This window comes from Mucilaginibacter sp. P5_A4 (assembly GCF_056400605.1).
On sequence record NZ_JBFUKX010000054.1, the window covers coordinates 1 to 43,294 of the forward strand.

At 41.9% G+C, this 43,294-nt stretch carries 40 protein-coding genes; 23 read left to right on the forward strand and 17 right to left on the reverse strand.

Translation table 11 applies throughout. The features are described 5' to 3' along the window. Window positions 1-459: 459 nt before the first annotated feature. Window positions 460-1,005: a YciE/YciF ferroxidase family protein gene (locus AC1DQW_RS23625; RefSeq protein ID WP_477401155.1), complete on the forward strand. Its 546-nt coding sequence runs from the start codon at window positions 460-462 to the stop codon at window positions 1,003-1,005. A gap of 127 nt (window positions 1,006-1,132) precedes the next feature. Here the strand turns inward: AC1DQW_RS23625 and AC1DQW_RS23630 are convergent, their stop codons facing one another. Beyond that, a complete protein-coding gene (locus AC1DQW_RS23630; protein WP_477415494.1) occupies window positions 1,133-1,573 on the reverse strand; it encodes an Hsp20/alpha crystallin family protein in 441 nt (146 codons plus the stop codon). Window positions 1,574-2,015: 442 nt separating this feature from the next. On the opposite strand from AC1DQW_RS23630, the gene AC1DQW_RS23635 reads away from it, so the two are divergent. Both AC1DQW_RS23635 and AC1DQW_RS23640 read left to right on the forward strand, forming a co-directional pair. Beyond that, entirely contained in the window at window positions 2,016-2,906 is an 891-nt protein-coding gene (locus AC1DQW_RS23635) for a patatin-like phospholipase family protein (RefSeq protein ID WP_477456306.1), read from the forward strand. Window positions 2,907-3,331: 425 nt separating this feature from the next. Next, window positions 3,332-3,565, forward strand: a complete 234-nt coding sequence (locus AC1DQW_RS23640) for a DUF4287 domain-containing protein (RefSeq protein ID WP_477456307.1) — start codon at window positions 3,332-3,334, stop codon at window positions 3,563-3,565. 87 nt (window positions 3,566-3,652) lie between these two features. Here the strand turns inward: AC1DQW_RS23640 and AC1DQW_RS23645 are convergent, their stop codons facing one another. Further along, window positions 3,653-4,645 carry a hypothetical protein gene (locus tag AC1DQW_RS23645; RefSeq protein WP_477456308.1) on the reverse strand — a complete coding sequence of 331 codons (993 nt, stop codon included), beginning with the start codon at window positions 4,643-4,645 and terminating at the stop codon, window positions 3,653-3,655. A gap of 115 nt (window positions 4,646-4,760) precedes the next feature. Between AC1DQW_RS23645 and AC1DQW_RS23650 the strand changes: the two genes are divergently transcribed. Further along, a complete protein-coding gene (locus AC1DQW_RS23650; protein ID WP_477456309.1) occupies window positions 4,761-5,162 on the forward strand; it encodes a hypothetical protein in 402 nt (133 codons plus the stop codon). 27 nt (window positions 5,163-5,189) lie between these two features. Here AC1DQW_RS23650 and AC1DQW_RS23655 read toward each other — a convergent pair whose 3' ends face one another. Continuing rightward, window positions 5,190-6,074 (reverse strand): PhzF family phenazine biosynthesis protein, encoded by an 885-nt coding sequence (locus AC1DQW_RS23655; protein WP_477456310.1) that lies wholly within the window; start codon window positions 6,072-6,074, stop codon window positions 5,190-5,192. Window positions 6,075-6,180: 106 nt separating this feature from the next. On the opposite strand from AC1DQW_RS23655, the gene AC1DQW_RS23660 reads away from it, so the two are divergent. Next, window positions 6,181-6,549, forward strand: coding sequence for a winged helix-turn-helix transcriptional regulator (locus tag AC1DQW_RS23660; RefSeq protein WP_477456311.1), 369 nt, complete (start codon window positions 6,181-6,183; stop codon window positions 6,547-6,549). Window positions 6,550-6,594: 45 nt separating this feature from the next. Further along, on the forward strand, window positions 6,595-7,062 hold the full coding sequence (locus tag AC1DQW_RS23665) for a hypothetical protein (protein ID WP_477456312.1): 468 nt from the start codon (window positions 6,595-6,597) through the stop codon (window positions 7,060-7,062). Between the two features lie 11 nt (window positions 7,063-7,073). Here AC1DQW_RS23665 and AC1DQW_RS23670 read toward each other — a convergent pair whose 3' ends face one another. Further along, a complete protein-coding gene (locus tag AC1DQW_RS23670) occupies window positions 7,074-7,484 on the reverse strand; it encodes a DUF1801 domain-containing protein (protein WP_477456313.1) in 411 nt (136 codons plus the stop codon). A 298-nt stretch (window positions 7,485-7,782) separates the two neighbouring features. Here AC1DQW_RS23670 and AC1DQW_RS23675 point away from each other — a divergent pair, with 298 nt between their 5' ends. The 10 genes from AC1DQW_RS23675 (at window position 7,783) to AC1DQW_RS23720 (ending at window position 15,773) form a co-directional block, all read left to right on the forward strand. Next, window positions 7,783-8,358 (forward strand): TerD family protein, encoded by a 576-nt coding sequence (locus tag AC1DQW_RS23675; protein WP_477401106.1) that lies wholly within the window; start codon window positions 7,783-7,785, stop codon window positions 8,356-8,358. Between the two features lie 8 nt (window positions 8,359-8,366). Next, window positions 8,367-9,041: a TerD family protein gene (locus AC1DQW_RS23680; protein ID WP_477456314.1), complete on the forward strand. Its 675-nt coding sequence runs from the start codon at window positions 8,367-8,369 to the stop codon at window positions 9,039-9,041. 76 nt (window positions 9,042-9,117) lie between these two features. Beyond that, the gene (locus tag AC1DQW_RS23685; protein WP_477456315.1) at window positions 9,118-9,807 is read left to right on the forward strand and encodes an HAD family hydrolase; all 690 of its coding nucleotides are present in this window, start codon (window positions 9,118-9,120) and stop codon (window positions 9,805-9,807) included. Next, a complete protein-coding gene (locus AC1DQW_RS23690) occupies window positions 9,807-10,652 on the forward strand; it encodes a phosphoribosyltransferase family protein (protein WP_477456316.1) in 846 nt (281 codons plus the stop codon). Before AC1DQW_RS23685 ends, AC1DQW_RS23690 begins: the two co-directional genes overlap by 1 nt. After that, window positions 10,642-11,196 (forward strand): TerD family protein, encoded by a 555-nt coding sequence (locus AC1DQW_RS23695; protein ID WP_477401100.1) that lies wholly within the window; start codon window positions 10,642-10,644, stop codon window positions 11,194-11,196. The genes AC1DQW_RS23690 and AC1DQW_RS23695 overlap by 11 nt, the downstream gene beginning before the upstream one ends. A 4-nt stretch (window positions 11,197-11,200) precedes the next feature. Next, a complete protein-coding gene (locus AC1DQW_RS23700) occupies window positions 11,201-11,815 on the forward strand; it encodes a TerD family protein (RefSeq protein ID WP_477401099.1) in 615 nt (204 codons plus the stop codon). Between the two features lie 102 nt (window positions 11,816-11,917). Then, complete coding sequence (locus AC1DQW_RS23705; RefSeq protein WP_477456317.1) at window positions 11,918-13,060, forward strand: toxic anion resistance protein; 1,143 nt, start codon at window positions 11,918-11,920, stop codon at window positions 13,058-13,060. A 216-nt stretch (window positions 13,061-13,276) separates the two neighbouring features. After that, a complete protein-coding gene (locus AC1DQW_RS23710) occupies window positions 13,277-14,197 on the forward strand; it encodes a hypothetical protein (RefSeq protein ID WP_477456318.1) in 921 nt (306 codons plus the stop codon). A gap of 39 nt (window positions 14,198-14,236) precedes the next feature. Further along, on the forward strand, window positions 14,237-15,058 hold the full coding sequence (locus AC1DQW_RS23715; protein WP_477456319.1) for a TerC family protein: 822 nt from the start codon (window positions 14,237-14,239) through the stop codon (window positions 15,056-15,058). A gap of 250 nt (window positions 15,059-15,308) precedes the next feature. Next, complete coding sequence (locus tag AC1DQW_RS23720; protein WP_477456320.1) at window positions 15,309-15,773, forward strand: phosphatidylglycerophosphatase A family protein; 465 nt, start codon at window positions 15,309-15,311, stop codon at window positions 15,771-15,773. A 90-nt stretch (window positions 15,774-15,863) separates the two neighbouring features. Here the strand turns inward: AC1DQW_RS23720 and AC1DQW_RS23725 are convergent, their stop codons facing one another. The 3 genes from AC1DQW_RS23725 to AC1DQW_RS23735 all read right to left on the reverse strand — a co-directional run bounded on the left by AC1DQW_RS23725 (window position 15,864) and on the right by AC1DQW_RS23735 (window position 18,445). Next, window positions 15,864-16,301, reverse strand: a complete 438-nt coding sequence (locus tag AC1DQW_RS23725; RefSeq protein ID WP_477456321.1) for an SRPBCC family protein — start codon at window positions 16,299-16,301, stop codon at window positions 15,864-15,866. Window positions 16,302-16,505: 204 nt separating this feature from the next. Beyond that, on the reverse strand, window positions 16,506-17,744 hold the full coding sequence (locus tag AC1DQW_RS23730) for an ABC transporter permease (RefSeq protein ID WP_477456322.1): 1,239 nt from the start codon (window positions 17,742-17,744) through the stop codon (window positions 16,506-16,508). A 353-nt stretch (window positions 17,745-18,097) separates the two neighbouring features. Next, on the reverse strand, window positions 18,098-18,445 hold the full coding sequence (locus tag AC1DQW_RS23735; RefSeq protein WP_477401089.1) for a HesB/IscA family protein: 348 nt from the start codon (window positions 18,443-18,445) through the stop codon (window positions 18,098-18,100). A gap of 93 nt (window positions 18,446-18,538) precedes the next feature. On the opposite strand from AC1DQW_RS23735, the gene AC1DQW_RS23740 reads away from it, so the two are divergent. The 3 genes from AC1DQW_RS23740 to dnaA all read left to right on the forward strand — a co-directional run bounded on the left by AC1DQW_RS23740 (window position 18,539) and on the right by dnaA (window position 22,484). Then, window positions 18,539-19,069, forward strand: coding sequence for a DUF7935 family protein (locus AC1DQW_RS23740; RefSeq protein ID WP_477456323.1), 531 nt, complete (start codon window positions 18,539-18,541; stop codon window positions 19,067-19,069). Between the two features lie 5 nt (window positions 19,070-19,074). Beyond that, window positions 19,075-20,619, forward strand: coding sequence for an acyl-CoA mutase large subunit family protein (locus AC1DQW_RS23745; protein ID WP_477456324.1), 1,545 nt, complete (start codon window positions 19,075-19,077; stop codon window positions 20,617-20,619). 437 nt (window positions 20,620-21,056) lie between these two features. Then, window positions 21,057-22,484 carry a chromosomal replication initiator protein DnaA gene (gene dnaA, locus AC1DQW_RS23750; RefSeq protein ID WP_091150538.1) on the forward strand — a complete coding sequence of 476 codons (1,428 nt, stop codon included), beginning with the start codon at window positions 21,057-21,059 and terminating at the stop codon, window positions 22,482-22,484. A gap of 177 nt (window positions 22,485-22,661) precedes the next feature. Here dnaA and AC1DQW_RS23755 read toward each other — a convergent pair whose 3' ends face one another. Further along, window positions 22,662-24,278 (reverse strand): Na+/H+ antiporter, encoded by a 1,617-nt coding sequence (locus AC1DQW_RS23755; RefSeq protein WP_477456325.1) that lies wholly within the window; start codon window positions 24,276-24,278, stop codon window positions 22,662-22,664. Between the two features lie 231 nt (window positions 24,279-24,509). Between AC1DQW_RS23755 and AC1DQW_RS23760 the strand changes: the two genes are divergently transcribed. Then, entirely contained in the window at window positions 24,510-26,285 is a 1,776-nt protein-coding gene (locus AC1DQW_RS23760) for a PKD domain-containing protein (protein ID WP_477456326.1), read from the forward strand. A 6-nt stretch (window positions 26,286-26,291) separates the two neighbouring features. Beyond that, window positions 26,292-27,311 carry a gliding motility-associated C-terminal domain-containing protein gene (locus tag AC1DQW_RS23765; RefSeq protein ID WP_477456327.1) on the forward strand — a complete coding sequence of 340 codons (1,020 nt, stop codon included), beginning with the start codon at window positions 26,292-26,294 and terminating at the stop codon, window positions 27,309-27,311. A 127-nt stretch (window positions 27,312-27,438) separates the two neighbouring features. On the opposite strand, the gene AC1DQW_RS23770 is transcribed toward AC1DQW_RS23765, so the two are convergent. The 4 genes from AC1DQW_RS23770 to AC1DQW_RS23785 all read right to left on the reverse strand — a co-directional run bounded on the left by AC1DQW_RS23770 (window position 27,439) and on the right by AC1DQW_RS23785 (window position 34,427). Continuing rightward, the gene (locus tag AC1DQW_RS23770) at window positions 27,439-29,076 is read right to left on the reverse strand and encodes a RagB/SusD family nutrient uptake outer membrane protein (RefSeq protein ID WP_477456328.1); all 1,638 of its coding nucleotides are present in this window, start codon (window positions 29,074-29,076) and stop codon (window positions 27,439-27,441) included. Between the two features lie 19 nt (window positions 29,077-29,095). Continuing rightward, entirely contained in the window at window positions 29,096-32,437 is a 3,342-nt protein-coding gene (locus AC1DQW_RS23775) for a SusC/RagA family TonB-linked outer membrane protein (RefSeq protein WP_477456329.1), read from the reverse strand. 204 nt (window positions 32,438-32,641) lie between these two features. Continuing rightward, window positions 32,642-33,688 (reverse strand): FecR family protein, encoded by a 1,047-nt coding sequence (locus AC1DQW_RS23780; protein ID WP_477456330.1) that lies wholly within the window; start codon window positions 33,686-33,688, stop codon window positions 32,642-32,644. 136 nt (window positions 33,689-33,824) lie between these two features. After that, entirely contained in the window at window positions 33,825-34,427 is a 603-nt protein-coding gene (locus AC1DQW_RS23785; protein WP_477456331.1) for an RNA polymerase sigma-70 factor, read from the reverse strand. A 634-nt stretch (window positions 34,428-35,061) separates the two neighbouring features. On the opposite strand from AC1DQW_RS23785, the gene AC1DQW_RS23790 reads away from it, so the two are divergent. Next, window positions 35,062-37,650 (forward strand): ligase-associated DNA damage response DEXH box helicase, encoded by a 2,589-nt coding sequence (locus AC1DQW_RS23790; RefSeq protein ID WP_477456332.1) that lies wholly within the window; start codon window positions 35,062-35,064, stop codon window positions 37,648-37,650. 366 nt (window positions 37,651-38,016) lie between these two features. On the opposite strand, the gene AC1DQW_RS23795 is transcribed toward AC1DQW_RS23790, so the two are convergent. From AC1DQW_RS23795 to AC1DQW_RS23815, 5 genes are all read right to left on the reverse strand, one after another. Further along, window positions 38,017-38,541 carry a hypothetical protein gene (locus AC1DQW_RS23795; protein ID WP_477456333.1) on the reverse strand — a complete coding sequence of 175 codons (525 nt, stop codon included), beginning with the start codon at window positions 38,539-38,541 and terminating at the stop codon, window positions 38,017-38,019. Between the two features lie 335 nt (window positions 38,542-38,876). Then, entirely contained in the window at window positions 38,877-39,401 is a 525-nt protein-coding gene (locus tag AC1DQW_RS23800; protein ID WP_477456334.1) for a hypothetical protein, read from the reverse strand. Window positions 39,402-39,609: 208 nt separating this feature from the next. Continuing rightward, window positions 39,610-39,876 carry a hypothetical protein gene (locus AC1DQW_RS23805; protein ID WP_477456335.1) on the reverse strand — a complete coding sequence of 89 codons (267 nt, stop codon included), beginning with the start codon at window positions 39,874-39,876 and terminating at the stop codon, window positions 39,610-39,612. A 223-nt stretch (window positions 39,877-40,099) separates the two neighbouring features. After that, a complete protein-coding gene (locus AC1DQW_RS23810; RefSeq protein ID WP_477456336.1) occupies window positions 40,100-40,765 on the reverse strand; it encodes a helix-turn-helix domain-containing protein in 666 nt (221 codons plus the stop codon). A gap of 196 nt (window positions 40,766-40,961) precedes the next feature. After that, window positions 40,962-41,279, reverse strand: a complete 318-nt coding sequence (locus tag AC1DQW_RS23815) for an ArsR/SmtB family transcription factor (RefSeq protein WP_477456337.1) — start codon at window positions 41,277-41,279, stop codon at window positions 40,962-40,964. A 200-nt stretch (window positions 41,280-41,479) separates the two neighbouring features. On the opposite strand from AC1DQW_RS23815, the gene AC1DQW_RS23820 reads away from it, so the two are divergent. Next, window positions 41,480-43,294, forward strand: a 1,815-nt coding sequence (locus tag AC1DQW_RS23820; RefSeq protein WP_477456338.1) for a TonB-dependent receptor, incomplete at its 3' end; no start/stop codon positions are given.

Consider the following 43,294-nt stretch of genomic DNA (forward strand, 5'->3'; position numbering starts at 1 on the left):
TTTTTCCTCCTGTTGGCTATCCTGGATATACTGCTATGCCGTATTCCTTACATTCTGTTCAAACTCAAGAAAATAAAAAGAATGAGGCTGTATCTCGCAAACAATATGCTTATAGCTATTTAGGCACGACGTGCTCTCATCCTTTTTCACTCATAAAATGTATGTAAAGAATGTTTTAATATCTCCTAAACAAGATATAATACATTTTTTAATTTCAACTGTAAACATAGGAGGTACGAAGCAATCCCCAACTATGCAGATCGGATTTGCAAAGCTACTCTGTAAGGTGGGGATTGCTTCGTACCTCGCAATGACGCGTGGATATATGCTTCATTAGAAGTCTAAAAACATTTAATAAATCATTTTTAGACAGCCTCCCAGTAATTAATATTGTTGATAAACAGGTAAAACTGGCATTAGCTTTGTATTCTCTTATCATACCTTAAAAACACATTTATCATGGCAACTATAAAAACAAGGGCACCCGAACAAACAACGGATGTACATGATTCTGCATTAAATGAATTATTTTTGGATGAGTTGAAAGACATTTATTGGGCCGAAAAACACCTGACCAAAGCCTTGCCAAAAATGGCGAAAGCGGCAACCTCAGATAAGCTACGTGCTGCAATAGAAAACCACCTGAGTGAAACGGAACGCCAGGTTACCCGCCTGGAAGATGCCTTTGCATCGCTGGGTGAAAAAGCAGTTGCTGTAAAATGCGAAGCTATGGCCGGTTTATTGAAGGAGAGCGAAGAAATTATTGCCGAAACTGAAAAACACAGCAGTACCCGTGATGCGGGCCTTATTTCTGCCGCTCAAAAAATTGAGCATTACGAAATTGCCACATACGGAACGTTAAAAACACTGGCCAGCGTACTGGGTTACAACGAAGCTGCGGAACTGCTGGATTCTACCCTGCAGGAAGAAAAAAATTGTGATAGCCTGCTTACCCAAATTGCCCGGGCCGGTATAAACCAGCAATCAAAAACAGAGAAAGCTTAAGGCTTTACTTAACCGGATAGAACCTTACGAAGCTTTGTAAGGTTGGATATTAATAATATCTAATACCGCATCCGAATCAATAAAAAAGGTCGCCAAAAGGCGACCTTTTTTATTAACATTGAATGGATTATTTTAGCTCTATTTGGCGGCTTTGCGTTTTAGCTTCTTCTTTTTTAGCCACGTCAATTTTAAGCACACCATCTTCATAGGTTGCATCTATCCGGTTGTAATCGGCCAGTTCGGGCAGAGTAAATGAGCGCACGAAAGAGCTATAGCTAAACTCGCGTTTATTATATACGCGCCCGCTATTGGTATTCTCGGTTTGCTGCTCAACCGAAATGTGCAACATATTACGATCAACATTGATTTTAAAATCCTGCTTTTTCAAGCCGGGTGCACCCAGTTCAATATGATAACTTTCATCAGATTCGCTGATGTTTACAGCCGGAACCCGGGCTATCATACGATCATTAAAAAAGGTGTCGTTAAAAATGGATTCAAAAACGTCACTAATGCCTGGCATTGCGGCGTTACCTGGTTGGTTTCTGTTAAATTTAACCAGTGTCATTGCTTTTTCTCCTTAAATTGATTTAAAAATAAATAAACATTAAACCTGGATAACTATCCACTTAATTATATCAAGTAGAATGCCAAACCGGGTTAAAACTGCCGGGGTTTGTACCCAATTGAAAAAACGACAGCATCCGGGGTGAAAGAAATTCAGCCGGTATGTCAATTTTTCATTTCCTGCTGTTTTGTTTGCAACTATGATCTTAAAAAATGTCTCTGTTAATAAATAATTTTACTATCGGCAATAATATCATCCGGGGTACCATGCACCAACGTGGCTGGATAATTGATGATAGTTTAATGCTACTTATTTTATAAACCCACCGGCAGTAGCCTTAAATCCTTTAGATATTACTTCTGCTTCATTGTGGTCTCTTATTTGTTACTTTTACCAGGCAGGTTAATATCACGGCTATCAATAAAACCTTTATTATTATTAAATGAAACAAAACGTATCTTTAGTATTATCTGGTGGCGGCGCCAGGGGCATAGCTCACATTGGTGTAATTGAAGAATTAGTGAGGCAGGGATTTAACATCACCTCGGTTGCCGGTACATCAATGGGGGCTGTTGTTGGCGGTGTGTATGCCTTAGGGCAAATGGATGCCTTTAAAAACTGGCTTTTTACCCTTGATAAGCTAAAAGTATTTGGCCTTATTGATTTTAGCTTTAGCGCACAGGGCATGGTTAAGGGCGATAAGCTATTTAACACCATAAAAGCGTTCATCAATGACGCCAATATTGAAGACCTTACCATACCATACGCAGCCGTGGCTGCGGATATTATTAATAAAAAAGAAGTGGTTTTTACCGAAGGGAGCATATACGATGCCATCAGGGCATCTATTGCCATACCAACGGTATTTACCCCGGTAAAGCATGCCGATGGATTACTTGTTGATGGGGGCATTATTAATAACCTGCCTATTGAGCATGTTAAAAGAAGTACCGGCGATATACTGGTGGCAGTTAATGTAAATGCGATGATACCCGTTGACAAACCGGTGGTATCCCAAAATGCGATGGAAGTAAAACATTCCATTTACCGGCAAAAGATCAGGGATTTTTACAGCTACCTTTACACCGTGAAGCCATCTGACCACACCGAAAAGCTGGGGTATTTTAACGTGATCAATAAAACCTTAAATTTAATGACCTACCATACCACCCGGCTTGCTCTTGAAAAATATTCGCCCAATATCCTGATCAATATATCGCATGAATATTGCAGCACCTATGATTTTTATAAAGCCGAAGAAATGGTAGAAAGTGGCAGATATGCCGCTTTAAAATGTATTAAAGCGTACAAAAACAGTCTTGATAAAATATGATAGCAGGGAGTTGCTATGCACAATGCTTAGAAGCTGTCTAAATTTGATTTATTAATGTTTTTATACTTCTAATGAAGTACATCTCCACGCGTCATTGCGAGTGGTAAAATCCGAGAACTCTGAAGGGGGAATGACGTTGCTAAGAGGGCTGTCATGCTGAGCCTGTCGAAGCATAGTGGGCAAAGGCCTATACGCGCGACCCTTCGACAGGCTCAGGGTGACCGGCCGTTTTTGAAGGAAATATAAGGTTAAAAAAAACACGTCATGGGTAGGTACGAAGCAATCCCCGCCTTACAGGGCAGCCATGCAAATCCGATCTGCATAGTCAGGGGTTGCTTCGTACCTCGCAATGACGGTCTGTTTTTTATTTTTCGGAGCTTCTTACAATTATATATATTTAGGTTAATAAACCGATAAAAGCTATTATGTCATTCCAGGGATATTTAAATACTATTAAAACAAAAACCGGCAAAGGCCCCGCTGATTTCAGGGCGCTTGCCGAAGAAAAAGGCTTCACTAAAAATGGTATACTAAAGGCCAATGTAAAAGCAGGCGATATTGTAAAATGGCTTAAAGAAGATTTTGAACTGGGCCACGGCCACGCCATGGCCATTTACGCACTGTTGAAAGGCATGAAGAATGAGGACAGCGATGAATGATAGCAGGGATGCGGATTTGCATCTTATTCCTGGCAATTATGCATCCTTATTCCTGCATGGTTTTCGGCTATGACTTCTGCATTTAGCTTATCTCAGCTTTTGCTTCATATCAAAATGCTCCACGGTTTTAATGCCTGTTGGCCACTCGTTAAAGGCGGCATACAAAACACACTTATTCTCCTGGTCAAGCCCGGGTATGGTTTTGTCAATCACCTTTCTTATCACTTCGTTTTCTTTTTTAATGGCCGTAGTATCCTTTAGTTTGATGTTGGTAAGGTAATATACCATCGGGAAATCGCCCTCGGGGGTGGGCTGGTTAAAGATCCTTATTATTTCCAGATGTGTGGGCGCATCCTTTATAGCTAATGGGATGCGGTACCTGCCCGATACTTCGTTTAAAACTGTGTTATAAAACCCGCTTACTTCGGTTTCTGCATCATATTTCCATATAGTGCATGGCCGGGTACAGTTAATGGCCGATGCAGCGGTGTTAAGCGCATTAATCAGGTAACCTTTGGCATAACTTGCTTTGGCAGCCTCATAAAGCTGCGGCGTGTTGAGGCCATTTTTGGCATAAGCGCTTTCATCAAGCTGGTTAAGTTTCCAGCCATAATCGTACTTGCAATAAATTGCCGTTATCATGTATTGATTAGGGATATTTTTAGGCACAAAACAGGCAATGTACATTTCTTTAACACCACCGGGGCAGTACAATTTATAATTGGCGTTACCCTTTAAATTACCGTTAATGGTATCGCCATGAATGTAATGGTTTACTATATAGTACTCATCAAGCAGGGAGTAAGTACCCTCTTTAAAGCGGTTACTTGCCAGTTCCACCTGCCGTTTTCTGCCAGTGCTGGCAATAAAATCCTGCGACATGATAAACTCCAGCTGTGCTTCATCATTTGTTTTAAGTGCATTAAATAACTTATTATTCAAATCATGGAAACGGCTTTGATCTCCTGAGCTTATCTTATCATTTTTATAGATCCCCGGAGCGGGTGGCGCGCAGCTTTGTAAAACAAAAACAGTTAATAAAAAAAAGAAGATCCGGTTTAGGGAGTTAATATATTTCATTATAAATTGTAAAAGGTTGTTGCTACGATAATACATATTTAATAGCTACTGAGCAAAATTTAGTGTAGCATTTTCATTACCATTTGCGTAACACTATTAACAAACCTGGGTATCAATGAAAAAATTAATACTGATAGGCATACTCACCCTTTTATTTAGCTGTAAAAAAGATAACACCGCCAGCAACTTAAACCTCGCCGGCAGCTGGGAATATCGTGGAACAACATGTTATTGTGCCCCACCAGCTGATAGCAGTGCTTATAAACCAGGCAACGGCACCGTTTACAACTTTTCGGCCACCAATTACAAATATTATCTTAAACACGCGCTGCAGAAAAGCGGGACATACAAACTGTTTAAAGAAAAGGTAAACGGCACTGAGCTTAACCGCATCATTTTTGATAATGATTATAGCAGCGAGGCAAAATATATAGGATTTAACGGAAACAAGTTTAGCCTGGGCGGCGCTATTGGGAGCGCCGCCGATGCACCGGTGGATTATTATGAAAAACAATAATACTTATTTAGCCGCCTGATCCATTTTTTACAGGTATATAATTCCTTCCATAACGATAACAGAGGATCCGCTTACCCAAATACCATCCTCCGAAACTTTAACATGAATTGATGAAGGGTGCTTAACCGCCGTACCCTGTAAAATCCGGTAATCCTGCTCCTGCTTAATATACCCTAACTTTTCCAGGTAACCGGCCAAAGGTCCAGCTGCTGTACCGGTTGCCGGATCCTCATCAATCCCGATACCGGGGTTAAAAAACCTTGTTTCGGCAACATACCCGGCATCCGGATTATTTGTGGTAAACAGGTAGCAGCCTTCAAAACCATATTTTTCAGAAGCCTGCTTTAAAAGCGCTTTATTGGGTACCGCGTTTTGTAATGCCTCCAGATCTTTTACCGGCACCATTAAATGCGCAACTTCTGTTTCAACTACGTTAATTTCCCAGCTGTTTAAATTTAAGTCCTGTGGGTCCAATCCAATGGCATTAGCAACCAGGTCGGCCGGTACTGTTCTCATCACTTTAGCCGGTTGTTGTTTCATCGCAACGTACGGGAGACCAGCATCTTCGGTCACCCGGAGCGGGATCCTTGTATCCTTTATAATTACCGATGGCGGCCCGTCCTGGTGTTTAAAAATATCCCAGCCCTTTATTAAAGCCAGGCATACCGCGCCTAACAGGTTATGCCCGGCGCCAATTACTTCAAATTCTGCAGGGGTGAAAGAGCGTACCTTTAATGCATTTTCTGTTGTTGAATAGCTTACAAAAGAAGTTTCGGAATAGCCAAATTCTCTTGAAATAGCATGGTATTCGCTTAGTTCAAGTTCGTCGTCGCTATAAACTACCGATAGTTGATTGCCTTTATATCTCTGATCTGTAAATACATCGAGCACGTAATAATTAAGTTTTTTCATTTTTATTTAATTAACCTGATGCCAAAATTAAAACGGGATAGTTTATTTTTGTTATGGGTTAACTAAAGGTAACCGGTTACCTTTAGTTAACTATCAATTATTTACTATGGCCACTATCAACATAAACGGAACTATACAGGAAGCAAGCTGCGACCAGGAATTAGCTGCCATTAAAGACAGCCTGGAAATATTGGGTGGAAAATGGAAACTAAGAATCATGCGCCACCTGAATAACCGATCGGCCGAGAAAAATACATTTAAAAAGCTCCAACGCGAAGTTGAAGGAATTTCGGCCAAAATGCTATCTAAAGAATTGCAGGACCTGGAATTGAACCTGCTTATTTCCAGAACGGTAATGGATACACGGCCTATTACCGTAAATTATTCCATTACCGATTATGGCCTGAGTGTTTTACCCGTTACAGAAACATTAGTACAATGGGGATTAAACCATAGGCAAATGATCAAAGCCTGATGTTAATATTAATATTAATACATTTTTTAATAAACTAACCCAACCATGCCAAAAGAAGAAGTATCCGATCTGCTCAGGTTCCTTTATGAGTTTTCGCCGGAGGTAAGGGGGAAGGTATTGTGGCTGCGCGAATTTGTGTGGGATTTATACCCACAAGCCAATGAGCTTATTTACGATAATTATAATGCTTTGGCTTTCGGCTGGTCGCCTACAGAAAAGCTGGGGCATACCTTTTGTTCCATAGCGGTATACCGCATCAACGAAGGCGTACACTTTGGTTTTTACTGGGGGTCAGAACTTGCCGATCCGCAAAAGCTTCTGTTAGGCAATGGCAGCCAATACAGGTATATATTTGTAAAAAGTTTAGACGACTTTCCGCGCGATTATATCACTACCCTGGTTGAGCAAGCCTGGGAAAACTCACTGGCAAAAATCAAAAACCCTAAAGACATTGTTGAGGGAAAAACCATTACCAAAATGGCATTGACAAAAAAAAGAGAAAAGAAGAAGTAAATCACAACACGCTACTTCTCCACCAGGGCCAGCCAATCCAGTATCACTTTTTTTATCCGGGCTTCTTTGCTTTTCAAATCATCCATATCCCTTATATACACCAACCTCCGGCCATCGGGATAGTCGCCCTCTAATAATCCGCTTTTATCATTAACCTTTGCCCCGCCCGGAAAAACCAGCAGGATGCGTTTATGCAGGTTCATTACAATAATGTATCTTTTATATTCCTTTGGGTTGAAGGGCTTCATCTCACCGGTGTACAAAAAACTTGGCGCATTCCATTTTATTTCCTCGCCAATTTCCGGGTGGGTGCTCAAAACAATCTGCCGGATAGCTTCCACAATTTCGGCAACCGGCGCCTCCAGTTTTTGGATGTATTCTGTTACCTGTTCGGTGTTTGATTTGGGTGGTAATTTTGCCATGATTGTTTGCAGGTTTATCGGAAATCAAGTTAAGAATTTTTACCCGCAAAGACATTAAGATGCAAAGCGACTATCATAATCAGGAGATATCTATTACCCCAATTCAATGGCGTCCTGGTGCGAAACTCCCTGATATTTAAGGCAAACGCCAGGTTCTTTCTCTTCATTTTTAATTCATATTTGGAAATCAAAAAACATATATCTTAGTCTAATATTTCGGGCCTCCGTTGAGGCAAAATACACATGCATTTTCGTAACATTATAAGGGTTTGCATGTCTTTATATAAACATTATAACAATGGCTATTAATCTTCAAAAAGGACAAAAAATAGATATCGGATTGTCGAAAATGACAGTTGGTTTGGGCTGGAACCCCAACGAAGGCACAGGTTACGATTTCGACCTGGATGTATCGGCAATTATGATAGACGCCAACCGCTTTGTACCCCAGGATGAGTTCTTCGTTTTTTATAATAATGTCGACTCTCCAGATACCGCGGTTCACCATACCGGCGATGATCCATCGGGCGGTAACAGCGATGGCGGCGATGATGAATCCATGAATATCGACCTGACTAAGGTAGATCCCAAGATCCAGGAAATATTATTTGTGGTAACCATCCACGAGGCGCAGGCCCGCAGGCAAAACTTTGGCCAGGTGCGCGATTCCTACATCCGTATTATTGATGAACAAACCGGCAGCGAAGTTTGCAAATACGAGTTAGGCGAGGATTTCTCAATCGAAACAGCCATCGAATTTGGCAGGTTATACCGCCGCAGCGGCGCCTGGAAATTTGAAGCATCGGGCGTGGGTTATAAAGAAGACCTGGCCTTCTTTTTAAGTAAATATTTTAAAGGACAGATCATTAAATAAGCAATACAATGGCAATAAATCTGGTAAAAGGTCAAACTATCGATCTTCGTAAAAATGATAAAGGCGAAAGCTTCGATCTGTCTTCGGTAACCATTGGTTTAGGTTGGGATGTAAGGCAAAACCACAATGGCGGCGGCTTTTTAGGCAAACTATTTGGCGGTGGCGGCGAAGAGGTGGAGTATGACCTTGATGCCATAGCCTTCCTGTTAGATAAAAATGGAAAGGTGGCAGATAGGGGCCGCACCTGGCAAAAGCCCAATGGCAATAAAGTAAGCTTATATGAAGGCGATGTGATCTACTTCAATTCTATGAGGCACCCATCAAACCATATCTGGCTTACCGGCGATAACCGTACCGGCGCCGGCGATGGCGACGATGAGCAGATCATCGTAAAACTTGATTCACTCGACCCAAAGTTCGACCGTATCCTGTTCATTGTAGCCATATACCAGGGGCAAAGGAACAGCCAGCACTTTGGCATGATTGATAACGCGTTTATCCGCGCGGTAGACAATAGCGGCAAAGAGATAGCCAAATTCAGCCTATCCGGCGACGCTACCTATAACGGCATGTGTTCTATGAAATTTGCCGAGGTTTACCGCAAAGATGGCACCTGGAAATTCCGCGCAATTGGCGAACCGTTTGCTACCGATAATTTTTTAGAGCTGTTGAAACAGTACTAAGTATGGAGTCTTAAGTCGAAAGTTTTAAAAGGAAATGCTAAATTGCGGCTTTCGGTTTAAGACTAACGACTAACCTATGCCCTACCAACATTACTCCTTCGATCTCTGGCTTACACTCATCAAATCTAACCCCTATTTCAAGATCGAGCGGACCAAGATATTCCACCGGGATTTTAACCCGGCGGGTAAAAGTATCGATGAGGTTGCAAAAGCCTTCAGGCAGGTAGATTTGATGTGCAATGCCGTGAACGAAAATACGGGCAAAAACATTGATGCTGATGAGATGCACCTCATGGTAATCAGCCTTATTAATGATAACCAGTTAAGTCTTGCGGATATCGACGCCGCTAAACTGTACCAGGATATGGAGAAGCTGCTGTTTTACTATATGCCTGTGGTATACTCATCTGTAACAATTCCAACGTTGCAGCATCTAAAACAACAAAGCGGCAGTACCTTTAGCTTATTAAGTAATACCGGCTTTATTAAAGGAGTAACATTGAGAAAAATACTGGCGGAATTAAAGATGAACGAATACTTTGATTTTCAGCTGTATTCTGATGAGGCAGGGATGTCGAAACCAAACCCGGCTTTGTTTGATTTAATGTTGCAGCATATAAAACAGATTAATAAAAATATCAATTTAAACAGCATCATCCACATAGGCGATAACCCTAAGGCTGATATTGAAGGCGCCAACGCGGCAGGCATAAAAAGTTTGCTTATCAACTCAAACAACCAATCCATTTTAAGCTTAATAAGTTAATGAACGCAACCTGGTCATTACATCATATTGATAACGCCACGCAATTTGGGTTTTGCCCGGATAGCTACAGCCGTTTTAAATTTGGCGATGAAGCTGTAGCCCGCGATTTTGGCACCGCTTTGGCAAATGGATTTATACAGCAAAGCCTGAGCATAAAACCCATCTCACAACAAATTGTAGTGATATCAAGTCCGTACTCGTTTATCCCAACAGCTACTTTTGCTATGAAAACCTGGTTTGTGTACAGGCTTAACCGCTGGCTGGCGCAACATGGCTACCCGGTAGTCCAGGAAACCAGGGTGCACCGCACTATTACTTACAAAGAGGATTATGGCGAGCTGGATGCCGAGCAAAGGATAAACCTCATCGGTAACGATTCGTTCCATATCGATAAGGATTTTTTGACCAACAAAACGCTGATATTTCTGGACGATATCAAGATCACAGGCAGCCACGAGCGCATGATCATGAAAATGGTTGATGCCAACGGCTTAAGTAATGATATCTTTATGCTTTACTTTGCCGAACTGGTAAACAAAAACATCCATCCCAATATCGAAAACTTTTTGAACTATCACCAGGTAAAAACCATTTTCGATCTGGAGCCTATTATCCAAAGCGGTAACTTTTGCATCAATACCAGGATAGTAAAATATATCCTGAATTATAATTCTGATTGTTTCAGCATTTTTATACAAAACCAATCTACGGATTTTGTAAACTTGCTGTATGATATGGCTTTGGGCAATGGCTACCATACTATTGACGCCTACGCCAAAAACCTTAACTTTATTACCGGCAACCTATTTATAAACAACAAAAATTTAATTAAACATGGCAATTAATTTGCAAAAAGGCCAGCGTGAAGCTATAAATGCCCCTAAATTTACCATAGGGCTGGGCTGGGATACCAATACTTCATCAACAGGCAGCGCATTTGATTTAGATGCTTCGGTATTTATTTTGGGCGATAACAAAAGATTGGTGGCCGATGAATATTTTGTATTTTACAATAACCTGATATCGCCTGATGGGTCAGTTGAACATACCGGCGATAACCTTACCGGCGCCGGCGATGGCGATGACGAGCAAATCAAGGTAGATCTGTCAAAAGCAGATGCTAAAGTATTTGAGATCTGCATTGTGGTAACCATCCACGAGGCCGAGGCACGCAAACAAAACTTTGGCCAGGTTCGCAATTCCTTTATCCGGATTTTTGACGCAGCCACCAATACCGAAATTTTAAAATACGAGCTGGAAGAGGATTTCTCGATAGAAACCGCCGTTGAATTTGGCCGGATCTACAAAAAAGATAACAACTGGAAATTTGAAGCTGTTGGTGTTGGCATGAAAGGCGGCTTACAGGATTACTTAACCAAATACCAATAAAATTATGGCAATCAATCTTCAAAAGGGACAACGCATCAGTCTCGAAAAAAGTAACGGCAGTAAATTACAAAGTGTTTGTATAGGCATCAACTGGGGCGCTATCGAAAAGAAAGGCATGTTCGGTTTTGGTGCAACTAAAGAGGCCGTGGATCTGGATGCCAGCTGTGCATTGTTTGATGAAAGCAAACGCCTGGTGGATGTGATCTATTTCGGCAACTTAAAATCAAAAGACGGTTCGGTGAAACACAGCGGCGATGACCTTACCGGCGATTTAAACGGAAATGATGGCTTGGATAATGAGGTAATCACGGTTGATCTTTCAGGCCTTCCTGCCTCAGTAACTTATGTGGCTTTTATGCTGAACAGTTTCCGCGGGCAGGATTTTGCGTCGATACCATTTGCATCTATCCGCATTTACGAAGGTACACCAACCCGCGTCAGCGAAGTATTTGCTACTTATGACATTGCCAACAGTAAGGATTTTGCAGGCCACGTGGCTATGGTATTAGGCGTTTTTTACAAAAAGAACGCTGAATGGAAATTTAACGCCATAGGCGAACCAACGCGCGACCGCAAGCTGGAAGAAACCGTTAAAACAGTAACACAGAACTATTTATAGTGAGTGGTGATAGTGGGTGGTGAGTTTTGCGAAATGTAAATCAAATCAATACTTACACCTCACCGCTGACCACTCACAACTCACCATCAAAAACTTAACAAAATGGAAGGCACACCAAATAACAACCCAATAAATATAACCCCGGTAAACCTGGACATTACTCCTGCCCCGGGCACTACCACCCCGGCAAAGCTGCTGGATAAAGAAGGGAATGTAGACCTGAGCAATATTTCAACTACCGAAGTGCAAAAATACAGCGAGGTGGCTAAAGCGCTGGACCCGAAAGATGTTAACTCCATCCTGAACTACGGCACCGATGTGCAGGCTTCGATGGAAAAATACAGCAACAACTTTTTAACCTCAGTACGTACCTATAACTCTGGCGAGGTTGGTCTGCTGATCAACGACCTGCTTACCGAGCTGAACTACATCGACGTGGATGAGCTGAATCAAAACGCGTTCACCTCCTTTATATCGCATATCCCTTTTGTTAAAAAACTGGTATTTGATACCAAAAAGCTTTTCCAGAAGTACGATACCGTTATCAACAACATCGATAAAATCACCAATAAGATCAAGGCCGGTCGTGTAAATTCATTAAAGGATAACAGCTCGCTGCAAACCATGTTTGATAGCAATGTAACCTACATTCACCAGATGGAGGAACTTATTATATCGGGCCAGTTAAAGTACAATGAGCTTAACGAGCAGCTGGCACAAATGGATGCCAACCCATCGGCCTATAACGATTACGAAATTGCCGACCTGCGCGATTTTGTGAACCGCCTTGATAAACGCCTGGCCGATTTGAAAGTGGTGCGCTTTATCATGATGCAGTCACTGGCCCAGATCCGCATAGTGCAAAGCAATAATACCACCATTGCCGAAAAAGCACAATCTATCGTATCAACTACCATCCCGGTTTGGAAAAATCAACTCACCATTGCAGTTGCCCTCAACAGGCAAAAGGAAAACGTAGAGATGCAGAAAAAGATCTCGGATACAACTAACACCATCCTGCAAAAAAATGCCGAGCTGCTTAAACAAAACAGCATTGACGTAGCCCGCGAGAACGAGAAAACGGTAGTATCATTAGATACTTTGAAACGCACCACTGCATCCCTGATAGAAACCCTTACCGAGGTAAAACGCATCCATGATGAAGGCACAGCCAATCGGAAGGTACTTAACACCGAGTTGCAAACGCTGGAAACAGAGTTGAAGAAGCATGTGACTAACGCTTAGGCGCCCACATACAAAAATCACGTCACGAGGCATGAAGCAATGACGGGGATTAATATTAATAAGAATTTTAAACCTCATCGCCTGTACCCACAGGCGATTTTGCTTTAATGCACCTCAGCCAATTGGCAGAAGGTTTGGGCGAGGCTTCTTTTTTCGTAGTTTTGTACTTAGTACATGGATGAACACCGGTTAAATATTCTAAATCAAAGCAACAGAATGCTCAGTAAGCTGCAATTGCTTTCTGTGTATTTTGGCGACGATATTATTTATAAAATTTACCTGCGCAGCCAGGTGATCCATAAACTGTTTGAGAGCAACCCCGAACTGGACATCAACAAGCTCGACCTGTTTCACCTGCAATTTACCCAAAGTTTGATCGACCTGCTCCGCAAGATCAAGAAGAACAACGAAGGTAATATCAGCCTGCTGTTTGATGAGATCCAGATCAATAGAGAAATGATTGAAAGGCTGAACGACCCAACCTATACGCAGGCTAATTTCAACCTCGAAAAGCAAAGGCAGGCCTTAAAAATCAATCTTTCACTACGCAAGCTGTTCCAGGTATTGTCTGACGATTCAACAGAAAACCCGCTTTCAAAAAACATCAACTCATTTAGCTCCAGGTTTGCTGCCGATTTTTTTTACACCATCAGTAACGACCTGGTTGAGGAGGTAACAGCTTACGATATTAAGGATGTTTATAAAGACGAGTATGCTACCATACAGCGTAAGCTGATGGGCGTATTGTGTAAATATGATTTTAAAACCGAATTTTATTGCGGTTTAAAATCGGGCAGCCAGGTTATTGAGGTGTACAGGTTTATTGATGCCGACCGGCATTTTTTATATTCCCCGTCAGATAGCCTGTTTGTGTTTTTTGACGTGGCCAAAATCGTGAACATCGACATGTCAACCAATCTTTCTAAAAAAGAGCAACTGGTTTATGAGCTCAAGAATAAGAACGACAAGCTGGAAGGTAATGCTGCAGCTATGAAGGTATACATGCCGCCCGAAATAAAGAACTTGCTCGCCGATAATTATAAAAAAATCTCAGACATTAGTTTCCTTGACGATATTACCAATATTGATGTTCAGGCCAATATTTTAAAAAGCATGCTGAATACCGATTTAATTTAGTTTATTTAACATTAACAAAAATACATTCCCTGTTTAAATATGGATTTTTTACACACAATTTTAGGCCCCGACATTAAAGCGGGCCTGCTCGTAATTTTAAACTTAATACTTATTGAGAGCCTGCTCTCGGTTGATAATGCGGCCGTACTGGCCACCATGGTACTTGATCTGCCAAAAGATCAGCGTAAAAAAGCGCTAAGGTATGGTATCATTGGCGCATATGTATTGCGTGGCGTGTGCCTGTTTTTAGCTGCCTGGCTGGTGAAAATATGGTGGTTAAAGCCTATTGGCGGGCTGTACCTGCTATACCTCAGCTTTGATTACTTTAAAGGCAAAATACAAGCGGCAAATGCCGGTGGCGAAGAAGAAGAGGTAGATAAAAACAAAAACTGGCTGTATAAATCTACAGTTGGCGTTTTCGGCGTTTTCTGGGCTACAGTTGCTTTGGTTGAGCTGATGGATCTTGCTTTCTCTATCGATAACGTTTTTGCAGCGGTAGCTTTTACCGATCACGTGGCATTAATCTATATCGGTGTATTTATCGGCATCCTGGCCATGCGTTTTGTGGCACAAGCCTTTGTTAAGCTGATGGAAAAATTTACTTTCCTGGAAACCGTTGCTTTTATTGTGATAGGTGTACTTGGTTTAAAACTGTCCTCATCTTTATACATCCATTTTTACCCCGAAACCGGCTTTTCCAAAATGATGGAGGGTGAAGGCGCTGATATTTTCACCTCAATATTTACCGTAGCCTTATTCATTATTCCGGTATTAACATCATTGCTGTTTAATTTTCCCAAACGCCACACCATTGAACCGGAAGTAGCCGAGGCCGCGGAAGATGTTTTAGATAAGCAGTAGGTAGTGAGCGGTTTTGAATTGGCAGTTTGCACAAGCCGGTTTGCAGCTAAAAGGAACAGGGTTGTAAAAATTTAATTTCGCGCCAGGGCGTAAGAAAAAATAAGCAAATCATTTTGCGTCTTCGCGTCTTTGCGTGAAAACCCTCTTAACTCAATGACATTTGGGAAAAGGAGAGGTAGGGGTTAAACCCAATGTATAAATTTAAAGCTGCACTATCGAACTGCCTCAGCGACTAATGATCAATGACAAAATGAAATTTAACAAAATAATAGCCTCCATATTCGGCATAGGTTTTTTAAAGGGTGGTGGCACTTACGCGGCCATAGTTACCTGCGGAGCAATCTGGTTGCTATGGCGGTGTGCAGCTCTTCAAAATCCGTTTTATTTACTGGCAATCACCATCGTTATAACCCTGTGGGGTGTTTATGTAAGCAATAAAGTTGAATCCGACTGGGGCGAAGACAGCTCGCGCGTAGTAATAGATGAAGTAGCGGGAATGCTTATCACTATGCTGTTCATCCCGCAAAACCTTTACTTTTTATTGGCTGGACTTGTGCTGTTTCGCTTTTTTGATATTGTAAAACCGTTGGGGATCCGTAAGATGGAAGCTTTGCCCAGTGGCACCGGTGTTATGATGGATGATGTGCTGGCTGGTGTTTATTCCAACATCCTACTATGGGTTGGATATTTGATTTGGATGAAATTCCTGTTGTAGGAGATGCATAATTGCATCTCCTGCGGGCAAGAGGTCATCGGTTCCACTCCTATATTCTCCACGTTTGAGCAGCTTTAAAAAATGGTTACTTTACCCCGGGTTTTCTGCCAATTGCTTAATCACCGGTAAGGTTCCGCGCCAATAAAATTCTAAATGATTTTTAATGATTACTGTTGGGAAATTTTCAAGGTTTACTGTTAATACCGTATGATCCTTTTCCGTGTTTAATATGAATTCCAGTTTGGTATAATTTTTTGGCTCGTCAGCAAGCATTGACAGTGAACTGAGGTGCGTGTAACTTAAAACTTTGGGTTCCTGGAACTTCAATACCATGCCTTTAATTTCAAATTGAGTATGATGAAACCCGCTGATTAAAATCGGAGAATTGAGTTGCCAGCTTGTTCGAACCTGGATGGTCATTTCAACGTCGCCCATCCATTGTGACATGAGCCCAGGATCTGTTATTACTGTCCAGACTCTGGCAGTTTCAGCATTTATCCTAATCGTTGTTGAATAGTTGTCGGCCATTGGTATCTTATGACTTTAGCCACGAGCTTCTGCGACTTTCTGCTCACGATTCTTTAACAACCACTGAATGATGGCAAATTTGCTTAGCATCAGTATTTCGATCCGGTCAAGATATTCTTTCTTTTGTTTTCCTCAGGTATTTCAGCGAACAGATTTTCCGATTTAAAACGCTAATATGCGTCTCGGCATTAAATACCTTCTGCTTTATTCGTAACGCAAAGCCTCAACCGGGTCGAGTTTGGCGGCCTTTTTGGCCGGGTAATAGCCGGATATCAGTCCGATAAAAGTACAAAGTACTACTGCAAATACAAGCCAACCCCAGGGTATAGCAAACGTTCCGCTTATTTGAACCGCAATTACGTTACCTGCAGCCATACCAAGTATAATGCCTGCCGCTCCGCCCATGAGGCAGATCACAATGGCTTCAATTAAAAATTGCTTACGGATTACCGCTTGCGTGGCGCCAACAGCTTTACGTACTCCAATTTCGCGGGTACGCTCGGTAACAGACACCAGCATAATGTTCATAAGCCCTATTGCAGCCCCAATCAATGTAATAATACTGATGGCAAACCCACCAACTGTAATACCGGCCAGCTGGCTTGAAAGTTGTTGCTGAACAGAATCACTTCGCGAGATTTCGAAATTAGTTTCATTGGCTACATTAAGGCTACGCACGTTCCTGAATAATGAGGTAGCCTCACCAATTGTTGCATCCAGGGCTCCGGGGCTATTTACTTTAATAGTAATAGTATATGATGCATTTTTATTGGTATCTATCTGTTTAGCCTTTAATATTGGAATGATGCAAAATTTATCTCCCCCAAATGAGCTTGAACCTTTTGAAGCAATTACCCCAACAATTTTATATTTATTACCGCCGATAAAAACGTTTTGGTTTACAGGATCGGTATGTTTAAAAAGTTTCTTTTTGATCTCATCGCCTATAAGCACTACGTTTGAGCCATGCTCCAGCTCGGATGTTGAAAAATTACGGCCAAAGGATAACTTTTTACCGCTGGTAGCCAGGTAGTTTTCGTTCGATCCGGAAACTGAAATATTCTGATTCGTTTTTTCGCTGCCAAATTTGGCTATCGCTATACCGGTAACATCTAAATTAACAGCAACTATTACAGGTAGCTTAAAGGTTTTTTTAAAGCGGTCGGCCTGGTCATAAGTAATGGATGGGTATACTTTATTGTGGCCCCCATTTCCAAAATTCAAACCCTCGCCCCGGTTCTGAATAGTGAACGAGTTGGCGCCCAGGTCGGCAAAAGCATCATTGGTAAACTGCCTGATGCCCTCAATAGCAGTTAAAATACTCACCAGGGCCATAATGCCAATAGCAATAATTAACGCGGTAAGCGATGTACGCAGCCTGTTACCGGCTATGGACTGTAACGCTATCGAAATATTTTCTCTGAGAGAGGTTTTTACCGGCATGGGCGTAATTATGTAATAAGCAGCTATATGACTAACAAGGCCATAGGTTTGTTACAGCTGTTGTTAAAAAGAATCAAGAGCAAGATAGGATTAAGGATGGAAGGAACAAGGATTAAAGACAGTTAAAAAGATAAAACCATCTTGATTCTTTACTCCTTATCCTTTATCAAATCCCAATTTGATGTATTATCGAATATTTACCTGTTTCTTACGAATGTCCATCATCGCCAACCTCAAAATAGAAAAAGGCAACCTTTTGGGCTGCCTGCATATTTTATAGAATCAAGAAGTATGAGCCAGAGCCGCTTTAAAAGTCTTTGCTCCTTAATCCTTCCGTCTTTACTCCAAAAGAACTATACCGCGAACGAAGTTCCGCAGCCACAGGTGCTGGCAGCGTTAGGATTGTTAAAGGTAAATCCACGCGCGTTTAAGCCATCCTGGAAATTGATTTGCATCCCCATCAGGTACATGCCGTGTGCTTTATGCATAAATACTTTTATGCCATCGATAATAAATTCCTGGTCGCCATCCTTTTTTTGGTCGAAACCTAAAACATAGTTCATGCCCGAACAGCCACCGCCTTCAACACCAACACGCAAACCAAAGTCTTCACCTATCTCTTGCTGATCCCTCAATTTAACAAGTTCTTTAACGGCTCCTTCTGTAAAGGATACCGGGGCAATTTCAACAGCAGTACTCATCTTATTTTTATTTAACTATACAAATATAAGGTAAAATGTGGATTTTTACATCCACAGGTATTTTATGACCTCAGCTTAACATTTTAACAAAACATGCTAACACCGCTTTATTTACTTGATATTTTAAAACTTACCATTGCCGGGGCTGGCGTAGTATGGATAGCTTTTTACCTGTTTAAGCCCTACCTGGATAAACAAAGCCAGCTGCAAATACTGGAGCTTAAACGCAGCGCGGGCAACCAAACATTGCCCCTGCGTTTACAGGCCTATGAGCGGGTAGTTTTATTTATAGAGCGCATTAACCCTGCTAATATGCTTATCCGTCTTAACGTTGGCAGTTTATCAGCGGCCGAACTGCACATCATCATTGTAAACGAGATCCGTAACGAGTTTCAGCATAACATTACCCAGCAAATTTATGTGAGCAGCCGGGTTTGGGCTGTGCTAAAACGCGTTAAGGAAGATACCCTGAGCCTGGTGAATAATGGCGTAAAAGCCCTGCCCGAAAATTCAACCGGCATGGAGCTGAGTAAAACTGTGCTGATCCATTTGAGTCAGCTGGAAGATGATCCGTACGAAATAGCCGTCAACCTGGTTAGGCAGGATCTGGAAGAATTATTTTAAACGCGATGGCTAAAAAATTCAGCACCACATCGGGCATCGAAATCAAGGAGGTTTATACCGGGCCATCTAATATGGACGAACTGCCGGGCCAGTTCCCCTTTACACGCGGTATTCAAAAGGATATGTACCGTGGCAAAGCCTGGACCATGCGCCAGTATGCCGGATTTTCAACAGCCGAAGAATCAAACAAACGTTACCATTACTTATTAAGCCAGGGCACAACCGGTTTATCCGTAGCGTTCGATCTGCCTACACAAATTGGTTACGACAGCGACCATGAACTATCAGAGGGCGAAGTTGGCAAGGTAGGCGTAGCCATAGATTCGTTAGAAGATATCGAGATCCTGTTTGATGGCATCCAGCTAAAGGATATCACCACCAGCATGACCATTAATGCCACCGCGCCTATATTACTGGCCATGTACATCGCCCTTGCCAAAAAACAAGGCGCCGATCTGCGGCAGATCTCGGGCACGGTACAAAACGATATATTAAAGGAGTACGCCGCGCGCGGTACTTATATATACCCGCCTACCCCATCCATGCGCCTCATTACCGATGTGTTTGAATACTGCAGCCTGGAAGTGCCTAAATGGAACACCATATCTATATCGGGCTACCACATCCGTGAGGCCGGTTCAACCGCGGTTCAGGAGTTGGCTTTTACTTTAGCCAATGGCAAGGCTTATTTAAAAGCAGCGCTGGATAAAGGGTTAGATATAAACGTATTTGCCAAACGCCTGTCTTTCTTTTTCAATTGCCATAATAATTTTTTCGAGGAGATAGCCAAGTTCAGGGCGGCAAGACGCATGTGGGCACATATTACCAGGGAGTTGGGAGCAACCGATGCAGGAGCGCAAAAACTTCGTTTCCATACCCAAACAGGTGGCTCTACTTTAACCGCTCAGCAGCCGCTTAATAATATAATACGCGTTAGCAACCAGGCGCTGGCCGCAGTATTGGGCGGCACGCAATCATTGCACACCAACGGCTATGATGAGGCTTTGTCGTTACCTACCGAAGCTGCGGCAAAAATAGCTTTGCGTACCCAACAGATCATCGCCTTTGAAAGCGGGGTAACTGACACGGTAGACCCGCTGGCCGGTTCCTATTTTATAGAAGCCCTTACCAACGAGGTTGAAGCCGCAGCTCAATTATACTTAGATAAAATAGATGCCATGGGTGGCGCAGTTAAGGCTATTGAGCAGGATTACATTCAGCAGGAGATAGCAGCATCGGCTTACCAATACCAGGTTGATATAGAGAGCGGCGAAAAAGTTTTGGTAGGCGTGAATAAATTTACCCAGCAGGAAGATGTTCATGCAAACGTGTTTAGGGTTGATGATTCCATCCGCATAATGCAAATGGAAAAAATTATAAAACTTAAAAACAAAAGAAACAACCAGGCTGTTAAAGAAAATTTACAGCTATTAAAGGAGGCTGCTTTGGGCACTAAAAATTTAATGCCTTTTATAGTGTCTTCGGTTGAAAATTATGCTACCTTAGGGGAGATCGCTGATACCTTGCGCAGCGTTTTTGGGGAGTACTAATATTACTTACAATGTGGCTTTTGAAACCGTGAGTATACTTTGCTGCATTTAATAAATATCAAATTTCAATTTTATTTGGCACTAATCCGGTGCTTCAGTTTTTAGTGCGACGCAAACGGCTGAAATAGCCCAACAATTGCCAAAATTTTGGCGTATAAGTAACAAAGAAAAACGCTGGTTTTTTGGCGTTTTTCTTTGAAAAATCTAAAAGAAAATTATTTAATTAAAAAATTATAAAATTGCACTTTTCAACAAAAAACAATGCGTTATATACAATTTTTATATTTAAAAACAACTTTTGTTGATAACTTGAGAATTGTTAAAAAAGTGAAAATTTAATTTTTTTATACGTTTTTTTTGGCAATATTCGATGTTCCGTAGCAGTCCCAAAAGATGTTGGCTGAGGGATTGGAAATCAAATAATTACTTATATATACATGGAAAAAACTTGTACTAACGTTTGGAATAGCTGTCTTCAGATCATAAAGGACAACATACCGGCACAGAGCTTTAAAACCTGGTTCGAGCCGATAAAAGCCTTGAGAATGGAGGGGAGTGTATTGACCATACAAGTACCAAGTTTGTTTTTTTACGAATGGCTTGAAGAGCACTATGTGGGCTTACTGCGCAAAACAATAAAAAAACAATTAGGGGACGAAGGGCGTTTAGAGTATAATATTGTTGTTGAGCAATCATCATCAAGTAAACCCTATACAACTAATATGCCCTCGAACGGAAACGGCGCCGAGTCAAAGTATCAGTCAATGCCGATACCTATTTCAATCAATAAGGATATTAAAAATCCTTTTGTGATACCCGGCTTAAAAAAATTAAATGTAGATCCGCAACTGAACAGAAACTACACCTTCGAAAACTTTGTTGAGGGTGACTGTAACCGTTTGGCCCGTTCTGCAGGTTACGCTGTAGCCGCAAAACCGGGTGGTACCTCATTTAACCCTTTAATGATTTATGGTGGCGTAGGTTTAGGTAAAACACACCTTGCCCAGGCCATCGGTAACGAGATTAAGCGTTCGCTGCCCGATAAACTGGTACTTTATGTATCGTGCGAGAAATTTACACAACAATTTGTTGACGCACTGAAACATAATAACATTAACGATTTTGTGAACTTTTACCAAGCCATTGATGTACTCATTATGGATGATGTACATAACTTTGCCGGTAAAGAAAAAACGCAGGATTTCTTCTTCCACATTTTTAACCACCTGCATCAAAGCGGCAAACAACTGATCATCACATCAGACAAGGCCCCCAAGGACCTGGCCGGTTTGGAAGAAAGGTTACTATCAAGATTTAAATGGGGACTATCGGCCGATCTGCAGATCCCCGACCTGGAAACCCGTATGGCTATCCTGAAGAACAAGATTTACCAGGACGGCATCGAACTATCAAACGATGTTATTGAGTATGTAGCCCATAACATTGATAACAATGTACGCGAACTGGAAGGCGCCATGGTTTCATTACTTGCACAATCAACCCTTAACCGCAAAGAGATAGACCTGAACCTGGCCAAACAAATGTTGAAAAACTTTGTGAAGAACTCATCCAAAGAAATTTCGATGGAGTATATCCAAAGCCTGGTTTGCGAGTACTTTGAAGTACCTATTGAAATGGTGAAATCACAAACCCGCAAGCGCGAAATTGTGCAGGCCCGCCAAATATCAATGTACCTGGCCAAAGCGCATACCAAAAGCTCATTAAAGTCAATCGGCCATTTCTTTGGCGGTCGCGACCACTCTACCGTGATCTACGCCTGCCAAACTGTGGAGGATCTGATTGATACCGATAAGAAATTCAAAGGCTATGTTGCCGACATTCAGAAAAAGCTAAAAATGTCGTAACTGACCTAATAAATAATCGTATTACTATGGGGCCCTGCATTAATATGCAGGGCCTTTTTTATGTGGCATTGGGGGAGAATCTGGCTGAGAAAAGGCGGTAAACTAACCAGGGCTAAAACTCCCCTGTCGGGCCCACGTCCAACATCCCTCTCCAATTATCCCCGTTCCCTCAAAAAACTACTCTTCGCCAAAAGCAAAATGCTGCCTTAGTTTCTCTTCTTCCAGGTCAAGCAGTTCCAGTTGTTGTTTAACAATATCGTCGTTAACGGTTTCCTTCTTGTTCAACGTTTGCAACAACTGGCGTTGCTCCCGCATCAGGTGGGCCATAATTTTACGGTAATCTTTATAATAATCTTCGGCGCGTTTGGCGTTGTCGCCCAGTTCCCAATCTTTGAGCAATTCCATATCGGCATTTAACCTAATGTGGAGCGATTTTACCATGTCGTTATTTTCTAATTGACTGGCGTAATTATCTGTTAATAACTGTAACGACAGGTGCGATAGTTTTTTACGTACCAACTGTTTTTGCTGTTCAAATGAGATGGTATAATCCGGATCGGGCATGTTTACCCACTTTACCAGCACAGGCAAGGTTAAACCCTGCAATACCAGCGTAACCATGATAACCGAAAAGGTAATAAACAAAATTAGGTTACGCTGCGGAAACGCGACACCGGATTGCAACACAACAGGCACACTCAAAGCAGCAGCGAGCGATACCACACCGCGCATGCCCGTCCACCCCAATAATAGCGGCGCTTTCCAGCCCGGGCTTGGGTCGGCAGTTGTTATATAGCGGCTGATGAACATGGTAAAAATAGTGGCACCATAAGTACTTAGCAGCCGGGTAACAATAAGTACCCCCGTAATAATGAGGCTGTATTCAATTGCAGGTCCTAAACCATCTGTCCCCAGCGCTTTAATGATCACCGGGAACTCCAGCCCAATCAGCAAAAAAACAAAACCGTTGAGTACAAAGGCTACAGTCTCCCAAACGTTAATGCCCTGCAGTCTGCTGCGGTGGGTAAAAATTTCCTGGCGCCTGATTGATAGAAACAAGCCGCCGCTTACTACCGCCAGTACACCCGAAAAATGAAACTCTTCGGCAGCTATATACATAGCGTATGGGGTAATAAAAGTGAGGATAATATCAATATTGGTAGTAGTTGGCAGCCAGCGGTGAATGGCATAAAAAACCAAAGCAACTGCCAGGCCGGTAGCTATCCCCATTACAATAACCACAACAAAACTGATAGCGGCCTGGCTAAATACAAAAGTTCCTGTGGTTATCGCGGCCAGTGCAAACCTAAAAATAACCAAACTGGATGCATCGTTCATCAGGCTCTCGCCCTCTACAATGGTAATGAAGCGTTTGGGTACTTTGATGTTTTTTAAAATATTGGTGGCCGATACCGCATCGGGTGGAGAAATGATCCCGCCCAGTAGAAAGCCCGCCGCCAATGTAAAGCCAGGTATCACACTATGCGATACAAAGGCGATAACACAGGAAGTTACAATAACAATTAGAAAAGCGAAGCTGGAGATTACCCGGCGCCATTTCCAAAAATCTTTCCATGATGTGTTCCAGGCAGATTCATAAAGCAATGGCGGCAAAAATATTACGAAGATCAATTCGGGATCAATTTCTATACCGCGCAAAGCGGGTACAAAACCCAGTGGCAAGCCAACCAGCACCAGTAGAATGGGGTAAGCAATTTTAATTTTTTGCGCCAGCATAACCACAAACAAAATAATGGCCAGCAGGCAGGTGTATTGAATAATAAGGTAATGCATAGGCAGATTGCTTGAAATACTAATTTACAATAATTACCCTAATGTAAGGATAAGTTGGTGCGGGGATCGGGGAGTAAAATCTTTATGCTTCGTTTACCGATTCAAAGTGCCGGTTAATCGATACTAAATTTTGAATATGCACTTTTTTAAACATCTTTAGGCTGGATAGCTGCTTATTACACGTGTTGTTAAACAGCTGTGCCAATCCATCATAATTAATTACGCTTATAAATGTTGGTTGCTTTAAAACCTGGAAAAAATCTTGCTCTTATCGCTTTTTTTTTACTTTCACTATTTTTAGGTCGTCAGGCACAGGCGCAAAGCCTGGGCGACCCGGTTGTTAAGATCACTTTTGGCTCAGGTACAGCTTCGCGGGCCGGGGCTCTATCTGCCGACTCGGGCACAACCACCTATGTTTACAGCGGCAGTGGCCAGATAGGTGAAAACTACTATACCATTACCAATCAAAGTAGCACTACGGTACATGGCGGCTTCGTTACCAGCTATGACCATGACTACGAAACAACCGGCAATACCAACGGCTATATGATGGTGGTAAACGGCAACGTGCAGGCTGGCACAGTTTATACCCGTACAGTCACCGGTTTATGCGGTAACACACAATACCAGTTTGGCGTCTGGATCAAGAACGTTTGGCCATCTGGCGGGATATTGCCCAACATGGTTTTCCATATTTACGCTGCCGATGGGGTAACCGAACTTGGCACCGGCGTATCAACCGGTGATGTACCCACTGGCAATGTTTGGCATAACTATACTGCCAACTTTATCCTGCCTGCGGGTACCGGCGATGTAGTAATTAAACTGGTAAGCAATGCCAGCGGCACGCAGGGCAACGATTTCGCGGTTGATGATATTACCTTTAGCCCCTATGGTTCAACAGTTTCAGCTGCATTTGCAGAATCAACCAGTGGTACAGAGACTACCTGTGCAGGCTCGGCACAAACTTATACCATAAAGGCCACCAGCACACTGGCCAGCGGCTATGTACAAAAACTACAAATATATACAAATGGCAGCTGGACCGACCTGAGCACCGCCGGTACGGCAACAAGCTACTCCATCACCGCGCCCACCACCGCAGGCACTTATAAGTACCGCTTGGTTTCGGCTATAACAGATAATATTACCTCTGCCAATTGCGTGGTGGCATCTAATAACCTTACCTTAACGGTAACGCCATCGCCGGTGGCCGCATTTACCGTGCCCGACCCTACCTGCCTGGGCACTGCTACCGTATTTACAGATGCTTCTGTTACCAACGGATCAACCATAACTTCATGGGCATGGACCTTTGGCGACGGGCAAGCCTCGGCTTTACAAAGTCCCTCGCATACATATAGCAAAACCGGCACTTATGTGGTTACGCTCACGGTAGCCGGCAATACCGGCTGTACACCATCAGTGGCAACCAAAACCATCAATATCAGTGCGCTGCCGGTTGCAGCATTCAGTTTTTCAACACCCGATTGTTTAACAAAAGCGGTTACTATTACAGATCAGTCAACAACCGGTACCGGAACCATAACCAGCTGGCTTTGGAACTATGGCGATGGCACAACTGAAACCAAAACCAACAGCACAGCATTTGAGCATCTGTATAGTACCGTCGGTACTTTTAGCATAAAGCTTACCATAACCAATTCGGGCGGCTGTACGGCGTCCAGTACCAAAAGCATTACCATAAGTCCATTACCGGTTGCTGCATTCACCATCCCCGATGTTTGCCTGGCAGATGCATCGGCCACGTTTACAGATAACAGCACCATTGCCGATAATACAACCAGCGGCTTTACCTATTTATGGAATTTTGGCGATGCAAATGCAACAACCGCCAACCCCAATACTTCTACACTAAAAAAACCATCGCATAAATACACCCAGGCGGCGGTATACCAGGTAACGCTTACCGTAACATCCGCAAGTGGCTGTACATCTGCCATAACCCAAAGTTTCACTGTTAACGGATCAATACCTGTTGCCTAATTCACGATGGCAAACTTATCAGCACTTTGCAGCGATCAACAGGTTACATTCACCAATACATCAACGGTAGATTTTGGCCGCATCACCAAAATTGAGTGGTACTATGATTATGGCAATAACCCAACTACGGTAGTTACAGACGAAAGCCCAACTTATGGCAAGCTATATTACCATACTTATGCCGCATTCCATACCCCGGCAACGCAAAATTACCAGGTGAGAATGATAGCCTATTCGGGCGGCGGCTGCGCATCCATAATGGATAAAACCATCACTTTACTGGCAGTGCCTGAGTTAACTTTCACCGCACCATCGGCCCTGTGTATCAATGGAGGCGCTGTGCAGTTAGCGGCTCAGGAAATTGCCGGTATGTCTGGTACAGGTATTTATACGGGCACTGGTGTAAGCAGCACCGGTTTGTTTGATCCTGCCGCCTCGGGGGTTGGTACATTTACCATCAATTATGTTTATACCGCTACAAACGCCTGCCCGGTTACCGCCAGCCAAACCATTACGGTTAATCCCATACCGGTTATTACCGTAGGACCAGATATTACAGTACTTTCTGGCGGCAGCGCGCACCTGCCGGCAACAGCCAGTGGCAACGGGCTTACTTATTCATGGACACCGGCAATTTACCTGGATGATGCAACCGCATTAAACCCAACCGTTACTCCCCTGCAGGACACCACTTACACCCTCACAGTAAGCAACAGCGCAGGGTGCACGGTAAGCGGACAGGTAAAAGTTTTTGTGTTGCAGGGACCGGTAGTACCAAACGCCTTTTCGCCCAATGGCGATGGTGTTAACGACCAATGGAACATTAAATACCTGGATACCTATGTCAATTGTATCGTTGATGTTTATAACCGCTACGGAGCCAAATTATTTGCATCCGTGGGGTATACTGTCCCCTGGGATGGTACCTACAAAGGCTCGGCAGTACCGGGCGGGGTATACTATTACATCATCAACCCCAAACATGGCCGAAGTGCTTTGTCGGGTTCGCTGACGATAATCCGATGATAACAATCAGGGTATCGGGGCTTACGCGACACATAAGAGACTTAACCGGGTTTAAAAAAGTAAAGGACAACATAACCGTTGTCCTTTACTTTCAACCAATAACTTACATGCATTAAAATGCGCTAAATTAATAGCCTGTGTTTTGTTTCAGGTTATTATTTTTTTCTATTTCTGTTCTTGGTATCGGAAATATTGTTCTGTTGCTATTGTTGGTAGCAGCATGTGACAACCATGATTTTTTTGTGAACGCTCCAAATCGTATCATATCGGTACGCCTGTGTCCTTCCTGGTCAAACTCCCAGGCCAGTTCATCCAAAAATCTGCCATATTGAATATCAGCGCCACCTTCGGTAGTATGCAGGTTATTTACATCATCCTGAAGACCGTAGGCATATGAACTCCCCAATTGTAACTGCGCGCCGGTAACAATAGCTTTAGCAGGGTTTGATGCAAAATCCCTTTGCCTAACCTGGGTAATAATGGCAGCGGCAGCTTCGGCCTGCCCGGTTCTGAGAAGACATTCCGCTTTCATCATTAACACGTCGGCATAACGGTAAACAGGATAGTCGTTACTTAACCTGTTCATGGCGCCCATTTTTATTTCAAATTTACCTAAACGAAAACCATGCACAGATTCCCCTTTTTCAAGTCCGGGCAACTTGTTGATAAAGATTAATGGCTTGCCGGAAAAATCGCCCTGGGCAACGTACAATTTTGCACCTGCCGAGGTATATTGCTGGCCTTTTATCCAGTTATTCAGGTACCGTGCATCAGTTGTATCAAATGAGGTTATAAATTGAGGAATTGCACAAATACCACCCCAGGGAGTGTATTTAAGATTATACGTAGCCTGGTTTTCCTGCTGCAATGTTTGCATATGAAGGTCGAAAGCGTTCCAGTTGCTTGTATAATTCTCGTCCATAGGCAATGCGAAAATAATCTCCTTTGAGCCTTGATTTTCTGTTACAAATACGTTTTTCTGAGTGGGCTCTAATATATATCCCGCGCCCGAATTTGTAACAGCATCACAGGCGGTAATGCATTCGGCCCATTTAGTTGTTCCGGTGTATACACCAGCGTTAAGGTACATTTTGGCAAGCAATGTATAGGCTGCCCATTTATTGAATTTCCCATACGTAGTGCCATCATTTGCAGCACTTAATAAAGGAATGTTATCCGTAAGTTCTTTAACAATAAAATCATAGACTTCCTTGCGGGTATTTTGTTTTGGCAAATACCCTGCCGGCAAATCAAACTTTGTTACAATTGGAACATTACCATAAAAGTCGCACAAAATGGCATAGTATGAGGCCCGCACAACTTTCAATTCGGCAAGCACTGCTTCCTTGCCATCAGAAATTGTAATAAGGCCCGACCCTATCTGGTAAATAAGCCTGTTACAATTTGTAATACCCTTGTATGTTCGGGCCCAGGTTTGGTTAACCACATCATCATCAGTAGTCCAGGTATGTTTGTGTAACCTTTGGTAAACACCATCATCAAACCATCCCCATGGGCGTTTTGGTATAACTAACTGATCTCCTGTTATCTCCTGGGCCCGCCACAAGCCGTTCCAGTCAAGCATTATAAAACGCCATTGAGAATATGCGGCGCCTACCAGCGACGGCAAATCGGCTTTTGTGGCGGTAAAATCACTTGTTACTATGGCGTTAGACGGACTATATTGTAATTTGGTACAGGCAGTTATAGCTATTGCGGAAACAAATACCGCGATAACCAAATATGTTTGTTTGAGCTTTTTCATTGTCCTTGTTTTTTAGATATTAAAAATTCAAATTCACTCCTAAAGTAAATGAACGGGTTGTAGGATACTTATCACGTTCATCTATACCGGGGCTTAAGCCAAGCCTGTTTACTTCCGGATCCAACCCCTTATATTTGGTAATAGTGAAGGTATTTAACGTTGATACGTAAATACGCGCACCCTTTATATAACCGGTTTTTATATTATTGAAATCGTATCCGAATGTGATGTTATCTATCTTCCAGAAATCTCCATTTTCTACATAGTAGCTGTTAATCTCCAGCGCGTTAACTTTTAGCTGTGTTTTTCCAAAAACAGGATCATAGGCGGATTTCAAAATGTTATAATTTTGAATGGCCGGGTTTTCCATATACATTCTTTGCGAGTTGAGGATCTGGTAACCAAATGCGCCCCTCATGGTAATACTTAAATCGAAATTTTTATATGAAAAATTATTGTTCCAACCCGCGTACCATTTTGGCACACCGTTACCAATTACTTTTTTGTCTTCAAAGCTATGTGCAAAATTATCGTAGCTGACAGGTTTGCCATCCCTGCCTTCATATATCCATTTACCATTCGCGTCAACATCAATAACTTTATATCCATAAAAATCGCCAATAGCTTTGCCTACAGTTACAATACTGGTAAAGGTTTGAATTGGTATACCTGCAAAGCCGGTAGTGAAATAGGGTGAAGTTGTTTGATAAAGATCGTTTGATAAATTAATCAATTTGTTTGTATTGGTTGAAAAGTTAACACTTGTATTCCACGTAAAATTCTTTGATTTTACCGGTACAAAATTTAGCATTACCTCTATACCCCGGTTTTGCATTGTACCCACATTGGCTCTTGTAGTTGGGTACAGGTTAGGTGGGCTTGGTACCGCGTAATCATAAAGCAAACCTTTAATCCGGCGGTTGTAAACATCAATGTTACCGCTCACCCTGCCTTTTAATATACTAAAGTCGACTCCAAGATTTGTTTCGGCTTTTTCTTCCCACCTGATCAATGGGTTACCATTTTGAGTAGGCACCAGGATTCTTGTCCATTTGCCATTTGAATATACATAGTCTCCGTATCCTATCAACGCCTGCCCGCGAAAGCTGTCTGATGGCTGATTTCCGGTTACACCATAACCCGCCCGTAATTTTATGAGATCAAATAATTGCTGATCTTTCATAAAGTTTTCATTGGTAATTTTCCAACCTCCGGAAACTGCCCAAAAATTACCCCAGGGTTTATTGGCTCCATATAATTGGCTGGCCCCTTCGTGCCTTAAACTTGCCAACAGCAAATATTTATCTTTATAACTATAATTAAATCGCGAAAAAAAGCTGATCAGGCTTGTTTGCCTTTTATAACTGCTCATTGTAGCAGTTTTATCATTTACCCCTTCACCTAATCCTATGTCATTATAACTAAATAGATCGGTAGGAAAATTCTGGTTATCAAAATATGAACCTGTAGAAACATTATCCTGGTAACCATAGCCACCTAAAACCACAAAGTGGTGATCGTTAATTGATTTAGAATATTCAGCTGTCCATTCGGTCAACCGGTCAACAGACAGATCAGAGCTTATTGACGCGAAACCATTTAAATTGTTTTTAACTGTAGAAATATGGTGCTTGGTTTCCGAGTATCCGGTATTTCCGTTAAACCTTGAGTAAGAAAAAAGGGCAGATAATTTTAAATCAGCAATAGGCTTGTAAACAATAGTACCGTTCATTCGGGAGTTTACGTTTTTCGATTGCCCGTCGCTTTCATATAAAAGGGCAAGTGGGTTTTCGTAATCAAAGTTTCCGGTTTGTTCATAAAAAGTACCATCGGCATTACGTACAGGCTCCGTTGGATTACGTACCACTGTTTGCCGGTAAATCCAGCCATTAAAGCTGCCTCCATTAAAATTTCTTTCGTAGTTATTGGTCTGATTAAGTATTCCGAGATTAAGCTTCAACTTATTGTCCCACATACTATGGTTCACATCAATTCTACCTGTAAATGTATTATTGTTGCTCTTTTTATAAATGCCCTGCAGCCCGCGATAATTTGCAGATGCCAGGTAATTAGTTGTACTATTTCCGCCTTTTATCGTCAGGTTATGAACTTGCGTAAATGGTGTGCGGGTAGCTTCTTTTAACCAATCCGTGGTACTTCCGGCATCCCATGAAGCATTTCTTGTTCCGGCTTTAATCTGGTCGCGGTAATCCTGAGCGGTAAGTACATCCAGCTTTTTTGCAATAAACTGGGTAGTGGTATAGCCGCTGTAATCAATACTGTTGGTAACGGTTCCTTTTGCCCTTTTAGTAGTTATTATGATTACACCATTTGAGCCCCTAACTCCATAAATAGCGGCCGAAGAGCCATCTTTTAGCACATCTATTGATTCTATATCCTCCGGAGCCACTGTTTTAAGGTCGCCGGGAATCCCGTCAATTATTACTAAAGGATTTGAATTAGCTCCATATAAAGTTGTGCTCCCACGTAATAAAATTTGTGTACCATCGGTTGGGTTACCACTTGGGGCGCCAACTGTTAAACCGGCTACTTTACCCTGCAATAACTGGCCGGCATCCAATACCGCCCCTTTAACAAAATCTTTTGCCTTTACCGTAGCAACCGCGCTGGTTACATCGCCCCTTTTTTGGCTCCCATACCCAATTACAACAACTTCGTTTAACGAGTTTGGCGCTGCTTTAAGCAATATATTTATAACATTACGGCCGGCAACTAAAACATCCTGCTGCGTATATCCAATAAAAGAAAATACCAGGGCGGCATTATCATCAGGAACATTTATGGCGTATTTACCGCTTGCATCTGTTTGTGTACCCAGGCTGGTGCCCTTAACTCTAACACTCACTCCAGGCAAAGGCTGGTCATTTTCATCAGTTACCTTACCCGTTATTGATTTGGCTATAACTTCGATTGTATTGACTTCTGCGGGTGTAGCACCCTCCGCCGGTGCCGGCAAGTTAGTTGTATTGTCATTTTTATTGACTTTACTTAACACAATCCGATCGCTAATGAATTCAAAAGTAATACCCCTGGGCTGTAATAGTTCGGTAAGTATCTCTCCTATCTTTCCCTGCTTTACATTAATGGACACGCCCTGCTCCTTTTCAACAAGACTTTTGCGGTAAACAAGTTTTAAATTTGTTTCTTTCTCCAATTGCTTCAAAACTAAATTTAAGCTTGAGTTTTGGATATTAAAATCAACCCGCCGATCTAATACAGCCTGCCCTTTGCTTGACGTAGCATAGGACATTCCTGTAAAAATGAGGGCTATTACTAACTGACTAAAAGTGACTTTCATAATTTTAAACCAGTCAAAATGGTTTTGTAAATAAATCTTCATACATTTAAGTGTTTCTTTTGATAAAAATTGAGACAAAAAATTCCCGGTCCCCCTTGTTTAAGGCGTTGCATTCCGGGTATTAAAAAGGTTTAGGAGTGTCTCCAGCACTCCTATTCTTTTTCAAGAAAATTTGATGGGGTTAAGTACTAATTCGTTTCTCCATAATTTAATTATTCGGGGTTTATTGGTTATTTATATAATTGGTTATTTTTCGCTTTCCAAAACAAATTCATTTCCATGAACGCTGTAATTAACATCCAGGGTTCTTTTCAGGATCTCCATGATAGCAGGAAGATTTTCATTATTAAAATCGGCCTTCAAATAATCTGAATTAATTTTTTCATCTTTTGAACTTATATTAACGTTGAAGTTTTTATTAAGCACCTTAAATACATCTCTCAGTTGTGTGTTATTAAAAGATAAGCTTGCTTTTTTCCACATGTTTATCGAAACGTCTTTCACCTCGGTATTTTTTTTCAAATGATCCAGTTTCTTATCATAAACCGCCCCCTGATTGGGCAATAGCATCACTCCCTGGTTTAAATCATCAGCCTGATTAGCGGTATTTGATCCTGCTTTTTTACCCTCTTGCCCGGTGATGCTAACTGAAACTTTCCCGGTAATCACATCTACTTCTGTGGTACTGTCTTCAGCATATGATCGTACCCGGAAACTTGTTCCCCATACTTTGGTAATAACTTTTCCGCTATAAATCGAAAATGTTCTTTTATGATCTTTGGTTACTTCAAAAAAAGCCTCGCCACTTAAAAACACCTCTCGCTTTTGCTTACTTAATACTTTTAAATAAGTCAATGTTGATTTTGGACTTATCCACACCTTGCTACCGTCAGAAAGCGTTATTTTTTGGATGGTATTTGTCGCATTAGTGACCACTACTTTTTCGCTGTTTTCCGGTAACGGATTCCCTGGAGAAATTTTATATTTTACAAAAAACAGGATTAATAAAACAGCAGCACAGCTGGATAACCAATACACCACCGACCTGAACCGCGACGACCGTACCCTGCCAAGCTGAACAACATTGTCATTCTCAGCCTCCCTGATATTATTCCTGATGTCATTCCACATCAACATTTTAAACACCTCCCGTTCCTCGGCAGGTAAATTAGAAACATCGTCCTGATCAGAGTCGAATGATTTATACCAGGCAAATATTTCGGCCATTTCATCTTCATTACATTCCCCATTAAAGTATTTTTCCAGGATCTCTGATGATAATTTCTTTTTCATTAAGGGCTTGTTTTGGACAAGAATTAACTTTGGTTTATAATAAGATGTAACCTGAATCGGGGATAACCCCTACTCTGATTTAAAATAATTTAAAAAAAAATAAAATTCCAGGGATTCCRGGAGCTGCAAAAAGCGCTTAGTGGCGCAAAAAGAAAAGGACAAAGAGAATTAAGCTATTAAGGTTAACCCTTAAATACCTTAACGCCTTGGTGAGGTGATTTTCGACGGTTTTTTCGGAAATATTTAAAAGTTGGGCTATCTCCTTATTGGTTTTATATTGGTTCCGGCTTAGTTCAAAAACAAAACGACACTTAGTAGGCAATTGATTTACCTCTATATCAACCCTTTCTTTTAACTCCTTATACCTGAAGTTTTCTTCTGTGGAGTTATCAAAGCTATCGTTCATCAACAGAAATAATTCGCTGTAAGTATTTCTTACCGCTTCTGCTCTTTTATAGTTTAATACTAAATATCTTATTGAAGTAAACAAATATCCCTGGAGTGAGGAATGTATTTTAATCTGAGTTCTGTTGATCCAAAAACCGGTAAAAAAATCCTGTACTATTTCTTTTGCGGGTTCTCGTTCTTTAAGTCGCTTATAGGCGGCAGCATATAATTTAAGCCAGTATCTATTATAAATTTCTTCAAAGGCGGCAATATTATCCTGTTCGAAAAGCTCGATTAATTCATTATCCGAAAGGTCACGCAACTCCTTCATTTTTATGATATAAAACATCATTGCTTTGCCCTTTTACAAAACAGGAAAACATCTTAATTCTGCATGTGCAGTTACTGACAGCTAACAAGTAAACTTATTAAACACCAATTAATAACGGGTTTATTAGACGACAGACCATAATTTCAGTGAATTACACATCTTTCAAATTTTATCTATACCGAAATTATAGCTATATCAAGAACAACACTTAGGTTATAATAGCGAGCAATTTAGGCAATATTTTTTATTTACAAATCAAAAACACAGAAATAATTGTGTTTAAAACACTAATAATTTAGCCTTAGCTTTGATACCTGCCGGCTAACTGTAAGACCGTGCAGACTTACAGTTTAAACACTCATTTTCTGGATACTTATATTCTTTAATTTAATATTTATGATGCTGGGTAACCTCATAAATAAGTGTCAATAACACTATTATTATTCGAGCGAACGCAAAACCGTTATAAATATCAAAAAGATAGTATCCAGGGGCCGAGCATTAGTTAAAATGACCGAAATAAATTTTCAAACTGCCATTGATCCCTTTTTTGATTTATAGATTCTAAAAAAGGAGCTTATTTAATAGCCGCATTTATGCGATGGTAATTTTTTGATTATCCAACTAAAGTGTTATTCCTTTGTTAAAATAAACCATGATAGAAAAAGGCCGGCAGGTTATACAGCATTGGTACAAGCAAAAAAACTGGCATCAGTTCCCGTTCCAGCAGGAAATGGAAGCGGCATACCTGGCCGGCTACTCCGGTTTGCTAAACGCGCCTACCGGCAGCGGAAAAACCTATGCTTTGTTTTTGCCTTTCCTGGCCGATTTTATTAATAAACATCCCGATACCTATTCCACACAAAAAAACAACGGCTTACTCATGCTTTGGATAACCCCGCTGCGCGCCTTAACCAACGACATTCGCAAAGCCATGCAGGAGACATGTGATGAGATGGGCCTGCCCTGGCAAATTGCCACCCGAACCGGTGATACCTCGGCTGCTGAAAAAGCCGCCCTCAAGAAAAAACTACCCGAAGTACTGCTTACCACCCCCGAAAGCCTGCACCTGATGCTGGCCCAAAAAGAATACCCCAAAATGTTCGGCAGCCTGCAGGTAGTGGTGATTGATGAGTGGCATGAATTACTGGGAACTAAACGAGGTGTGCAGGCGGAGTTGGGCTTATCCCGCCTAAAGGGCCGTGCTTCAGCTGGCCGTTCTCAGTTAGCTGTGATGGGAAATGAGCATCCGGATAAAACCGCAAACCACCAACTCCGTATCTGGGGTATCAGTGCTACTATTGGCAACCTAGAGCAGGCCGCCGAAGTTTTGTTAGGTAATGATTTCCCCCCGGAAAAGATCAAAATGGTACGGGCCAACCTGGAAAAGAAACTGGAGATTAAATCCATTATCCCGGATAACGTGGAGAACTATTCATGGGCCGGGCATATCGGCTTAAAACTATTGCCGCAGGTGATGGAGATTGTGGCCCGCAGTAAAACAACACTCATATTCACCAATACCCGTTCGCAATCCGAGATCTGGTACCATGCCATTTTGGATAATTACCCGGAGTATGCCGGCATTATGGCTATGCACCATGGTTCGCTGGATAACGAGTTACGCAATTGGGTGGAGCAGGCACTGCATGCCGAAGCTTTGAAAGTAGTTGTATGTACTTCGAGCCTTGATCTTGGGGTTGATTTTCGCCCTGTAGATACCGTGGTGCAGGTGGGCAGCCCGAAAGGTGTTGCCCGCTTTATGCAGCGTGCCGGACGAAGCGGCCACCACCCCGGCGCGGTATCGAGGGCGTATTTTGTGCCAACCCATTCGCTTGAGCTATTGGAAGGCGCGGCTTTGAAAGAGGCTATCAGGAAAGGAATTTTTGAAAGCCGCGACCCCATGCTGCTTACCATGGATGTGCTGATCCAGTATATGGTTACGTTGGCGGTATCGGATGGCTTCAGGGCCGAAGACCTGTTTAAGGAAGTAAAAGGCACCTACGCCTTTGCCGACCTCACCCGAAACGAGTTTGGTCAGCTATTGGATTTTATAACCACCGGCGGCAAAACCCTGGCGCAGTATGATGAGTTTTTAAAGGTGGAGATTGTGGACAGCCTATATAAAGTAAACAGTCGCCGGGTGGCTATGCGGCATAGATTAAGTATAGGCACCATCACCAGCGAGCTGAGCATCCGGGTAAAATGGCTCAGCGGCGGCAGCCTGGGCACTATTGAGGAATCCTTTGTATCAAAATTGAAACCTGGCAATACCTTCTGGTTTGCGGGCCGCAGCCTGGAATTTATCCGGGTGAAAGAGATGACCGCTTATGTTAAAAAATCAAATTCTACCAAAGGCATTATCCCCAGCTGGAATGGAGGACGGATGCCTCTATCGTCCCAGCTATCAGCTGTATTCCGGGATAAGCTGGACGAGGTGGCGCATGGCATCGAAAAGGATATAGAAGTTATCGCGCTTAAACCGCTGTTCAAACTACAACAGGAGTTATCACACCTGCCGCAAAGCCATGAATTTTTGATCGAATCCTTTAAATCGCGGGAAGGGCACCACCTGCTGTTTTACCCTTTTGAGGGTCGGTTGGTACACGAGGGCATGGCATCGCTGCTGGCCTATCGCATCAGTAAAATAAAGCCAGCCAGTTTCTCTATCGCCATGAATGACTATGGTTTTGAGCTACTTACCGATGAAGATGTGCCCATTGAGCAAGTACTGGAGGATGCCAGCTTCTTCTCGATAGACAACCTACTCGACGATATCCAGCATAGCCTGAACGCCAACGAGATGGCCCGCAGGCGTTTCAGGGATATTGCGCACATAGGCGGGTTGGTGTTTACAGGCTACCCCGGTCAGCCGGTGAAGAACAAGCATTTACAGGCATCTACCTCGCTGCTGTTTGAGGTGTTTACCGAGTACGAGCCGGATAACCTGCTGGTACGGCAGGCCTATAACGAAGCGCTGGCCTTCCAGCTGGAAGAGTTTAGGCTGAGGGCGGCTTTGCAGCGCATTGGTACCCAAACCATTATCCTGAAAACCATTGAGCGCCCTACCCCCTTTGCCTTCCCCATTATGGTTGACAGCCTGGGCCGCGAGCGCCTTACCACCGAAACCATGGAAGAGCGCATTGCCAAAATGGCCCGCAGCTACGGCGCTGAGGGTGTTGGCGCTACTGGCGATAATAAGAAAAGCAGGAAGCCGGGAATTACCCGGAAGAAAGGATTTTAGGCAGGCGTGGAGATGGATGCTCACTTTTTAGGAGTATCCGGAACACTGACAGGATCTTGTCAGCAGGCAATTAACTACAATCTGGTAACATCAAAAAGAGAATAGAAAACCGGTGATTTATACTTCAAAAAATACAAACTTTGTGGTATAAATATTCAAAGAAATTCAGAAAAATACCACTTTTATACAGTAAAATCCATGTACTTAAAACTATCCTTCCAAACTATTAAGGGCACCATATAACGCGCCGTTCCGGGACCAAAATACAACCTGCCTTATACCTAACTTTGGCCGCTGCTGTCGCAATGCTCTTGCCTTGTGGCAGCGAAACGCTGGCGGGAGGGCCTGAACGTACGATAGTAAGGCTTATGGATGATTCATTAATTGCTTAAGAAAAAATGACGAACCTGGCACAGGTTTTCCTTTGCCAAATTCTAATTCAATAACATGTCTGGCGTCTATGGAACCTAATTCCTTAGCTCTGAAAAGGTAATAATAAGCCAGATTTTTGGTGTCTTTATCATGACTAAGTATTACGACATCCCCTGTGGATGCCTCATGCGTCAAAACGGTGTACAAATAGAGATATGCATCTGCGCTGTGATACTTATTGGCCATGATCAGTGAATAATAATAAAGGTCAACTTCCTTGTATGTCATCAAATATGCGTTCGCAATTTTGTTATAAGCGTGAAGATCCCCACTATCGATAGCCGCTTTCCAAAGGCGGGTTCTCTCCTTTTCGTTATTCGCTAAGTCAATATACCTGGCAGACCCTATCACAGCTTTTTCTTTCTCCTTCTTATTCTGTTCTTTTTCCTTCTTACTATTACAGGAAAGAGATGTTAGCATAACCAAGTTAATTGAGAATAGTATGATGGCTTTTTTCATTTTGTTTTTACTTTGGATAATCTATTGGCAACACTGGGTTCTTTACCAATAGTAAATTACAATTTCCCCCGCTGTCGCAAAGCTCCGGCCTTGTGACCCACATGCTAGTATGCGCCATACCTTCAGGACAGCACTATGTTAGGCAATCAAAATATTGCATTCTTACAAAAATGCCTATCCAAAAAACAGGTGCAAAACTTACAAAATATAATCCTTCCGGATTTTTGAATTTGTAATTGCGGCTCATCCGTTGACGCAGGGGGCGCCAAAAAACGCTTGCGGTAGCTGCGGACACGCGTGAACCACGCCGGGGGTATTGCCGCTCCTGGCCATAATTAATATTTCTTTAACTTCTTATATGGTATAGTTAAATAATACAGCCTCTTCCTGTTTGCATCTCCCAGCATCGTTATATCAATCTTAACATCATAGTTGGTATCAGATTCAAAATACAGCGTAAGCATCAGATAGGATGTTACTTTAACCTTCTTGTTCTTCTTTAAGTAAGCAGGTTTCCACTCAAGATGATTGAAAACGTCCCTTATATATCGCTCAATAATCTTGTATAATAATACATTTTCAGGAGAATACGAGTGAGATTCAATCTCGCCCTTATTGCTTATTCTAAAAGTGTAAACATAGTAACCTACCAAATTGTCTGCGATAACGCTGTCAACTACCGATTTTAGGTCTACGCGGAGCTTCATATCGGCCACAAACCGGGAATAGTCAATGAAGGTCGGGGGGTTATAGTTGAATTCTACTTTAAGATCCGGACCTGGTCCGTTTGTTACATCCTGAGCTACAGACGTTTTCACACTTAACAAACAATAACACGCAATCAAAATTAAATATTTCATATCTTATTTTTTTAAATTGATATCGTGCTTCCCACCCCGCTGTCGCAAAGCTCTTGCCTTGTGACCTGCATGCTAAGTATGCGCCATGCATTTAGGACAGCACTATGTTAAGCAATCAAAAATAATTGCGGATCGTATGTTAAAAATATAAATCCCGGATGAAACGTAATATCCGGAACAAGACAGCCAGCCAAGGATGTGTCAGACATTATATCTTTATATTTTGCCCCCAAACACGTAAAGCGATTATAAATAATATTATCAGCAACGTACGAATCGCTAACTCTATTTTTTCGTGCTTTACGTTGATCTTTGGGCAAATAAATGATAAAATATTCACAAAAATTAAAAAGGCTCCGTATAATAAATTATGATTGGATTTTCCAAAAATGGGCCAAATTAATGCACAACTGATAATCATTCCTAATGAAATAATCATTGGCGAATATATTTTGTCTAACAGACTTTTTTTCATAGGTATTTATTCAACGATATATACCCTGCAGCCACAAGCATCACCGGCTTGTGGCCCGCGCCGTGCAACCGCGCAAATCAGTGACTTGTGGCTATATATTCCCGGTTAAAAATACAAAAACCGGGAGAAAAACTGATTCGCCCGGCGGGATTGTACAAAAATATAGGAGTAAGATCACAGTCCCGCTGTTGGATTGATCTACCTGTGGTTGATATTACCGGGTTTAATAATCAGCCTTAACTGCTTTGTCTGCTGTAATAGTAACTCTCAGCCCGCTTTCGTTGGCCAATTCGTTTATCTGGTGGCTGTAGTATTCTTTTTTCAAAGTGAGCAGGTCGATATAGAGAGCGTTGGATAGCAGTTTTAATTTATCGGCGTCCAGGGTTTTCCTGCCGCGCTCAATACGGCTAAGGTCTGCCCGGTCGATGCCAAGTTTTTTTGAAAAAACTTCCTGAGACATGTTTAAATCCATCCGGTGGAAGTGAATAAATGCACCAAAGTTTTCAAAAACAGGCGGTTTCTCCCCATCCTTTTTTTCTGTTGCCTGGAGATCTTCAATAAGCGGCCGCAAATCATCAATTGTTTTAAAAAGCATGGAGAACATGGCCGACATCCGGCTAAAAAGGTCTTCGTCAATATTGTATGTGATGTTTCCCTTTATCCCGGTTTGCCTGATGATTTTTAAAGTTCTTAATTCAGAGATATGCCTGCTGATTATGTCGGAATTATGGGGAAGTGTGTATATCATGTCCTTTGATATACTATTCCCATGCTCAACAATCGTCCTGATAATGGCAACCCTTATAGGCAAAGCCAAAGCTTTTGCGAAAGTTGATAGTTCGTTATCACCGGCATCGAATTTTGATAAGGCTGATCTTGCGTACGACATTTAACTTAACATTAAATTAATATTGCTTTAAAGCAACATTGCAATATATAAGAAAAATAAATTAACGCCAATTACCAAAGCCGTCACCATTACAAAATGGAAGCAAATCTATCCCGCTACTTAGCCTGCATTTTGCCGCGATACAGTAACAATTATAGCTATACAGGCCGGATATGCCTGGTTTAAAGAATACGTATTATTTTTTTTGCATCATGTCCAGCAGGTTGTCAAAAACCCCGGTGTAGCTGGTCCAGCTTTGCCAGTTTACCTGGTAGATAGACTTTTTACCTTCATTGGATGCAGTGATCAGATGGGAAGCGATTAATTCTTTCAGATGATGTGAAACTGTTGGCTGGGCTAATGGCAATAATTCAACAATTTCTCCCGTAGTAAAGTTAGGATGTTTGGCCAAAATACGCAGAATAGCAATCCGTGCCGGATGCGACATTGCTTTGGCTACTAATGAAATATGCTGATCTGTAGAGGTAAACTCTTCTTTTTTATGATTAGCCATTAAATAAAACTTATCTATAATATCCTAAAACCAATTAATTTCCATTAAGCATTTCCGCAAAGGAAACAACGAAACATGAAGATTTGATGAGTGATTAACTTAATATCAAATCTAATATCTAAGATATTCGATATGGTAATTTTATATTAACATTCACTTAACACGAAGCGGGTAGTTTTGCAGCTGATAAAAATTAGCACGTGAAAAAATTATTACTTCTTTTTATATTATCGGCATTTTGTACAAGTTTATTACATGCCCAGGGTACCGGTAAAATTGCCGGTAAGGTAATAGACCAAAAAACAAGCGAAACGCTTATTGGCGCTTCAGTTGGCATTCAGGGCTCAACAAAAGGGGCGTCAACCAGCGTTGACGGAAGTTATATTTTATCTGCATTGGAGCCGGGAAAGTATACGATAGTTGTTAGGTATATCGGTTACCAGAGCAAGTCAATTTCAGAAATTGAGGTGAAAGCAGGAGCGGTAACTAATCTTGACGTGGCTTTGCAGGAAGCTACTACCCAAGCGCTTAAAGAAGTGGTTGTAAGGGCCACCTACCGCCAGGCCTCCGTTGCCTCGCTATATGCCGTTCAAAAAAACAGTGCGTCAATATCAGATGGTATATCATCAGAAACTATCAGAAAATCACCAGACAGAAGTACGGCTGATGTATTAAAAAGGGTAAGTGGAGCAACCATACAAGATAATAAGTTTGTTGTTATCAGAGGGTTAAGTGATCGATATAATACGGCACTACTGGATGGAGCCCAACTACCAAGTACTGAGCCTAACAGAAAAGCGTTCTCGTTCGATATTGTACCTTCTAATCTTGTAGAAAATATCATTGTAAGTAAAACCGGAACTCCTGATTTGCCCGGCGATTTTACAGGCGGCGCTATTCAAATCAGCACCAAAGATCTTCCCGATCAGAATTTTGTTACACTGGGAATTGGCGGCGGCTACAATACTGCATCAACTTTTAAGGATTTTAAAAGTGGAACAAGGAACGCTACTGATTATTTTGGATTTGATGATGGCGGCAAAAGTTTAGCTGCTGGTTTTCCCTCATCCAGCAGGATAATAAATGGCCTTACAACCGAACAGAATATATCGGCGCTCAAAAAACTACCACAGGATTGGAATATCTATAGTAATAAAGCCCTGCCTACCCAAAACTACCAGTTTACTATTGGCAGGGTAAAAAACTTTGAAAAGAGTGGAAACAGGTTTGGTGCCATTATTTCATTAACATACCGTAATTCGCAAAATATTTATAACGATGTAGTGCGTGATTATTATGATTACGACTACAAGGATGATATTTACAAATTTTCGACCAATATAGGCGCGTTAGCTAATTTTGGTTACACTTTTGGCAAGAACAAAATAACCTTTAAAAACACGTATAACAGAATATATGACGACCAGTTCTTATCCAGGACAGGTACAAATGCTGCTACATCAAGTGACGTAAAGTTTTTTGCCTTTGATTTATTGCAAAAATCTTTGTTAAAATCTACAATTGAAGGTAATCATCCTTTAGGAGATAATAATGCTAAAATCAACTGGTCATTAAGTTATAGTAATGTATTGAATGATCAGCCTGATCAACGTAAAGTTAGTTACACAAGGCTTATTGCGGACAGAAATAACCCAGATGTTGGCTTTGGGGCTAATTTGTCAACATTAGGAAAAGACAATGCAAGGCAATATTCGAAGTTGAATGAAGACGCATATTCTGCAGCCGTTAATTATTCGCAGCCAATAAAAATGTTTAGTAAAACGGCTACCTTAAAAACCGGGTTAAACTCGTTTTATCGCGACAGGAATTTCGACATCAGGTTTATAGGTGTATTATTAAGAAACGATGATCCTGCAGTAAGAGAAAGGCCGTTGAATAGGCTTTTTGGAAAAGACCTTATCAACAATAATATTTACAAAATTGATGAAATTAACCCTAAACCTGATTCCTATTCGGCAAACTCACTTACAAATGCCGGCTATGCAATGCTGGAC

Bases quoted from the DNA above. Each gene is read 5' to 3' on its own strand.
- AC1DQW_RS23625 (WP_477401155.1), top strand. From the start codon at position 460: ATGGCAACTATAAAAACAAGGGCACCCGAACAAACAACGGATGTACAT.
- AC1DQW_RS23630 (WP_477415494.1), bottom strand. From the start codon at position 1,573: ATGACACTGGTTAAATTTAACAGAAACCAACCAGGTAACGCCGCAATG.
- AC1DQW_RS23635 (WP_477456306.1), top strand. From the start codon at position 2,016: ATGAAACAAAACGTATCTTTAGTATTATCTGGTGGCGGCGCCAGGGGC.
- AC1DQW_RS23640 (WP_477456307.1), top strand. From the start codon at position 3,332: ATGTCATTCCAGGGATATTTAAATACTATTAAAACAAAAACCGGCAAA.
- AC1DQW_RS23645 (WP_477456308.1), bottom strand. From the start codon at position 4,645: ATGAAATATATTAACTCCCTAAACCGGATCTTCTTTTTTTTATTAACT.
- AC1DQW_RS23650 (WP_477456309.1), top strand. From the start codon at position 4,761: ATGAAAAAATTAATACTGATAGGCATACTCACCCTTTTATTTAGCTGT.
- AC1DQW_RS23655 (WP_477456310.1), bottom strand. From the start codon at position 6,074: ATGAAAAAACTTAATTATTACGTGCTCGATGTATTTACAGATCAGAGA.
- AC1DQW_RS23660 (WP_477456311.1), top strand. From the start codon at position 6,181: ATGGCCACTATCAACATAAACGGAACTATACAGGAAGCAAGCTGCGAC.
- AC1DQW_RS23665 (WP_477456312.1), top strand. From the start codon at position 6,595: ATGCCAAAAGAAGAAGTATCCGATCTGCTCAGGTTCCTTTATGAGTTT.
- AC1DQW_RS23670 (WP_477456313.1), bottom strand. From the start codon at position 7,484: ATGGCAAAATTACCACCCAAATCAAACACCGAACAGGTAACAGAATAC.
- AC1DQW_RS23675 (WP_477401106.1), top strand. From the start codon at position 7,783: ATGGCTATTAATCTTCAAAAAGGACAAAAAATAGATATCGGATTGTCG.
- AC1DQW_RS23680 (WP_477456314.1), top strand. From the start codon at position 8,367: ATGGCAATAAATCTGGTAAAAGGTCAAACTATCGATCTTCGTAAAAAT.
- AC1DQW_RS23685 (WP_477456315.1), top strand. From the start codon at position 9,118: ATGCCCTACCAACATTACTCCTTCGATCTCTGGCTTACACTCATCAAA.
- AC1DQW_RS23690 (WP_477456316.1), top strand. From the start codon at position 9,807: ATGAACGCAACCTGGTCATTACATCATATTGATAACGCCACGCAATTT.
- AC1DQW_RS23695 (WP_477401100.1), top strand. From the start codon at position 10,642: ATGGCAATTAATTTGCAAAAAGGCCAGCGTGAAGCTATAAATGCCCCT.
- AC1DQW_RS23700 (WP_477401099.1), top strand. From the start codon at position 11,201: ATGGCAATCAATCTTCAAAAGGGACAACGCATCAGTCTCGAAAAAAGT.
- AC1DQW_RS23705 (WP_477456317.1), top strand. From the start codon at position 11,918: ATGGAAGGCACACCAAATAACAACCCAATAAATATAACCCCGGTAAAC.
- AC1DQW_RS23710 (WP_477456318.1), top strand. From the start codon at position 13,277: ATGCTCAGTAAGCTGCAATTGCTTTCTGTGTATTTTGGCGACGATATT.
- AC1DQW_RS23715 (WP_477456319.1), top strand. From the start codon at position 14,237: ATGGATTTTTTACACACAATTTTAGGCCCCGACATTAAAGCGGGCCTG.
- AC1DQW_RS23720 (WP_477456320.1), top strand. From the start codon at position 15,309: ATGAAATTTAACAAAATAATAGCCTCCATATTCGGCATAGGTTTTTTA.
- AC1DQW_RS23725 (WP_477456321.1), bottom strand. From the start codon at position 16,301: ATGGCCGACAACTATTCAACAACGATTAGGATAAATGCTGAAACTGCC.
- AC1DQW_RS23730 (WP_477456322.1), bottom strand. From the start codon at position 17,744: ATGCCGGTAAAAACCTCTCTCAGAGAAAATATTTCGATAGCGTTACAG.
- AC1DQW_RS23735 (WP_477401089.1), bottom strand. From the start codon at position 18,445: ATGAGTACTGCTGTTGAAATTGCCCCGGTATCCTTTACAGAAGGAGCC.
- AC1DQW_RS23740 (WP_477456323.1), top strand. From the start codon at position 18,539: ATGCTAACACCGCTTTATTTACTTGATATTTTAAAACTTACCATTGCC.
- AC1DQW_RS23745 (WP_477456324.1), top strand. From the start codon at position 19,075: ATGGCTAAAAAATTCAGCACCACATCGGGCATCGAAATCAAGGAGGTT.
- dnaA (WP_091150538.1), top strand. From the start codon at position 21,057: ATGGAAAAAACTTGTACTAACGTTTGGAATAGCTGTCTTCAGATCATA.
- AC1DQW_RS23755 (WP_477456325.1), bottom strand. From the start codon at position 24,278: ATGCATTACCTTATTATTCAATACACCTGCCTGCTGGCCATTATTTTG.
- AC1DQW_RS23760 (WP_477456326.1), top strand. From the start codon at position 24,510: ATGTTGGTTGCTTTAAAACCTGGAAAAAATCTTGCTCTTATCGCTTTT.
- AC1DQW_RS23765 (WP_477456327.1), top strand. From the start codon at position 26,292: ATGGCAAACTTATCAGCACTTTGCAGCGATCAACAGGTTACATTCACC.
- AC1DQW_RS23770 (WP_477456328.1), bottom strand. From the start codon at position 29,076: ATGAAAAAGCTCAAACAAACATATTTGGTTATCGCGGTATTTGTTTCC.
- AC1DQW_RS23775 (WP_477456329.1), bottom strand. From the start codon at position 32,437: ATGAAGATTTATTTACAAAACCATTTTGACTGGTTTAAAATTATGAAA.
- AC1DQW_RS23780 (WP_477456330.1), bottom strand. From the start codon at position 33,688: ATGAAAAAGAAATTATCATCAGAGATCCTGGAAAAATACTTTAATGGG.
- AC1DQW_RS23785 (WP_477456331.1), bottom strand. From the start codon at position 34,427: ATGATGTTTTATATCATAAAAATGAAGGAGTTGCGTGACCTTTCGGAT.
- AC1DQW_RS23790 (WP_477456332.1), top strand. From the start codon at position 35,062: ATGATAGAAAAAGGCCGGCAGGTTATACAGCATTGGTACAAGCAAAAA.
- AC1DQW_RS23795 (WP_477456333.1), bottom strand. From the start codon at position 38,541: ATGAAAAAAGCCATCATACTATTCTCAATTAACTTGGTTATGCTAACA.
- AC1DQW_RS23800 (WP_477456334.1), bottom strand. From the start codon at position 39,401: ATGAAATATTTAATTTTGATTGCGTGTTATTGTTTGTTAAGTGTGAAA.
- AC1DQW_RS23805 (WP_477456335.1), bottom strand. From the start codon at position 39,876: ATGAAAAAAAGTCTGTTAGACAAAATATATTCGCCAATGATTATTTCA.
- AC1DQW_RS23810 (WP_477456336.1), bottom strand. From the start codon at position 40,765: ATGTCGTACGCAAGATCAGCCTTATCAAAATTCGATGCCGGTGATAAC.
- AC1DQW_RS23815 (WP_477456337.1), bottom strand. From the start codon at position 41,279: ATGGCTAATCATAAAAAAGAAGAGTTTACCTCTACAGATCAGCATATT.